Below are 57,671 nucleotides of genomic sequence, written 5' to 3' on the forward strand. Positions count from 1 at the left end.
TAAGCTTGTAATGGCGGTAAAACAAACCAAGCTTTGTTGTTAATATTAGAAATAGCTTCGCAAGAAGAATTGACCTGATAACGTTCCGATACATCTAAATGTACCAACTTATGAAAAGGACAAGGTTCTGTTTTCTTTCCGCTAGTTTGTATGTATCGCATTTCGGTAGCGTCGCAAATTGAAGTTGCTCTATAGCCACTTTTTTTACAAATGTTAACTTCTAGCATTTCGTCATAAGGCTGGTTAAACCAATTGCTTTTTGGTAATAAATCAAAAACATCAAATAAAATTGGTGCTGCAGTTTGTACACCAACCAAACCTGGTCGTCCTTCTCCATCTGCATTGCCAACCCAAACACCAACTACATAATCTTTTGTGGTACCAATTGCCCATGCGTCTCTAAATCCAAAACTTGTACCTGTTTTCCATGCAATTTCTTGAGAGGAATCGTAATACTCCCAACTTTCATCATTTTCTGGACGGTTGACTTGCTTCATGCTTTCAAAAGTTAGAAATATGGAAGCTGCATCAAAAACATCTTTTTGGTTAGATTGTTTCCCAAAATCAATAGCTTGATTAGATTTGTAAATCGGTTGGCAAAATTCATTCGAAAAATATTGACTAGAATTCGCATTAAAGTGATTTAAAGTTGAAGACATCGCAGCATAACTTTTACATAAATCCCAAAGGTTACTTTCTGCACCTCCAAGTACCAAAGACAAGCCATAATGATTCGCATTATATTTTAAATCTTTAAGTTGAAGTGCTTTTAGGTAATGGTAAAAACGATCCAACCCAAACTCTTGAAGCATTCTTACAATAGGCACGTTTAACGAACGTGACAAAGCCTCATTAGCATGTACAGCACCATCGTAGGTTTGGTTGTAATTTTCAGGATGGTAACTCCCAAATTGTGTGGGCACATCTGCCACTAATGTGTGTGGTAATAAATCACCAGAATCTAACATTGCAGCATATAAAAAGGGTTTTAAAATACTGCCTGTACTTCTTGGCTTATCAATTATATCTACACTTTTTTGGTGTGCTTTGTCGGTTGGAGAATTACCAACATAAGTTAAAACTTTTCTTGTTTTTACATTTAAAACCAAAACAGACATGTTGTAAATTTCATTCTGTTTTAAACGGTTATAATGCTGTTTTACAATAGTGTTAGTTTGTTCTTGTAATGCAATATTTATGGTCGTTTTTATGCGCTCACCTCTGTTTTCTTTAGCAATTTTTTGAAGTAAATGAGGTGCTATTTGTGGTAATGGATATGGTTTTTGTGGTAAACCTTCTGCAATAGATAATTTGTATGTGAGTTCATCTATTGTACCATTTGTAAATAATTTTTTTAACAAACGATTACGTTTATCTAAGAGTCGTTTTTGATTTTTACCAGGATAAATTAAACTTGGAGCATTTGGTAAAACGGCTAACGTAGCACTTTCTGCCCAAGATAAGTTTGAGGCGTTGCGGTTAAAGTAACGCCAAGAAGCTGCGTCTATACCAACAACATTTCCACCAAAAGGAGCATGACTTGCATACAGTTTTAAAATATCATCTTTAGATAAGCGGAATTCTAATCGTGTGGCAAGAATGATTTCCTTTAGTTTTTCAAAATAGGTTCTAGATTGACCTTTTCGAGATAAACGAATAACTTGCTGAGTTAAGGTGCTACCTCCTCGTTTTACAGTACCAGAACTTAAGTTTCCTTTTAAAGCTTTAAATATTGAAACCGGATTAAATCCTGGATGCTTATAAAAGTATTCATCTTCAAATTGAAGAATACAAGTTTTAAATTTATCTGGAACACTATCATTTGCAGGAAATCGCCATTGGCCATCATCTGCAATCAATGCACCTAATAGCTCATTAGACTTGCTTGTTATAACAGTTGCAGTTGGGTCTTTAAATAATTGTTTTGGTAAACAGAAATAATAGGCAACAAGAAGTACTAAAATCACCATTGATTTTATCTTATTGTTATTAAAAAAGTTTTTTAACCTATACATAGACTATACAAATGCTAATTTAAAGGGTTTATTGAGAATTTCGTAATTCTATTTAATATAAATGTTTATATATTTATACGTGAGCAAACCATTTAATATTCTTAAAATAGTCATAATTTTTTGCATTTTTTTTGCATCAAATACTATGCATGCGCAATTGGGCTTTTGTCAAGGTAACTCGGGTGATCCTATTTTTACGGAAACATTTGGCTCCGGAACGACCTACGGTCCGCAATTACCAGCCGGAACGACAACCTATAACTTTGTTGGAAATGGAGGGCCACAAGATGGTGAATATACTATAGGACGAAATACTTTTTTTTATGGATGGAATCTACCAAATGATCATACAGGAGATGCTGGTGGAAAATGTTTAATTGTAAATGCAAGTTTCACAACTGGTGAATTTTATAATATTGCTGTTAATGGATTATGTGAAAATACTACTTATGAGTTTTCATCTTGGCTAATGAATATATTGCCTAGTTCTCAGTGTGATGGAAATGGAATACCTGTAAATGTACAGTTCGAAATTTGGGACATCACAAACACAAGCCAACTAGCTAGTGGGAATACAGATAATATAAATGGAACAGCAACACCAATTTGGGAACAATATGGATTGGTCTTTCAAACTTTACCAGGTCAGACCTCAATTATATTGAAAATGATTAACAATGGTGCAGGTGGCTGTGGTAATGATTTAGCAATCGATGATATAGTTTTTAAGAGTTGTGGTGATGCTATAGCTATAGAAGATAATAACAGTGTGAATTCTGTAACATTATGTAGTACGCAAACACCAAATGTAAACACAATAACTGTTGTACCAGATAATAGTGTCTTTAGTACCCACTTTTATCAATGGCAAACCAGTATTGATGGTGTTAATTGGTCTAATATTGCTGGTGAAACAGGAGCTTCCCTTTCTGTATCAGGCATTTCATCTACAACATATTATAGAACGAAAGTTGCAGAATATGCAGCTAATCTTAATAATTCAGATTGTATTACCTTTTCAGATGTATATGAAATAGTAATAATTGAAGCACCTGCTCAACCAATAATAGCGTGTTGGGAAACCGCGACCTTTAGTGATACCACATGTAGTTGGACAGTTACTGGAACTCAACCAGAAGAACCAACGAATTTAGCCTGTTGGGAAACCGCAAGTTTTAACAATACGACGTGTTCTTGGGAAATTTCTGGGACACAACCCACACAACCCACTTTAGCCTGTTGGGAAACCACAACGTTTAATAATTCTACATGTTTATGGGAAATAGAAGGCACGCAACCAGAAGCTCCAACAAATATAGAGTGCTGGCAAACTGCTAGTTTTAGCGATGTTAATTGTAGTTGGGTGGTTGATGGTACACAGCCAACACAACCTACAACAGAATGTTGGGAAACAGCAAGCTTTAATACTTCAACCTGTTCTTGGGAAATTTCTGGGACGCAAGAAGAAGCACCTGTACTAGAGTGTTGGCAAACCACTTCTTTTAATATTACAACTTGTTTGTGGGAAGTAGAAGGGATACAACCAGAAGCACCTATAAATTTAGAATGTTGGGAATCATCATCTTTTAATAGCAATACATGTTCTTGGGAAGTTTCTGGTACAGCACCAATAGAGCCAATGGATTTATTATGTTGGCAATCTACAGCCTTTAATGAAGATAGTTGTGAATGGGAAATAATAGGAACTCAACCTTTAGACTTTAGCGAAGAGTATTTAGTTTTATGTATAAATGATGAATTAGTATTACAGGCAACATCTACTATTGAAAACGCGAGTTATATTTGGGAATCTGGAGAAATATCTCAATCTATAACTATTGAAACAGAAGGATTATATGAAGTAGAAATAACAGATGGTTGTTATACAGAGATCATCACTTTTAATGTGACGCTTCAAGATGCTCCAGTTATTGAAAGTGTTGAAACAGATGGAAGTTCTATAATTATTAATGTTTTTAGCGATGATGGTTATATGTATTCTTTAAACGGAACAGATTATCAATTTAGTAATATATTTAGCAATCAAGAAGGTGGTTTATATACCGTTTATGTGAAATCTAACGAATGTAATTTGGTAACTACTATTGAACATTTACATTTTTTCATTCAAAAATTTATAACACCCAACGATGATGGTACCAATGATGTTTTTAAATTAAATATTGCTGATTTTTTTACTACAACTGAAGTTTATATATACAATCGTTACGGTAAATTGCTGTACTCAGCAATTAATAGAAATGCATTTTGGAAAGGTGACTTTAATGGAAATCAGTTACCAACTTCAGATTATTGGTATCGTATTGTTTTAGATGGAAAAGAATTTAAAGGTCATTTTAGTTTGAAGCGGTAATTAATAGGAGTTAGTCCAAGCTAAATTCATACTCGCGTTCAACTTTGCAAATTCTAACATTATACCAATTGTACCATTGTTCACGTCCTTTTTGTTGTGCTAACAAGTGTTGCGAGTTCGCTTTCCAATTTTTAATGGCTTCTAAACTTTCCCAATAACTAACAGTAATTCCGACTTCGTTTTTGGCAGAATCCATTCCTATGTAACCTGTTTGCTGTTTGGCTAAAATTTCCATTTTGTTGGCCATTTCGGCATAACCAGTTGTGGTTTCTGTTTGTGTTGAAGTGAAAATTACTGCGTAGTATGGTTTAAAGTTTTTCATTTTTGTTTTAATTACGGCTTATCAGGTTGAGCGCAGTCGAAACCTATTTCAATTAGGTTTAAAAATAAACCTTACAGGTTTTTGAAGTCTGTAAGGTCTAAATATAAGATTAACAACCCTTAGGCATCTTAAACTCAATTACTTTTTCAGTGATATTATCTTCAGAATCGGTAAGTATAAATTTAAGAAATATGCGTTTTGTTGAAATTCCAACAGGATAATCTTTTACTTTTTCTATTTTCTTAAAATAGTTAACCCAATCTTCTCCACATTGGTCTGTAACTTCTGTTTTTAAATCGTCAAGAGAGGTTTTAATGAAGTTTTTCCAATCGTTTTCACTGTAAGCTAAAGTTTCAAAAGTGTTAGATTTAATTTGCTTTAATGGTTTCCATGCCGAATCAAAATGTTTCCAATCTTTAGATTCACATTGTGCATCTTCGCTCATAAAAGAGATACTATTTTCATAGAGTTGAAAAATGCTCACATGCTTATAATCATTTTCTACAAGTACAATCTCTTTTCCTTCTACTGACGCATTTATATCTACATTAATGGTTGTAGAATCTTGTTGCTTTAAATTGTGGTTTCGTTTAAAATCACTAGTGGCTAAATTTTTAATTTCAACATCGAGTTTATTTAAATGAAGTCGAATGGTCTTTGAGATTTTTGTATGAGACAAGTAGCCGTTAAATACATAACCAATATGGTTACGAGTTTCTACTTTTACCCATTCGCCACTCACTTTTTCTCCAGCATCTAAAATCACAAGTTTTTTATCTGTATTTTCTATGATTCCAATCGCTTCTCCATAAGCTAATTTACTTATCATTTTTCCGCTAACGTCTGGTTGGTCTCTAAGTGATAATCCACTTTCTGCAGCAACATAAACTGTTTGTTGTGCTGTTACTAATGCTACACTGAATAACATTACAATCGCTAAAATCTGTTTTAAATTTTTCATAATTTTTAAAATTAAGGTTAAACAATTTAGCGGTTTTGTTTCTTGGATTCTTGTCTGTCGACCGAGAAGTATTTAGTTTATTTAATTTGTCTTTCTGAACATATTTCTATATTTAGTTTTATATTTTTTCATTTAGATACTTAAACAACTTAGGAAATTCATTTCTAATATTTGTGTTATCCATTTTATCATCATAATTATTATCACCGTAAGCCAATCCAACCGAAATTAATCCTTGTAATAAGTTTAAGTTTTTTTTATTGAAGTCTTTAAGTATTTTAATAGTTTCAAGCTCACCATTTTTATAAATAATTTGAGTAATAATAAACCCATGATCATATGATCCTTGTGCGCCTCCTGTAGGAAAATGAATTAATTGTTTAAATGCTTTTGAATCTTTGTTCAATGATGATTTTATTAATGAACTCATCTTTTTGTTTTCAGAATAATCCTGATGTACAACAATAGTATTTCCTAAAATAACCCCTTCAACATTATCGTTTTTGCATCCTAATAAAAATATAGAGCAAATAACTATTGTGTTTTTTATTGTCAAATTTTTCATAAGTTAGTTTTATGTTTGTTGAATTTTTGATTAAATTCTTACTTTTCAACAGTAATCCATTCGCCTTTATTTCTTACTAAATAGTCATTATCATACATGGCTTCAGCTTGCGTACCAGGTAAATAATAAGTCCCTAAATAGGATGCATTTAGTAAAACGGTAAAGGTTTTGGTGCCATATCTACCTTTTTCATTCATGTCAAAATAGAAATTAACTCTATCGTCTCTAATATCTGTATATCTCGCTTGGCTCACGGTTGTATCTCCAAAATCTGTAAATCTTGTGTTTACAATATCCCAACCAGAAGGGAAAATTTGAGTTAATGCAACATCTCTCACATAATCGTTAGTTAAGTTTGAAATGCTAACGGTTGCTACAAAATCTTGTCCTTGTTGAAGCGTTGTCACATCAATCTTATTGCCTTGTAAATCTTTATAGATCGTAGAAATTGTGAACCCTCTTTGTTCTGCCAGTTCTTCACCTAGTTTTAATTTTCCTGAATTTAAAATACGCACATAAACCAAATTACTTTTTGCATTGGTTACCGTTATTTGGTTGGTTCCATCTTTAACTGGAATACTACGTTGTGCGATTGCATTTTTAGTATCAACAGTTTCTGATTCTCCATTAATGGTATAGCTTAGTTTTAAATCTTTTCCGCCATTTTTAACAACCATTTTACCCATAGCCAATAAGCTATAAGCTGTAGTTTGTGTGCTCATCCATCCGTTACTCGATAAGTCTTTAGCTATAGTTTTTGCTAATTCTCTAGCTTTAGAATCACCCGTAATAATCATAGTTTCTAATGCCATAGCTCTATTTCTATCTACAGAACCATAAGTGTAATAATTAGATTTATAAGGTTTGAAATTAATATTTGCTGTTTTAGAAATGGCATCACTCGCTTCTTTTTGTCCGGCTAAAGCATAGGCGGCAGCAAGTCGCCATTTGGCTTCGTTAGATATTTCTTCAAACTCTCTTAATCGATTCATACTAGCTAAATCAGGACTTCCAGCTAAAGCTAAAGTGTATAAACGATATGCTTGTGCTAAATCTGAATGGTAAACCTTATAACTTGGTCTCCAATTTCTAGACGCTTGTTTTTGATAAGCCAACCAGTTGCTCTTAAACGTTAATGGTAAAACAAAACCTTTTTTCTCTGCTTCAATCATAAAATGACCAGCATAACTTGATCCCCAATCATTAGCTGTGTTTTCACCTATCCAATAACTCATGCCTCCATTTGGCTGCTGGAAATTACCTAAACGTTTAATTCCTTTTTCAATATTACTTTGTACTTCCTTTTTCTTTTTAGCAGTTAAATCGAAAATATCAGCTAAAAATAATTGAGGAAAAACACTAGATGTGGTTTGCTCTAAACATCCATGAGGATAACGGATAAGATACTGTAGTCTACCAGTAAAATCCATAGGTGGTAAAGTTGAAAATTCAACAGTTGCAGAATTTGTACCTGCTACACCAAACGTTGTAATGTCTATAGTTTGCTTAGTATTAGCTTCTAGCTCATCGTCAATAATTTTAGATGTGAAAGGATTTGGATTTTCAACATCTATCTCTACTTTGTAAGTTGATTTTTCACCATTTCCTGTAGCAATAACTTCTACAGTATTTATACCTTTTGCTTTGGTAACATCTAATTCAAAATACACCATTTTTTCATTTGGTTTATCAAATCTTAAAGACTTAGAGTTTTCACCTTTTACTACAATTCCGTCGCTTAGTTTTAAGGATAAATTCACGTTTTTAACCTTGTCTTCCATAGCAAAAACTGTAACAGGTAAAGTTACTTTCTCACCAGGACTTAATTTACGTGGTAATGTTGCTAAGACCATTAAAGGTTTTCTAACCTGAACAGATTTGTCTACACTTCCATAAGCTTCTGTTTCATTATTACCAGCAACAATCATTGCTCTTACTGCACCAATATAGTTTGGCATTTTAAGTTGGTGTGTTTTGGATTTTCCTGCATCTAAAAGGAAAGGCCCTAAATAAGTAACTACAGGTTTAAAACGATTGGCTTTTTTGTTTTTTCCACCAGCCGCACTTCCGTCTCCACCAATGGCAAAAACTTGGTCAATACTGCCAGAGTATGCACCTATAACATCATCAAAAATATCCCAAGTTTTTACACCTAATGCTTCACGAGCATAGAAACTATCCCAAGCATTTGGTGTTTTAAAACGAGTTAAATCTAATAGGCCTTCTTCTACAACAGCAATTGTATAGGTCATGGCTTTGTTATTTTTTTCAGAGACTTTAATCTCGTAAGATTGCTCTGGTTGAATAACGTCTGGCATTTTAATAACAGGTTCTAATTTTGTAGCAGGATCTTCTACCATCATCGGAATTACACCATACAGTCGAATTGGTAAATCATTAGATGTAATAGCATGAGGTTGTAATAATGAAATATTAATAAATACATTAGGTGCCATTTCTGAAGTCACAGGAATATCAACTGTTGTTTCTCCAGACTTAGTTTTTACCCATTGGTGTTTTAGTACTTCTGTTCCATTTTCTATACTCACTAAAGCTCTTCCTTCTGAACCTGAAGGGAACGTTAATTTAGCTGTTTCGCCAACATTGTAGTTTTCTTTGTCTGTTGAGAAAACTAACATTTTAGCTGCTTCTTTATCTGATGAAGGATTTGTTGACCACCAGTTTTTATAGAAATAAGCCGTTCTACCAGTTGCGTGTCCGCTTTCTGGATCTACAACTCTAATTAAATATCGTCCACGTTCATCTTCTGGGATTTTAAGTTTAAAACTTCCTTTACCATTAGCATCTGTACTCACAGAAAATGACTGTACAGGTCTGTGGTAATTACTAGATACGTAACTTGATAGATTATCGTAAGAAGAATTCCACCACCAACGCCATTCAACTTTATAAACTTTTACTTCTAATTTTTTACGTTGTACAGGTTTACCTTCTGCTGTTACAGTTGCCACATCAAACGTGTGATTTTCATCTGTAAAAAACGAACCGTAATTATTGCCTTTAGGAGATTTTAGACCAACAAAACTTTCGTAGGGAGCATAAGGCATTGTAAATGCATCTAGTGAAAAATCACCTCCATTTTCAAAGGCTCTTACTAAGAATTGTGCTCTTAGCATACCAGGTGCATTTTTACCAATATTTAATTTTGAATTGATTTTTGCTTTACCATCTTCATCTAAATTACCTTCAAAAACATTGGTTTCTTCAGAATTAAAATTTCTTGTAGGATCATTAAAAACATAATTTTCAAATCCTTTAAAACTGGTGTAAGACGATGTGAATTTTGCTTTTATTTCGGCTCTTAAGTTTTTTGCTGGTGCACCATGCAGCCAAGTAACGTTTAAGTCACCTTGAAGAGGTTTATTATTGGTTAAAATTTCATTTTCAAAATCTATCTTAATTTTTAATCTGTTTGGTTTTACAGTCTCAATTTTTAAACCTTTAGAGAACGTTGCGCCTCCAACGGAAACCTTAGCGTTATAATCTCCTGTTTTGTAATCTGTTGAGGTTGGTACTATAAAATCGTAGAAATTATTAAGATTATCTATAGAGACTTTTCTGTAAACCAATTTACCTACAGGATCTGTGATTTCTAATTTTACAGGATGACGTTTAGGTAATTTATTGGCAACATCATTAAGCATAAACGTTAAGAACAAACTGTCTCCTGGTCTCCAAACACCACGCTCTCCATAGATATAACCTTTTAGTCCACGTTGCAGTCTGTTACCAGAGACGTCGAATTTACTTAATGATAAAGACATACCATCGTGTAACTTTACATAGCTCACATTGTTGCCTTTAGCTATTATAGCAAAAGCAGCTCTGTTTTTTGCGTCTATTTTTATAATCCCTTCTTGGTTAGTAGTTCCGTTAGCTAACGCTTGTTGTTGATAATTGTATAGGGTTACTTTTGCACCACTTTCTGGATTTGTAGTAAGAATATTTGTTACTGCAAACAAGTAATTGTTATCATTACCTTGTTTTGCAATTACACCTAAATCTGAGCTAATTAAGTTTTGTGAAACGACACGATTCCCGTAATTAAAATACGAATCTGTGCAAGGGTTGTCTCTATCTCTCCAACGGTAATTTGTATTTCTGTAGTTGTACGTTAAGTTATCCCAATACAGTTCTTCACGTAAGTTTTCTTCTTCGTCAGTTAAATCTTCTGAAGTGTAATAATCTTCACCATAATAATCATCATAGTAATCGTCTTCATCGACGTTTGTAGTTTCTGCATTAGAGGAACAATCGTATAGAGAATATGCTTTTTTAAAGCTTAGTTCTACTCTGTAAATTGCACCTGGATCAGCGGTTAGATATTTAGATAAATCAATGCTGTAGGCTTTCCATTTTCCTGTGTTTTGATTCTCTTCTTGTATTAAAGTTATTGTTTCCTTGGCTATGCGTCGACCTACTTTTTTAATGGCATATTGATCGTTGCTATCTATATTATAATCTTGTAAAAACTGAAGGACATTATCTTCAAATATTTTAATAATTCTAACATCAACTTTACTCAAGTTTACAGCTTCGAAATTGAATTTTAAGTTTTTTGAATTCGGAAGAATACTTCCGTTACTTACTAATCTTACATTTGGTTTTAATTCTTCAAAAGTTAAGACCTCAGAAAACGGTTTTTTCAGCTTAAAACCATCTGTATTTTTAATTCCCTTAAATACATCGACTTGAATATCACCAACTAATTTACTGTCAGGATATACTTTTAGCACATTACCATCCACAATATATTTTGGGTTTTTTACACCTTGAAGCGATACTAAACCAGCAAAGTTCTGTTGCTTAACTAAAGGGTCAGAAAAGTTTAAGGATAAATATTGCTCAGGACTTTGAACAACTTCGGTATTAACTATAACAAAGTTATTTTTGCCAGGAATGGTAATGAAATTTTCGCCTTTATTTTCAGCTTTAATTGCTGAGCCATCCCATGCTATATCAATTTTGCTATCCTCAACTAAACGATTAATACTATCTATTTTAAACTCAAAGAATTTTGAACTTTCTGATTCTTCATTCCACACTAAGTTTAATGCTTTGTTGCTTTGCGTAGCAGATACTAATTTTTTAGCATCAGCTAGAGAAATTACATCTGCAGAGCGTAATTCTGCAAAAAGGTATTGCCATTCTTTACTATACGATTGTATATTTTGAGTGGTAATATTAAAACTTGGTGTTATGGTTTTAAACTGAAATGTATAATCTTCAAACTCTTTTGGGATGGTATTGTAAATTTCTCCCAATTTTACGTTTACGGTATATTCTGTTGCAGGTTCTAGGTTTTCATCTGGAGTAAAAAGAACCGTGTGACTATTCATGGCTTTTAATTCTCCTTCAACGTGAGGTGTAATTTTTATAATATCTGTTGGTAAAACTTTATCAATTTCCCATCCAGCAACCGAATCAGAAAGGCTAATTTTTATTGGGTCTGCAACAGAAACTAATCCCGAAGTCGTGTAACTAATATAATCTCTATACTTAAATATATTATCAGTTTCAACAGTTTTGTCTTTGCAAGAAAATGCAAAAATTAAAATAAGAAGTAGGAAGATGTGTTTTTTGATATTCATGGCGTTGACGGATTTAGAGTAAAACTACGATTTAAAAAAGAAGGTAGGTGTATTCTTGTTAAATAAGTACTGTGATTTTTATAGGTTTAGACTTTTGGCTCTTGTTAAATTGTTCTTAAAGTTATTAAAAGGTTAGCTACGACGGAAGAATTTTATCATCGTTTTTGCTATAGTTCGAAACTTAAGAGTTTAAGAATGTCTTTATTTAATTTAATAATATAAACTGAATATAATATTTGATAGGTTTTCGTTATAAAACGATAGTGAGCAATGAACTATAAACAACTTTGTGTTATCGTTGTCTATTTATGTTTTTTTAATTTCTGCAAAAATGGCTTTTAGTTTAGTAAAGGATTGTATTGAACGCTCATAGGCCTCTTTATTTAGATTTAAAGATGTTCGTCGTGCTATAATATAATTCTGAAAATGGATTTCTTTTGCATAACTTTTTGAGGTTAACTGCATATCAAAAAAGCTCACATTTTTAATTAAAAAATTAAAATAATAATCTTCGAATCCGCTAAAATCTAAATCTTCAACAACTTTAACGTCATTTAATGTTTCATATGGTTCAGATATAGAGTTACGCAAGTTTAAATCATCAAACAGTTTTAGGTCACCAGAAAACTTCAAATTTTCAAAAGTTACCGTTGTTGGGTTTAAGTAGTCTGTATCCATTAGCAGGAATGCTTTTGGTGGCAATTTTGGATTGTCGTAATCTTTGGTGTATAAAATTTTAAGTACAGTATCTACTTCTTTAAGCATTTCAATTGTAAAATCATTAAGCTCTTTTAATCGTTCTATGTTGCGGTTTGCTTCATCGTTTAACTGAATGATATATAAATCACGTAATTCTAAGTTGTTTTTAGCTTTTACATTTTCGTTAATTGCTAAAGCAATAAGAATTCCAATTATTACCAGCACTATTTCTCCGATGGCGTAAATTAGATATTTACTGAATTTGTTTTCAGAGAGTAGTTTTTTTCTAATGTGTCTAAAAAACTTAATCATATTAAAGGTTTTTAAAGTTTCCGCAAGCGGTTATCATAACCAAAGGTCTACGAGATTTTACTTTTATTATTTCATCTTTTCTAAATAATCATTAATGAGTTTAATTGTTGCTTTACCTTTTTCGTAAAGGGTAGTTCTAACGTTGTTACTGTACAAAATGTTTGCTTTGAGTATAGTAAAATCTTTAAATCCTTCTTTTTTTTGAACGTCATTTAAATTATCATAAAAGTTAATGATGTCTTCATAAGTTACCGCGTTACTATTTGAATTCCATCTTGGTTCCATAGTAGCCTCATATATAAAGGCATCACCCATATAATCACGCAGCCTGTAATATGCGCTTGTCTGTATGGCAATGTAGGTGTTTTCTTGTTTTATAACTTCTTCTACTTGTTTATAATAGTTTTGTATACTTTCTCTTAATTCCTCTGAAGCGATTAGCGCTAGCTTACCAGAAAATTTCATTTCATTAAATACCACGTCATTGCCTTCAAACCAGTTGGTCCCTTGAACTTTACTTGAAGCTGTTAAAAAAGCTTGTTGATTTGATGTAATTGAATTAGTCCTTTGCATACGCATTATCTGTGTAAATGCATCTAGTTTTAGCGTGTCTGTATTAAAATGCATCTCAAGTTCAGTTTGATCTTTGTTTAAATCCTTTAGAATTCTTTGCAGATAGTTTTGTTCGTATTGACTATTCTTTCTGTTTTCGTTCCAATTATTAATCTGTAGTGCGATTAAAATTCCTATTACTACGAGGACAATTTCTCCGATGGCGTATTTAAAGTACTTGCTTGTTTTGCCTGTTTCCATTAGGTTGTATCTTATTTTTCTAAAAAATTTTATCATGGTTTCAAGTTTAGCTCTGAACTTAATAAATTGGTTAGGCGATCTCTCATGGCTTTAAATTCTTGTAAAGCGTACTTTTGATAAACAAGCAATTCTAATTTAAGTGTTATGATATTCCATGCTTCTAAATTATTAAATAGCTTTTCAAAATCAGTTTCAGGTCCTCCAGATACGAGGCTGTTTTTATACATGTCTAGAGCAATTTGTGAGTAATTAAGATGGTTGTTAATAAAAGGTTCTATAGTTAAAGAATATTGATCAACAATGCCTGTATCAAGACTATTAAAATGGTTCAGTTGAATACTAAATGCTTGCAACTCATCTTTAATTTTGGTGTTATTTACTTTAGCTAAATAGCCTTCATTCATAAATTCTTCAACAATCGGATAATTAAAATTATTGACCCAAGCTGTGCCTAATGCACCTAAGGTTTTTTGTAGCGTTGGTATAGAATCTTTGTTGTTAGAACTTAATATTTCAAGCGTTTTTCTATTTAGCATTACTAAACTATCAATACCAATGATAAAATTGTCTAGTTCATCACGACTACTTTCTAACTCTTCATGCATGCGTTGATAGTAGTTGTTTAAGGTGAGCTGTTGAAGTCGCTTTTGGTTCCAATTATTAATTTGAAGTGCTATGAGAATACCAATAACGACAAGCACAATTTCGCCAATAGCGTATTTAAAATATTTGCTTGTTTTGTTTTCACTCATAAGGTTGTAGCGTATTTTGCGGAAGAATTTTATCATATCTATTTCCCTTGTAATAGGGAATCCTTTTAGTTAGAAGTTTCTTTATTGTTTTTTATAAATCTGAAATTCCCTCCAGTGCCACTATAATCAAAAGTAGCTTGGTCTTGCTTGTTTTTATATAATCTAAAAATTCCATTACCTTCTTTAATAAAAAAATAATCACCCTCATGCCAGTATAGTTTTACGTCTGGACTACCTGATGATTTTAATACCAATTCTTTATTTTCCATACTAACAGATGCTTTCACACCAAGTGTGGCTTCTGATGCACCTTTGTAGTCTCCTAAAAAGTCATTTATAGTATCTTTATTAGGGGATAGCATTAGCGGTTCGTCATAGTCAATGGCTGTTTTGCCCAATAGAGAATCTATTTTTTTATAAAGTATGATACTCTCAATCCTATATTCGTTAGCGGCATTAGAAATGTTGCCCAAATCGTTCATGTATATTGACGATTTGTTTTTTAGAAATGGGTCGTTAAAATAATAGGCCATAGCCTTATCAAGATATCTTCCCATACTGTAGTCGGCTACTTTTGGGTTTACCATTAGGTCTTTACGACCATCTATCATCACTGTATTTTTAATAAAGGTGTTGTAATCGTCGATTTCGTTTTGAATTTCAATGTGTAGATTACTCAAATAAGGAATGAGGCAATTATATTTTTCGGGTAAATTTTCTAAGTTATTTAATAATCGATTATAACCGCTTTTTTTATTACTGAAAGAGACATAATTTCCAGTAATTGGTAATGGATATGGATTCTTTTTATACATCTCAAAAGTGATGGAATCATTCATTATTTTTTGAAATATTGAATCTTTTCCGATATAAACATTATAAATACGTTTGGCATCTATAATGTCTGTTTTTAAATCTTGCTGTACCTGAGTAAGGATGGCTTTTATTTTTTTTTCATTTTGGGATGCATTATAAATACTGTTTATGCCTACCGCAATGAGAATACCTATAACCACTAGGAAAATTTCGCCAATGGCGTATTTAAAGTACTTGCTAGATTTGCCTTTTTCTAACAGGTGGAATCTTATTTTTCTAAAAAATTTAATCATTAGTAAAGTATATTATCTAAGGTCATGTCTAAACGTTCTTCCATCATACTAAAACTGCAATCCGAAAAGAAGATTTTATACATTTCTCGTCTAAAAGCTGCAAGTTCCATCTGGCTGTAATCGTGGTTATTAATTACTTTTTCAATTTTATCTAATCGCTTTTTAGAAGTGTGTTTATGAAACTTTTCATGCATTTTTAGAAATGTTTTTTTGCTAGTCTTCTTTTGTATCATGTCTAATTCTTCTTCAGTTTCCTCTTTATCTGCATTAGCGCAGAGTAGCATAATGTAAACTTGTAATTCACTTTTAGTCCAGTTTGGTTTTTTAGTTTTCATGATGTTTATATTTAATTAATAGCTTTCAGTGTTTTCTAATTCGTGTTCAACTTCTTTTAATATGTTTTCTATTTGCGATTTAATGCCGCTAAATAATCGAGGACCATTTGTGGCCTTAGCTAATAAATAATAATCCACTAAATAGTTTTCAAATTCAATAGAAGTGAAGATGTCCTTATTATTAGTTTTTGCAGATATGGATTGCAACTCTGAATCAATCATTTTTAAATCCATAACAATAGTTTTAGCACTTCCGTTTTTAAAAAAAAGACTGGTTAATTTTCGTTGTGTAAAATCGGCATCGTTTAATTGGGTACTTAAATAGTTTATAGTGCTTTCAAAAGAAGCTAGATTTTGTCTTAAATTTTTATTTAAAATAAGATTGAGTTTACCAGAACTAATAATATCATTTAAAACTCCCGTTGCTGGTACATATTGAATATCACTGCCTAAAATAGGTCCAAGTAATTGAGAGATTGTCTGTGGGCTAATGGTATCGAGCACATTTTTATTAAATAAAGTCAAAACCTTTTCTAAGGTTTTTATGCGCTGTTCATTGACTTTAATAGACGTGTTTATTTTATTCAGATTGGTTTTAAATTCTGATTGAAGAGACGTGAGATATTCCTGTTCTACCTTTCTCTGCGCGTTAAAATTATTGTTATTATTAATCCCTAGCGCAATGAGAATCCCAATGACCACCAGGATAATTTCTCCAATAGCATAGATTAGATATCTCGAAAATTTGTTTTCGGTAAGAAGTCGTTGCCTAAATCGGCGAAATAATGTAATCATTTACTTTCTTTAGGTTGAAAGCAAATTAAGTCAATGGTTGTAGTTGAGGTTGGTTAACTATTTGTATTTAAAGTTATTAAAATGTTACAGATAAAACTATTACATTTTTATTTAATCTCAAAATTTGTTGAAATTCTAATCTTTTTGAGTTAAAATACGTTTTAGAATAGACCTATTTATTAATGTTTATTAAATTAATATCCTTTGCAACTAAAGCTACAATTAGACTGAGTTTTTATTAGTAACTTCGCATCAAAATTTAATAATTCATAAAATTTAAACATATATGGAAGCAATTGCTACCGATTTCGGAATAAAAGAAGCTTTAAGTCAATTAGGAGTTAAAGATTTAAATGAAGGGACTTCAACAGGTTCAAATAATTTTTCTAATGGAGAAATTATTGAAAGTTACTCACCTGTAGATGGTCAATTAATAGGTAAGGTAAAAGCGACAACAAGAGCAGATTACGATAAAGTAATGGATACTGCAACTAAGGCCTTTTTATCTTGGAGAGATATGCCAGCACCACAACGTGGAGAAATTGTACGTCAATTTGGTAACAAATTAAGAGACTTAAAAGAACCTTTAGGGAAATTAGTGTCTTACGAAATGGGTAAATCTTTGCAAGAAGGTTACGGAGAAGTACAAGAAATGATTGACATCTGTGATTTTGCAGTTGGATTGTCTAGACAATTAAACGGACAAACTATTCCGTCGGAACGTCCAGGACATGTAATGAGAGAGCAATGGCACCCAATAGGTGTTGTTGGTATTATTTCTGCGTTTAACTTCCCAGTTGCTGTTTGGGCATGGAATACTGCCTTAGCTTGGATTTGTGGTGATGTTTGTGTTTGGAAAGCCTCTGAGAAAGCACCTTTATGTTCTATTGCTTGTCAAAACATAATAGCAGGTATCTTAAAAGAAAACAATTTGCCAGAAGGTATTTCTTGTATCATTAATGGAGATTACAAGGTTGGTGAAATGATGACTACAGACTCTAGAATTCCTTTAGTTTCTGCTACAGGTTCTACAAGAATGGGACGTATAGTTGGAGCAACAGTTGCTGAACGTTTTGGAAAATCTTTATTAGAATTAGGAGGAAATAATGCTATCATTATTACACCAACTGCAGATTTAAAAGTAGTAGTTCCTGGTGCTGTATTTGGTGCTGTTGGTACATGTGGACAACGTTGTACGTCAACAAGAAGACTAATTATTCACGAATCAGTTTACGATAAAGTAAGAGATGCCATTGTTGGTGCTTATGGGCAATTAACGATTGGTAATCCTTTAGATGAAAAAAATCATATCGGACCATTAATAGATAAAGAATCAGTTGAAACTTATTTGGCTGCTATTGAAAAGGCAAAAGCTGAAGGCGGAAACGTTTTAGTTGAAGGTGGTGTTTTAGAAGGTGAAGGTTATGAGTCTGGATGTTACGTGAAACCAGCAATAATTGAAGCAGAAAATCATTTTGCAATTGTTCAGCACGAAACTTTTGCGCCTATCTTATACTTAATGAAATATTCTGGTGAAGTTGAAAATGCTATTGCTAAACAAAATGGTGTTGCTCAAGGTTTATCTTCAGCCATTATGACTAACGAAATGAAAGAAGCAGAAAAATTCTTATCTTATGCTGGTTCAGATTGTGGTATTGCGAATGTAAACATCGGAACTTCTGGTGCTGAGATTGGTGGTGCTTTTGGTGGTGAGAAAGAAACAGGAGGCGGACGTGAGTCTGGTTCTGATGCATGGAAAGTTTACATGAGAAGACAAACAAATACTGTTAATTATTCTGATGAATTGCCATTAGCACAAGGGATAAAGTTTGATTTGTAGATCAAATTAAAAAATAAATATTAATTAAGAGCCGTTTCGAAAGAAGCGGCTTTTTTTTAACACTATTGCACGCAACCTTTTCTTACATTTCACATCTTAAGGTTATATATTTTAAATAATAAACATGAAAATAAACTTAAAACAACTTCTTATATTATGTGTAGTATTAACAACTCTTGGTTGTGTTACGCGTTTAGAAGATGATACAAGGATTTTAATAGTAGGTGAAGTTGTAAATAGTATTGGAGAGCCAATTGAGAATGCGCAAATTAGTATTTACACAAGACGAGCAAGAGGAATTTTTGTAAATTCTGGCTACGATGATTATCTATTAGGGAGAGGTTACAGCGGAAATGATGGAGAATTCTCGGTAACTTCGGTTTTAGATTTAGATGATGAATTTTCGATAGAAATAGATGCAGAAGAAGATGTTACAAATTATAGGTATTACACAAGTACTATAGCTTACGTTCCTTCTAATTTGGTATATAATCTTAATACCATAGAATTAAAAAAAAGAGCAACATTAAATTATAATATTACACGCACAAGTGGTGAAGGAAACACATTAGATTATAAATTTAAATACAACAGTATTTATTGTGCGGAATATTATGATCAAGGCGTTATTAACGAAAACTATAGTTATTGCTATAATGGTGTAGAAGATTATAGATTATTAACAGATTTACGTCCAGATGAAGAGCGCAGTTTAGAAACAATATTTGGGAGTACTGTAGAATTTATTTATTCCATAAATAATCAGCCAGAAATCACCGAAATATTTACAATTAACCAACCAACTTATGAGTTTACATTCAGTTATTAAAAGTGCATTTATTGGATTGTGTTTGTGTTATAGTTTCGTTGGTGTTACTCAAGAAGACAAACAGAATGATATAATAGAGGATACAGAAGAAAAATCTAGTGTTTTCAGTTCAAAAGAACGACAGAGGTATATGGCGTTTTCTGTTGGTTACCAAAATCCTATTTCTTCTGGTGATAATTTTATTGGTAGTGCATTAAACGGAAAATCTGGTTATGATTTAAGATTCAAGCTATTTGTTTACAAGCAATTCTTTTTAGAATATAATAACTCATTAAGCTATTTTAAAGTTGGTAATAAAGCATTAGTTGGTAATTATAGAAAAAGTAGGTTTGAAGGTAATTTTCTTTACGTTGGTTATGAGTTTTTACCGTTACCAGATTTTAGAGTTGGCGTAAATGCAGCGCTGTTTGGCAAAACAAAAATTACAAATAGTGGATTTAATTTGGGAGAAGGTATTCAGCAAGATTCTGGTAATTTATCTAGTTATGGCTTATATGTTGCTTATGAGATTCACTCACATGTTTCCCTCTACATAGATTACTCTTACAGAAGTATTAAAACAAACATAAAAGCACCTCAAGGATTAGAGTCTTTTTTTGAAAAAGGAACTTATAATACAATAGGTTTTGGTGTTATGTTTATTATGGGAAAAAGAGATTTAGTATCGCGGTTTTTGAACTAAAACATTGCATTAAAGTGACTTATTTGGGAATTGTGTTTCGTATAAATGACTAAAAGTGTTAAAATTTTTAATATCTTGACAGTCAATTAACTAAAAAACACTAACTAATGAGTAAAAAAACAACTTACCTTCTAGGTATTTTGCTTACAATCATTATTGGTACTTTATTGTTTTGCTATCTCTGTGACGACTGTTATTGTTGTCCTGAAGATGAAGTAACTACTGAAGAAACTAATACTATTGTGGCAGAGCCAGAAGTTAATCAAGTCACAAGAAATGGTTTTAGCCTTTCTGATGCTAATGGCAACTTCAATGTTAAAATTAATGATAACTTTAATTTTAAGACTTCTAAATTTTCAATTTTAGACACTATTTCTCCTAATGTAACTGAAGGCGTTACTAAATTGAAAGACTTCCTTTTAGAAAATCCATTAAAAACGGTAGATATCACTGGTTATTATAAGAGTGATGAAACCAATAATTCTGCCTTTCCAAATCTTGGATTAGCAAGAGCAAATAGTGTGAAAAACTATTTAGTATCTCAAGGCATTCCTTCCAAGCAAATTAATATTAATGGGCAATTAAACGATGCTATTAATCCAGATGACTCAGGTACTTTATTTGGGCCATTAGAATTTGGGATGTTAACATCTAAAGAAGGTGCAACTGACGAAGCTTTAGCTGCTATCTGCGATGATATTCGTAAAAACCCAATTGTATTATACTTTAAAACAGGACAAGCAGAAATTAATTTAACAACAGATCAACGTGAAAAAATCGCAAATATCTCGCGTTGTGTAGATAAGCTTGGTGTTAAAATACAAGTTGTAGGTCATACTGATAATACAGGAAATGCAAATACAAATATGCGTCTTGGACAAGAACGTGCAGATTTTGCTAAAGATTATTTAGTAAGAAACGGGATTTTAGAACCAAATATTGAAACGTCTTCAAAAGGACCAAATGATCCTATTGCAGATAACAACACTAAAGACGGTCAGGCTAAAAACAGACGTACCGTAATAACAATTAACTAACTAACTTAAAAATATATAATTATGAATTGGTGTATATTAATCCCATTACTTGTAGGTGTCATTTGCGCAATACTTGGCTATTTACTAGGAAAACTTCTAGGTGGAAGTAATCACGATGATTGCAATGATAGAATAGCTAAACTTGAAGCAGATTTAGAGGCTTGTAGAAAAGCAAGATTATCTTTAGAGTCTGACTTAAGTGCGTCAAAAAATGTTGCGTCACTTTTAGAATCTGATTTAAAATCAGCAAAACTAGAAAGTGCTAATTTAGCTTCATCTTTTACAGCACCAGCTGCTGTTGCTGCTTTAGTTCCTTTTGATGCTGATGCTGCTAAAGCTGTTTTTGGTAAAAAAATAAAACAAGACGACTTAACCGTTGTTGAAGGCATCGGTCCAAAAATTAAAGAATTGTTTCATAACCATGATGTTAAAACATGGAAAGCGCTCTCTGAGTGTAGTGTTGAAAAATGTCAATCTGTTTTAGATAGTGGAGGAGATCGTTATAAAATACATAAGCCAGGCACATGGCCAGCACAAGCAAAGTTTGCATATGAAGGTAAATGGGCAGAACTATTAGAATGGCAAGACCAACTTGATGGTGGTAAATAATCACCTCAAAAATATTTAATTATAAAAACCGTTTCATAATAGAAGCGGTTTTTTGTTTTTAAACTATTCGTTAAATTTTTAGTCTTATTAGATATGACACAGCAAGAACTTCAGCATTTATATTGGCGAGTTGGTTTTGGGATTAATCCGACTAACTTTAATTCATTGCCTAAAAATAGGCAGCAAATAGTGGATGCTATTTTTGATAATTCTAAATCGATATCACCTCTTAAAATTGACTTGTCTTTTATGCACGGTGTTACTGTAAAGGACCTAAAAGAGAATCCTAAATTTGCTCAAGAATTAAGGGTTGCAAGTAGAAAAAAGCTGGCAAATTTAAATTATGCTTGGTTAAATCAATTGGTTGATGCTAAAGAGTTACTGAGAGAGAAAATGACGCTGTTTTGGGCTAATCACTTTGTGTGTAAAGACAACCATGTAGTATTTGCTCAAAAATTTAATAATACGCTTAGAACGCATGCGCTTGGTGATTTTAAAACTTTTGTAAAATCAATATCTAAGGAAGCAGCAATGCTTAAATATTTAAATGGCAAACAAAATAAAAAAAACCAACCTAATGAGAATTTTGCTCGCGAACTAATGGAGTTGTTTACATTAGGTGAAGGACAATATTCTGAAAAAGATATAAAAGAAAGCGCCAGAGCTTTTACAGGTTATAACCATGATTTTGATGGGAATTTCAGGTTTAAAATGAAAGTTCATGATCAAGGTGAAAAAACATTTTTTGGTAAAACCGGTAATTTTTCAGGTGATGATATTATTGATATAATTCTTGAAGATAAACAATGCGCGACCTATATATCAGATAAAATCTATCGTTATTTTGTAAATCCAAAACCTAATAAAAAACATATTGAAGCCATGGCTAATGTTTTTTATAAGGATTATAATATCGAAAATCTAATGCGTTTTGTGTTGTTGTCAGATTGGTTTTATGATGATGAGAATGTAGGTGCAAAAATTAAATCACCTATTGAATATTTAATAGGCATGGTAAAAATAGTTCCTGTTAAATTTGGAAGAGAAAAGGATTTACTTAAAATTCAGAAACTTTTAGGGCAAACCTTATTGAATCCGCCAAATGTTGCAGGTTGGAAAGGTGATAAAGCTTGGATTGATGCTAATACTATAATGGTGCGTTTAAAATTACCTTCGGTTATGTTGAATAATGCTGTAATTTCTTCGGGTGAAAATGATGAGTTAAGAAAGAAGTTTTTCAAGAAAAACAAAGGGAAATTGCCTATTAAAGTCACGGTTGATTGGAATACATTTTCAGAAAATTATAAAAATATTAATCCTGAAAATCTTCAAGATTATATCCTTCAAGGAAATAGTAATAAAGGTACTGCAGACTTTTTAAAAACGTTGAGTAAAACTTCTAAGCAAGAGTATTGTGTTCAGCTAATGTCGTTACCAGAATATCAAATGTGTTAATAGAATAATCATGGACAGACGAAAATTTATTAAGAATTCAGCATTAGCGAGCAGCTTGTTTTTTGTTCCAAATTTTGTAAAAGCTTTCGAATCTGTTACGGCGAAACAATTAGGCTATAAACGTTTGGTAATTGTTCAATTAGCAGGTGGTAATGATGGGTTAAATACAATAATTCCGCATAATAATGATTTGTATTACAATGCAAGGCCACAATTAGCGATTACAAAAGGTATTATAAAACTGAATGACGATTTAGGGTTTCATCCTAGTTTAAGTCCATTGCGCTCTTTGTTTGATAATGGTGAATTGTCAATAATAAATAACGTAGGTTATCCAAATCCGGTTCGCTCACATTTTAGATCTATGGATATTTGGCAAACAGCAAGTTCTTCTAATGAATATTTGCAAAGTGGTTGGTTAGGTCGTTATTTGGATAAGCATGGCGATAAGCCTTATAATGCTTTGGAAATGGATGAGCAATTAAGTTTAGCTATGAAAGGTGAGCATTTTAATGGTATTGCCACTAATGATTATAAAGTTTTGTATAATACAGCAAAGGATCCTTATTTTAAAAAGGTGCTTAATCATTACAATGATGCACATTTAAGCGAACATAATTTAGGCTATCTCTATCAGACTATGATAGAAGCTGAGTCTTCTGCTAGTTATATTTTTGAAAACACCAACGTAAAATCATCTCAAGAGAGCTATCCTCAAAACGGATTTGCAAAGCAGCTTAAAAGTATTGCGCAATTTATCAATTCAGGTTTAGATACAAAGGTGTTTTATACCTCTTTAGGTGGTTTTGATACTCATGCCGGTCAAAATAATAAACAAACAAAATTGTTATCGCAGTACGCAGAGAGTGTTTTGGCTTTTGTAAAGGACTTAAAACGAAATAATACTTTTGAGGATACTTTAATTTTCACCTTTTCAGAATTTGGAAGACGCGTAAAACAGAATGCAGCTAATGGCACAGATCATGGTGCGGCAAATAATGTGTTTGTAATTGGTGAAAATTTAAAGAAAGCAGGTTTCTATAATGATCTTGCGAGTTTAAGTGATTTAGATGGGAATGGTGATTTAAAATATGATGTTGATTTTAGATCTGTTTATGCTACAATTCTTTCTAACTGGCTAAATGTTTCTGCCAAAGGAATTATTCCTTCCAAACAAAAAACATTGAATTTTATCTAGGTATATAAAAAAACCTTGTTTCAATTTGAGCGTTAAGCTCTATAGAAACAAGGTTTAATAATTGATTAATAGCAATACAAAGATGTGCAATAATTCTATTCGTTAACAAATTTTTTGATGAATGGTTAAAAAAAATGTATAATCAGTAGTGTTTTGATGCAGTCTCCGATAAGACGCAGAAAACGAGGTTATAATTTCGTAAAATATCGATGAACTAACTATATTTTACTTTTCTTAAAACTCGAATTGTTTCTTTATATGAAATATAGAGTTCTGTATCGTAATCTTTTATGTAGGGTTTTGAATATTCTAACTTATCTAGTGCGTCATCAAAACCGTTGAGGTAACAGATGAGATAACTTGCTGCTAAATTCTTTAAATCTTCAATTTCATTTTGAGATAATTCTTGTTTCTTTTGAAGTTTTTCTAAAATAGCATTGTTAGCATTGTAAATATGGTGCAATACTTTTTTGTCGAATTGTGGTGGCTCAAAAATAAGATTCACATCAATAGAATAATTGGCATTGTCATTAAATTGAATCGTTTTTTCTTCAAGCTTATAGTATTTATAAGATTTGTTTAAGCCGAGTCTAACATATTCAATTATTCTAAAAGAGTTCTCGGAATATGAAATGGATACTTCATCTAGAGTGGAATAAAATAAACGTACCTGTTCGTTTATCATTTCAATATCAACTCTAGAAAAGAAGACTTCGTTTTTTATTACTTTCTTAGCGCCAGACCAGCATAAAACAAAGTATTCTTTAAACACTTTGTATTGCGGATTGTAATCTTGGCGTTTATTCATAAAATCAAAAACGCCTTCTAGTGTAAGTTCAATATTGTTTTGTGCATGCTTTTCTATGGCAGCCACAATTTTAGAATTCACATCTTTAATTTCAATATCAAAAACTTTAGGCATACTCATGCTTCCGTCTCTAAAAAAGACAGAACCACCATAATATTTCCAGATGTTTTTTCTAAGCGATGTGATAGAGTCAATTGGTCTAATAGTAACTAGGCCAACCACTTTGTCATCTGGTAAATGCGGAAAAGGAATATTTTCGTATTGTACAATTGGTGGGTTTGAGAGGTAGGCATTGATGAGATTCTGAATTTTACTATCATCAAAAAAATCGACACCTACGATTTTGTTGTCGTCATCTTTTACACCAATTACTATGTAAGAGTTGTTTTTTGGATTGCTGTTAGAAAGTGCACAAACATGTTTTAAAAATTTAGCTTTTCCTTCTTTGTGGCCAATATTGATTTTTAACTTTTTATCATAGAAACTATTCTCATCATTATGAGCAAGTAAGTTTTTTATGAGAAGACGTTTGTTAATCATAATTTGTTTTCTTGCAAAAGAAGGACTTTTGTTAATTTGATTTTTTTACAATAGTAGAACTAGCCTGAGCAGTACAAAACATCAGAACATCTGCAATATTTACGTGTGCTGGTCTTGAGATGGCAAAGTAAATGACATCGGCAACATCTTCTGGTTGCAATGCTTTATAGCCTTTATAAACATTATCTGCTTTAGAATCACCTTTAAAACGTACTTCTGAAAATTCAGTTTCTACCAAACCAGGATTAATAGCGCCTACTTTTATTCCGAAGGGATTTAAATCTATTCTCATACCTTCAGTGATTGCTAATACAGCATGTTTACTGCCGCAATACACATTTCCGTTTGGGTAAACTTCTTTGCCGGCTGAAGAGCCAATGTTAATGATGTGTCCGGATTTACGGTCTGTCATGCCAGGAATAATCGCTTTACTCACATAAAGTAAACCTTTTACATTGATGTCCATCATGGCATCCCAATCATCTAAACTACCCGTTTGTATTGGGTCTAGTCCATGTGCGTTACCTGCGTTGTTAATGAGAATATCTATTTTTTGAAATTCTTTGGGTAAAGAAGCAATAGCTTCAAAAGTTTGTTTTCTATCACGAACGTCAAAATTTAATATATATACATCTGTTTCGCGAGATAATGCTTTTTGTACACTATCTAATCGTTCTTGTCTGCGGCCGCATAAAATTAAATTAATGCCGTGTTTAGCAAATTCGTGAGCAGTCGCTCTGCCTATTCCGCTAGTCGCTCCTGTGATTAATGCCGTTTTTTTCATTGCGAAGTTTTCTTGAGAAGTCAGAAATCGTTTTCTAATAATAATTAAAAAACCCTTCTGGTTAGGGAAGGGTTAGTATAAGTTTTATGGAACTTTATGTCCTTGTGCAGCAGTCAATATTAAAAACCAATCTTCAGTTTCTAAGTTAATTTTTGTAGCTGCAACTGCTTGTTGTAATCTTTCTTTAGTTGTTGTGCCAACTACAGGATGAACACCAGATGGATGTTTCATAATCCAAGCCAATAGCAATTGGTCTTCGGTAGCATTGTATTTATCTTTAAGTGCACCTAGTTGTTTGTGTATGCGTCTAGTTTGCTCAGTATCTTCTTTAAACACAGAACCTAAAGGTGACCAAGCCATGGGTTTTATTCCGCTAGTCATCATAAAATCTAACGTTCCGTTATACATTGCTGTATGTTCGGTTAAGGAGAATTCAATCTGATTGACGTCAATATCCATACGCAATCCAATCATGTCCATTTGCGATGGTGTAAAATTAGAAACACCAAAGTCTCTAATTTTTCCGTCTTTTTTTAAAATGGTAATTGCTTCAGCTATTTCTTCGGCAACCATTAAAGGACTCGGTCTGTGCAGTAATAACAAATCTAAATAGTCGGTATTTAAATTTCTTAAAGACTCTTCAACGGACCAGGTAATATAATCTTTACTGTAATTATAATGTTTAACCTTATTAGGTCGGTTTTCACATTCGTCTTGAATTCCACATTTAGAGATGAGCTGAATTTCCTTTCGCTTTAATCCAGAATCAGCAAATGCTTTTCCGAAGTCAGCTTCAGTTGTGTATGCACCATAAATATCAGCATGATCAAATGTGGTAATGTTGTTGGCAACGCAAAAATCTATCATTGATGCCATTTCTTTTTTCGAGAGTTGTTTTCCCCAACTCCCCCAAGTCATGGTTCCTGCAATTAATCGAGAATATGTCACTTATTTATCAGTTTAAGTATGTTTTCTTGCAATTCATGTATAAAAGTACTCAAAACATTGATAAAACAGTATTATTGAGTGTAATTATTTAATTCTCTGTGTAATGAATCACCTACAATCTATAAAAACTATTGTTTTATCTCTCGTTTTTTTAATTAGCTATACAAGCTGTACTAAAGATGATATGGGAAGAGATGGCAATAAAGCAGCTATTACTGTAAGTCTTAAAAGTAATCTTAGTGAATACAGCGATGTATATTTTGATATTGAAGATGTACAGGTAAAAGTGAAAGAAGATGGGAATTTGTCTAATGCTTGGGTGAGTTTAAACGCTATAAATACCGGAACACATAATGTGTCTGAATTAAGAAGTGATTCTGAATTACTTTTAGTAGACCATTTTGAAGTCAACCCAACTTATATTTACGAAGTTAGGTTGGTTCTTGGTGATAATAATTTTATGAATATCAATAATACTTTAGTGAATTTAGATATTACAAGTAGCGGAAACGGTTCACCTTCAAACTTAATAAAGAGAGATTTTGAAGCGAGTTATATATATCAGCTAGAAATAAACATTGATATAGATGAATCTGTAAGTTTTAGTGAAGACGAAAATATGATGATTCTTAATCCAAAATTGTACACAGAAATAAGAAAATTTTAATATTAATTAACCCTAATCCATAATTAATTCTTAAAAAGAGTAGTACTTCGGTGTTACTCTTTTTTTTTAACCAATTGTTAACAGCATCTAACGAAAAATTTTAACATTTTGCATCCTCTAAAATATTGAATGACCATTTGTGTGAAATATTTTAAAAATGGTAATTAATAGATTTGTTCTTAAACCCTTATATAATGGAAGAAACGAATACAGTTGACATTAAGTCAATTAATGAAAAGATTGAAAAAGAAAGTGCATTTGTAGATTTATTAACCTTAGAAATGAATAAGGTTATAGTTGGACAAAAACACATGGTAGAGCGTTTGCTTATCGGTTTATTAGGTCAAGGTCATATTTTATTAGAAGGTGTGCCAGGTTTAGCAAAAACTTTAGCGATTAATACCTTATCTAAAGCGATTGATGCTAGTTTTAGTAGGATCCAATTTACACCAGATTTATTGCCGGCAGATGTTGTTGGTACACTGATTTTTAATATGAAAGAAAATGATTTCACTATTAAAAAAGGACCAATTTTCGCCAACTTTGTATTAGCAGATGAGATAAATAGAGCACCAGCAAAAGTGCAATCTGCTTTATTAGAAGCTATGCAAGAAAAGCAAGTAACTATTGGAGATGAAACTTTTATCTTAGATAAGCCATTTTTGGTGATGGCAACAATGAATCCGGTTGAGCAAGAAGGAACTTATCCTTTGCCAGAAGCGCAAGTGGATCGTTTTATGCTAAAAACGGTTATTGATTATCCGAAAATTGAAGAGGAACAAATGATTGTAAGAGCCAATTTAAGAGGTACTTATGAGAAAGTTAATCCTGTTGTTTCTGTAGCTCAAATTTTAAGTGCTCAAAAAGCAGTTAGAGAAGTGTACATGGATGAGAAAATTGAGAAATATATTCTTGATATTGTCTTTGCAACACGTTATCCTGAAAAATACAGATTAGATGATTTAAAACCATTAATTTCTTTTGGAGCATCACCTCGTGGTAGTATTAACTTAGCAACAGCAGCAAAATGTTATGCTTTTATAAAACGAAGAGGTTATGTAATACCAGAAGATGTGAGAGCAATTGTACATGATGTTTTACGTCATAGAATAGGAATTACTTACGAAGCTGAAGCAGAAAATGTTACTTCGGAAGATATTATCAACAAAATTGTAAATGAGATAGAAGTACCATAAATGAGTCTTAAGTATTTAGTCCTTAGTTAGCAGTCGTTTGCTCAGAACTGAATACAACAAACTGAACACAGAGGACTGAACACTGCAAATTGAATATTGCAAACTGCATACTAAATAATGGATACTAAAGAACTTCTAAAAAAAGTACGAAAAATAGAGATTAAGACACGTCGTTTGTCTGATCATATATTTGGAGGCGAATATCATTCGACCTTCAAAGGTCGTGGTATGACTTTTTCTGAAGTCCGTCAATATCAATTTGGTGATGATGTAAGAAATATAGATTGGAACGTTACGGCAAGAACCAATTTACCACACATTAAAGTTTTTGAAGAAGAACGTGAGCTCACCATGATGCTCATGGCAGATGTTTCTGGTAGTAAACTTTTTGGGACAAAGAATCAATTTAAAGATGAAATTGTTACCGAAATTGCAGCTACCTTAGCGTTTTCAGCAACTCAGAATAATGATAAAATAGGTTTGATTTTATTTTCGGATGAAATTGAATTGTTTATTCCGCCTAAAAAAGGACGTTCGCATGTCCTTAGAATTATTCGTGAGTTATTAGAGTTTCAACCTAAAAGTAAAAAAACCAACATTGGTGAAGCTTTAAAGTTTTTGTCTAACGTAATGAAGAAGAAAGCTATTGTATTTCTATTGTCAGATTTTGTTGCAGACGATTATAAGCATAATCTTAAAATAGCAGCAGGAAGGCATGATATTACAGGTATTAGAGTTTACGATAAACATGAAGCCGAAATTCCAAATATTGGAATGGTACAAATGGAAGACGAGGAGACTGGTGAATTAATGTTAGTAAATACAGGTTCAAAATCAGTACGTCAAAATTATAGTAAATTTTACAACGAAAAGGTTCACTACTTTAAGGACAGTTTCGCAAAATCTGGGTCTGGTTCTATTGATTGTCGTGTGGATGAAAGCTACGTAAAAAAATTATTGGGCTATTTTAAACAAAGAGGCTAATCAGCTTGAAGTTTGATAGATGAAGAGATTAAAAATGAAAATGCAAAACAACATATTAATAAGAAATAAAGAAACAAAAGTTTACCGTCAGCGGTTTTTAATTTTCGGTGTATTTTCAATTTTCTTTTTTCTAGGTTCTTTATTCTCGTCAGCGCAAGTCACTACGGAAATAGACACTACAAAAATCAGAATTGGAGAGCAAATCAATTATAAAATTAAAGTTGAAGCGGATACTTTATCATTAGTTGTATTTCCAGAAGGTCAAACATTTATGCCTTTAGAAGCTGTTGAGGCGTTAAAAATAGACACTACAAAAAGAGATTCTAGGTATTTATTATCTAGAATTTATAAACTTACACAATTTGATTCTGGAGTATATACCATTCCGAGACAAAAAATAATAATTGACGAGAAACCATTTTTTACAGACTCTTTAAATGTTGCTGTTAATACTGTTGTAATAGATACTACTAAGCAGAAACTTTACGATATAAAACCTATTATAGAAGTTGAAAAAAGTAAAAGTAATTGGTGGAAATGGCTTTTAATTGCATTATTTGCGATAGCCTTAGTTGCCTTTTTATTGTATTGGTTTATTTGGAGAAAAAAACCATTAACTAAAGAAGAAGAAATTGCGCTTTTACCACCATATGACAGAGCAAAATTAGCATTAGAGAAATTAGATGAAAGCCAGTATTTAGTGCGTTCTGAAGTGAAGGAGTATTATTCAGAATTAACCTTTATCATAAGAAAATACTTAGATGAAAAAGTTTACGACCGTGCTTTAGAAAGTACAACAGCAGAACTTATTGCACGTTTAAATCTGTTGAAAGATGGAAATCAAATTCCATTATCAAAGGAAACAATATTACATATAGAATCTATTCTACAGCGTGCCGATTTAGTGAAGTTTGCTAAGTCTGCTCCTGATGTAGAACTTGCTAAAATGGATAAAACAACAATAGATAAAGCTATTGATAACGTTAGAGTAAGTTTACCAGAACCTTCTGAAGAAGAAAAATTATTAGACCAAAAATATAAAGAAGAACAAGAGCGTAAAAAGAAGCGTAAAAAAGTCTGGATAACAGTTGCTATTTCTATCTTTCTTATTGTGGCCACATTTGTAGGTTTTGGCGTAAAATATGGTTTCGGTTATGTAAAAGATACCATTATTGGTCATGAAAGTAAAGAGTTATTAGAAGGTGATTGGGTAGAGAGCGCATACGGTTTTCCACCAGTTTGGATTGAAACACCAAAAGTTTTAAAGCGTGTAGATACTAAAATACCAGATGAAGCAAAGGAAAAATTATCTATGACCACTTTTGCTTATGGTACCTTACTAGATGTTTTTAGTGTAGTTATTAATACTACCACATTAAAAGTACCAAAACAACAAGGTGCAGAACCTCAGGAATCAGACAAGCCAACTTTCGATTTATATAAAGTATCAGAAGAGTCCATAAAAGGTTTTGAAGCTAAAGGCGCAAGTAATATTTCTGTAAAACGAGAAAAGTTTACAACACCAAATGGAGCTGAAGGTTTAAAAACATTTGGAACCTTAAGTTTAAAAATGCCTAATACAGAATATGGTGTAGATGCTAAATATGAATTGTTATGTTTTGCTAATGAGAATGTATTACAGCAAATTATAATTACATTTCCAAAAAATGATGATTATGCCAAAGATATGGTACAACGTATTACAGATTCCATAGAATTAAAACCAGACGAAGTAGAAGAAGACCAAAACTAATGTTAGAGAATATAGAATTTTTAAATAAAGAATTTTTCTGGTTGCTATTGCTTTTGCCATTGGCCATAGTTTGGTATGTGTTTAAAAATAGTAAGCAAACGGCAGAGTTAAAAATGTCGAGCATTCAAGGCTTTAAAAACACATCATCCTTTTGGTCAAAGTTTAAGCATGTATTATTTGCATTGCGTTTAATTGCTTTAGGACTTTTAATTGTTGCACTAGCAAGACCAAGAACTGTAGATGTTTCTACAAGAACAAAAACAACGAGCGGAATAGATATTGTAATGGCAATTGATGTCTCTGCAAGTATGCTAGCAAAAGATTTAAAACCTAATCGATTAGATGCTTTAAAAGAAGTTGCAGCAGATTTTATTGATGGTCGTCCTAGTGACCGAATTGGTTTGGTAGAATACGCAGGAGAAGCGTATACCAAAACTCCAATTACAAGTGATAAATCTATTGTGCAACGCTCACTTAGAGATATAAAATATAATACAATAATTGAGAGCGGAACGGCAATTGGTATGGGATTAGCAACTTCTGTTAACCGATTAAAAGATAGTAGAGCCAAGAGTAAAGTGATTATACTCTTAACAGATGGTGTAAATAATTCTGGGTTTATAGACCCAAAAATTGCGAGCGAATTGGCTGTAGAATATGGTATTAAAGTTTATACTATTGGTTTAGGAACTAATGGAATGGCATTATCGCCAATTGGCTTTAATAATAACGGTACGTTTAGATATGGCAGAGCGCAAGTTGAAATTGACGAAGCTTTATTGAAAGAAATTGCAGAAGAAACAGGTGGAAAGTATTTTAGAGCAACAAATAATGATAAGTTAGCTCAGATTTATGATGAAATCAATAAGCTCGAAAAAACAGAAATAGAAGAAAAGAAATATTACAATTACGATGAAAAATACAGACCATTTATCCTTTTGGCAGGTCTGTTATTATTGATAGAATTATTATTAAGAAACACAATATTTAGAAGCTTTGTTTAGACTCGATGAAAAAATATGGTTTTGGACATTACTGGTAATACCGGTAATCATTTTGCTGTTTGTTTTTCTTCAGCTTTGGCGTCGTTCTGCGCAGAAAAAATTTGCTGATTCAGCCTTGTTAAAACGCCTGAGTCCTAATCAATCTTTGTTTAAAAGTATATTAAAAGTGTTTGTGCTTTGTGGCGCTTTTGCATGCTTGTCTTTAGCATTGGTAAATCCTAAGATTGGTACAAAATTAGAAACCGTAAGAAGTGAAGGTGTTGATGTGGTGTTCGCGATTGATGTCTCTAAAAGTATGCTAGCTGAAGATATTGCACCAAATAGACTAGATAAATCTAAGCAATTGGTTACTCAGATTATCAACAGTTTAGTAAGTGATCGTGTTGGGATAATAGCTTATGCTGGTAAAGCGTTTCCGCAATTACCAATTACAACAGATTATGCTTCGGCAAAGATGTTTTTACAAAATATGAATACAGATATGATGTCTTCACAAGGAACGGCAATTAGTGAAGCAATTCAACTATCAAAAACATATTTCGATAATGAAGATCAAGCTAATCGTGTTTTAGTTATCATTTCAGATGGAGAAGATCATGATGGTGAAGCTATAAATGTTGCTGAAGAAGCAGCCGAACAAGGTATAAGGATATTAACCGTTGGTGTTGGAGATTTAAAAGGTGGGCCAATCCCAATTAAACGGAATGGTGTTATCTTAAATTATAAGAAAGATAATAATGGCGAAACGGTAATTACACGTCTCGACGAAACTACATTAAGAGAAATTGCGGAAGAAGCTAATGGTGTTTATATTAATGGTAGTAATACTACAGAGGTTGTAAATACTATTAAAGAGGAGCTCGCTAAAATGGATAAACAAGAATTTGAATCTAAGCAAATTGCAGATTTTAAAGACCAATTTCAATGGTTTCTTGGTTTAGGAATTTTGTTGTTATTCATTGATATTTTCCTATTAGAAAGAAAAACAGGTTGGTTGAAAAAACTTAACTTATTCAATGAAAACTTTTAGAATTTCTTTAACGCTAAGTCATTAAAGGCTTTAGTAATTTAGAGGTCGTTTACATAATTAAAACAAACATGAAATTATATTTATCACTTATTGCACTTTTGGTTGGTTTTTTTGGTTTTTCGCAAGACCAAAATGAAGCACAATTAAAAGCCGAAAAAAATGCTACTGATTTTGTGTATCAAGCAAATGAATTGGTTAGTGAAGATAATTATGTTGAGGCTGAAATGGCATACCGAAAAGCTATTTCTAAAGCACCAAGTAAGGCTGTTGGAGCTTATAATTTAGCGCACTCGTATTATAAGAAAGGTAGTTTTGATGAAGCTCTCTTTAGAAGTCAAGAAGCTGCAAAAAACGCAACCAATAAAATTGAAAAACATAGAGCTTTTCATAATATGGGTAATATTTTAATGGAAAGTAAGCAGTGTAAAGAAGCGGTTGAAGCTTATAAAAATGCATTAAGAAGTAATCCTAATGATGAAGAAACACGTTATAATTTGGCTATAGCAAAAGATTGTGCTAATCAGCAAGAAGATGGTGGAGGCGAAGAAGATAAAAAGGACGAGAATAAAGACCAAGAGCAAGACAAAGAAGACGACCAAAAAAAGGAAGACGATAACAAAGACAATAAGGATAATAAAGATAAAAAGGACGAAGGCGACCAAGATAAAAAAGATGGTGATCAGGAGAAAGATGATGAAGGAAAGCCTAAAGACGACAAAAAAGATGATGGTAAAGGCGATAAGGATAATAAAGATAAAAACCAAAAACAAAAGCCAAAACCAGGGCAAATGTCTCCTCAGCAAGTAAAAAATATTCTAGAAGCGATGCAAAACCAAGAGCAAAAAGTTCAAGAAAAAATGAATGCTGAAAAGCAAAAAGGCGTTAAAGTAAAGACTGAAAAAGATTGGTAGATTAGTTCGTAATTACAGCAATGAAATTCATAAAATACATATCAATAATATGCCTCATACTTGCTACAAGTATGGCTTCTGCACAAGTTAAATTTGAGGCTAAAGTCAGTAAGAAAAAATTAGGTGCTAACGAGCGCTTGCGTATCGATTTTGAAATGAATAAAGATGGTGACAATTTTGAGCCGCCAAGCTTTGCAGATTTTGATGTGGTTGGTGGCCCTAATACTTCGGTTAGTAATTATTCTAGAAACGGACAACGTTCTTATAATAAGACATATAGCTATTTCTTAGCGCCAAAAAAACAAGGGAAATTTACAATTAAACAAGCCACCATAGAGATAGATGGTGAAACTTATAAAACCTTTCCAATTACCATTGAAGTTACCAAAGCAATAACTAAACCTAATGGAGACACAGCTGCTTCAGATTTGGCAGAAGAAAGCATACACTTAGTCGCTGAGGTTTCTAATGCTAACCCGTATTTAAATGAAGCTATAACGGTAGTTTATAAACTATATGTTTCTGAGGAAATTGGTGTAAGTAGTAATTGGAGAGAAAAGGAAATTCCTAGATTTAATGATTTTTGGAGTCAGAATATTGAAATAAAAGGCCTCAATATTTTAGAAGGTGAGTATAAAGGTAAAAATTACCGTTATGTTGTTTTAAGAAAAACAGTGCTTTACCCTCAAAAAACAGGAAGTTTAAAAATTGAGCCTTTAGTGATGGATATCACTGCTGAAGTGCGCTCTAATAAACGTGATATCTTTGGGAGACAATTAATGACTAAAATCCCTAAAGAAGTTACTGCAGGCAGTAGAACTATAAATGTAAAACCATTACCAGAAGAAGGAAAACCTTCAGATTTTAAAGGTGCCGTTGGTAATTATTCATTTAAAGTAACAACAAGTAAAACGCAATTAAATGCTACAGAATCCCTTCAAGCTAAAATTGAAGTTACAGGAAAAGGAAATTTAAAACTGTTTGAATTACCAAAATTAACCGTTCCAAGTTCATTAGAAGTATACGAACCTGAACATAAAGAAAATATTAGAACTAATTTAAGTGGGATGCAAGGTGGTATTTCAGATACGTACACTATTGTTCCGCAATACAGAGGGAAATATCCTGTGCCTAGTATTTCATTTTCATATTTTAACCCAGAGAAGGAAATTTATAATCGTATTACCTCAGACGAGATTGTTATAGATGTCATAGAAGGACCAACAGCTGGTAATACAAATAGTGAAAATGCAACAGCAAGCACAAAACAAACTGTAAACCCTAATACAAACACTTTCGCTTTTATAAAAACAACATCTAATTGGACTAATGTAAAATCAGAACCTTTCTTTAGATCTTCAGCCTTTTGGTCGTTAACGTTATTACCGTTTTTAGCGATTCCATTAGCTATAATGATAAGACGTAAAAAGGATAAGCGAGATGCTGATGTGCAAGGAAACCGTATTAGAAAAGCAGATCGTTTAGCCAAAAAATATTTAGGTGAAGCTAAAAAGGCAATGGGGCAAAAAGAATCATTTTACTTAGCCCTAGAAAAAGCACTTCATAATTATTTAAAAGCAAAATTAAATATTGAAACTAGCGATTTTAATAAAGAAAAAATTGAAAGCCTATTATCAGAACGCCAAGTAGAAAGCGATGTAGTTTCCGATTTTATTTCAATTTTAGAAAATTGTGAATTGGCACGTTACACTCCAATTACACAAGTGACTATGCAGAATGATTATGATAAGGCAGCAAAAACAATTTCATTAATAGATAAACAACTGAGATAATATGAGAGCTATTACCTTATTACTTATTTGTTGTTTTAGCCTTGTTGGGTTTGCACAAAATGATAAAGCGTTTAGCGAAGCAAATACGTTGTATAACGACGGAAAATATGCTGAAGCTATTGATACGTATGAGTCTATTTTAAATGCTAAGGAGCATTCTGCTGAGTTATATTTTAACTTAGGAAATGCCAATTATAAGCTTAACAATATTGCACCTAGCATTTATTATTATGAAAAAGCATTGCTTTTAGATCCTAACGATAAGGATATTCAAAACAATTTAGCATTTGCGCAAAACATGACTATAGATGCTGTTGATGTTGTTCCCAAAGTTGGTTTTTCTAGACTGATAAATAATTTAGTCAATACATTTAATATAGATACTTGGGCTATAATTGCGGTAGGAGGTGTGCTTTTATTCGTAATTATATTTTTAGCTTATCACTTCTCTTATTCATCTTCAAAGAAACGAATAGCTTTTGTAACTAGCATAGTAAGTTTAGTTGTAGCTTGCTTTTCTGTTGTGATGGCGTTTCAAAAAGAAGCTTTGAGCAAAAAGGATAATCCTGCCATTGTTTTTGCTCAAGAAAGTAGAGTGAAAACGGATCCTAATGCTACTAGCGAAGAAGTGTTTAGATTGCATGAAGGTACAAAGGTGCAAGTCGTAGAAACTTATGACGACTGGAAAAAAATTCAACTATCCGATAATTCTACAGGATGGATTCCTTCAAAAGATATAAAACTGTTGAAGAATTTTTAGAAACAATTTAACAGTATGTTAATTTCTTAATATTATATTTGCGACTTATGTTTCAGAAATATAAATATAGATCAGCAATATTTTTCACCATTGTATTAATGGGATTAATATCTGCGCCTACAATTATATTATCTATTGATGATTCTGTAGATGTAACATGTTTCTATAGTATTACAGAAGAGGAAGAAAATCATGCTGAAAAATTGATTTTCGAAAAAATAAACCTTGATACTGCAAGTTTGTTTGAAGATCATACAAACACAAATCACATTGGGTATACGTTTAAAAACTATCCAATACCGCACTTAAATCTCATTTCTCCACCACCCGATTTTATTTAATATTTTTTCGTTCTGACAGTTATTGTCACTAAAATAAATATTAAAATAACTATTGAATTTACTTCAATAGCATAAAATCATTATATCAAATGTTTAAAACATTAAAAAACGACTTGCCAGCAAGTGTCGTTGTATTTTTCGTAGCCTTACCTTTATGTTTAGGTATTGCTTTAGCCAGTGGAGCACCTCTTTTTTCTGGATTAATCGCCGGAATCATTGGAGGAACTATAGTAGGAGCTTTAAGTGGTTCTAAAATTGGAGTTAGTGGACCTGCAGCAGGTTTGGCTGCAATTGTATTAACAGCAATAGGTACTTTAGGTGGTTATGAAAACTTTTTAGTTGCTGTTGTTTTAGGAGGTGTTATTCAATTAATTTTTGGCTTTTTAAAAGCAGGAATTATAGGGTATTATTTTCCATCTTCTGTAATTAAAGGAATGCTAACAGGTATTGGTATTATTATAATTTTGAAACAAATACCACACTTTTTTGGTTATGATGCAGAACCAGAAGGAGCAGATAGTTTTTTAGAGACCTCTGGAGAAAATACATTTTCTGCAATTTTACATATTTTCGATAACCTTATTATAGGTTCTATGATCGTTGGCTTTATAGCTTTGGGTATATTGCTGTTATGGAGTAACGTTTTAGTTAAGAAAGGAAAGTTTTTTGAAATCATTCAAGGTCCTTTAGTTGCGGTTGTAGTCGGTATAGTTTTCTATATCGTAACGCAATCTAACGAGAGCCTTGCTATTGCAAAATCACACTTGGTAAGTGTTCCTGTTCCAGATAGTTTAGATTCGTTTATTGGTCAATTTAGTTTTCCGAATTTTGCTGCTATAACTAATCCAGAAGTTTGGATTATTGCCTTTACCATTGCATTAGTAGCAAGTTTAGAAACCTTATTATGTGTAGAAGCAACAGATAAATTAGATCCAGATAAAAATGTAACTCCAACAAATAGAGAGTTATTAGCTCAAGGTACAGGTAATATCTTATCTGGTTTAGTAGGTGGACTTCCAATCACTCAAGTTATTGTTAGAAGTTCAGCTAATATTCAATCTGGTGGAAAAAGCAAAATGTCTGCCATTATTCATGGTTTGTTATTATTGATTTCAGTAATTTTAATTCCATCATTACTTAATAAGATTCCTTTATCAGTTTTAGCAGCAATTTTATTAATCGTGGGTTACAAATTAGCAAAACCAGCGTTATTTGTTAAGATGTATAAATTAGGCTGGAAACAATCAGTACCTTATTTTGTAACTGTTATAGGAATCGTTTTTACTGATTTATTGGTAGGTATTGGTTTAGGTTTAGCAGTTGGTATTGTTGTTATACTATTAAAGAGCTACCAGAACTCTCACTTTCTTCATATTGAAGATAATAGTAATGGAAAACATAAGATTAAAATGTCTCTTGCAGAAGAAGTAACTTTCTTTAATAAAGGTGCTATTTTAAAAGAGTTAGATAGTTTACCGAGAGACACGTATTTAGAATTTGATGTTACTAAAACAAGGTATTTAGATTATGATATTATAGAAATTCTTGAAGACTTTGCTTTTAAGGCTAAAGAGAGAAATATTGATATTAAATTAATTTCTAAACGTGGTATTGTTGAAAATCCACCGAGTTTTATTGAGTTTTTTCAATTGAGACCTAAGTCTAATATTAGTTTAAGTTAAAGATATGAAAGCAGAAAAATATAAAATATTAGTGCTTTCAGATTTAAAGAAGACGGAAAGCACTATCTTAAAAAACAGTGTGAGTTTAGCAAAAATGATTGATGCAGAGATTGCATTATTTCATGTTAAAAAACACATTGATATTGTAGGTGGTGACAATCAATTATCTGCAATTAGAGCATTAAATGAAGAGCATAATACTACCAAAAAAACTATTGATACATCTGTAAAATCCTATGCGAAGGATTATGATGTAACAATTAAAGGGAGTTATGCATTTGGAAAAATAAAAGAAGAGATTCTAAAACAAATTAAGAGTTATAAACCAGATGTTATTGTTTTAGGACATCGAGACTCTAACCCTCTTCAACTTATTGGAGATGGCATAACAAAATTTGTTTTAAAAGAGTTTAAGGGTTACATAATGATTTCTTCAGATGAGAATGCATTAATACCCAATGAAAAAATGACTTTAGGTGTCTTTAATGATTCAAATAAATTTTTCAATACTGAGTTTTCTAAAGATGTAATTACACATACAGAAACTCCACTGAAATCATTTAAAATTATTAATAGTCAACAATCAGCTGCCAATATTATTGTTGACAAAGAGCAAAAGATGGTAGAATATGTTTTTGAACAAAATTCTAATGCCTTAAAAACACTCTCTTCATTTATTTTAAAAAACAAGGTGAATTTATTATGCGTGGATAGAACTGAAAATAAAACAAGAAACACGGGAGAAGCCTCATTGAGAGAGGTGGTGAATAAGTTGAATGTTTCATTATTAGTTTCAGAAGCATAATAAATAACAATTTTAATTAAACGTAAAAACAAAACATTATGAAAGCACATACAAAAGAAACACAAGCAACAATGACACCTGAAAAGTCATTACAATATTTAAAAGAAGGAAACTTAAGGTTTCAAAATAATTTAAAAGCTAATAGAAACCTTTTAGAACAAGTTAATGATACAAGTGAAGGGCAGTTTCCATTCGCAACTATTTTAAGTTGTATAGATTCTAGAGTTTCTGCTGAGTTGGTATTTGATCAAGGGTTAGGTGATATTTTTAGTGTTCGTGTTGCAGGTAATATTGTAAATGAAGACATTTTAGGGAGTATGGAATTTGCATGCAAGTTAGCAGGTACAGAGCTTATTGTAGTTTTAGGACACACTAGTTGTGGTGCAGTAAAAGGAGCGTGTGATCATGCAGAAATGGGTAATTTAACTAAGTTAGTTCAAAAAATAACACCAGCAGTTAATGCGGTTAAAGAGCCAAAAGACGAAAGTTTAAGAACATCTAAAAACTTAGAGTTTGTAGATGAGGTATCACATATGAACGTGGAATTAATGATTGATAGAATTCATGCAGAAAGTCCAGTACTTACTGAAATGGAAAAAGCAGGTGAGATTAAAATAATTGGTGCCATGTATGATGTAAATACTGGTGAAGTGAAGTTCTATGAATAGAAGAAGACCTAAAAATAAAATAAATAAAATTGCAGCACTAACCCTTGTGTTACTGCTGCCTTTTTTTGCCTTAGGCCAAGGTAGTAACTTAGGAAACTGGTTAATCTATATTGGAAACAAAAAACTAAATTCTAAATGGAACATCCATAACGAAGTTCAGTATAGAAATTATAATGCAATTGGTGATTTAGAGCAATTATTATTAAGAACAGGAGTGGGTTACAATCTTACAGAAGGGAATAACCTTTTGCTAGGTTATGGTTATATTTTGTCTGAAAATAATATAGGTGAATCTGATGATAAGGTCTCTGTAAATGAACATCGTATATTTCAGCAATTCACAACAAAGCAAAATGTAGGTAAAGTGAGTTTAAGTCATCGCTATCGTTTTGAACAGCGTTTTGTTGAAAGTGATTTTAAAATGCGTTTACGGTATTTCTTAGGACTTAAAATTCCATTACAATACAAGGAAGGAGGAAATAACCCATTATATGTGTCTTTATATAACGAGATATTTTTAAATACGGAGTCCTCAGTTTTTGATAGAAATAGGGTGTTTGGAGGCTTAGGTTATAAATTTTCAGATAATTTAAGATTTGAATTAGGTTACATGAATCAATTCTTTGAAAAATCAGGAAGAGATCAAATAAATTTGATAGCATTTGTCAACTTATAGCGAAATATTTATTACTTTATAAAAAATACTAATAACTAAACTATGAAGAACTTGTTTTCTAATATTAAAGGTGATGCCTTTGGAGGTATTACAGCCGGAATTGTAGCATTGCCATTAGCATTAGCCTTTGGTGTTTCTTCAGGTTTAGGACCAGAAGCAGGTCTGTATGGTGCCATTTTTATTAGTTTTTTTGCTGCTCTTTTTGGAGGCACAGCTACACAAATATCTGGACCAACCGCACCAATGACAGCAGTAAGTATGGTTATAATTGCAGGTATTGTTGCAGCAAATGATGGGAGTGTAGAAAAGGCTTTGCCAGCTATCCTTAGCGTATTTTTATTAGCAGGTCTTATTCAAATTGGTTTAGGTTTTATAGGTGTAGGTAAGTATATAAGGTATATTCCTTATCCTGTTGTTTCTGGTTTTATGACAGCTATTGGTGTTATAATTCTATTGACACAAATACTGCCATCTATTGGGTATTATCCTAAAGAAGACGCAGCGTTTGTAGAACAATTTAAACCTCAAGCCGAAGAAGTTATTCTCGAAAATATTTTAAAAGAAGAAGCAGGTGAGGGTATTTTGGTTTTAGAGGATTTTAAAGAAACCATTAATCGTGCGCATTCAATTACACCAGAACAAGTTTTAAATGAATCTCAAACCTTGGCAGCAAAAGAAGCCTCAGGTACAATAGGAGCATTAAAAGTATTACCAAGAGCATTAAAAAATATTAATTGGTTAGAGCTTATTTTAGCATTAGGAACTATTTTAATTATTTATGGTTTTAAACGAATTACAACGGCCATACCAAGCACATTGGTTGCATTGGTTATTATGTCTGGTATTGCCTATGGGTTTAATTTAGGCTACAGACCAATTTCCGAAATACCAGGTGGTATTCCAATTCCACGACTAGAAATGTTTACCAGTTTTAGTTTAGGAAGTATAACACCTTATATTTTTACAGCACTTACATTATCGCTTTTAGGAGCTATAGATTCTTTATTAACTAGTGTAGTTGCTGATAATATGACAAAAACCAAACATAAACCCAACAAAGAATTAATTGGTCAAGGTATAGGAAATAGTATTGGTGCTATTTTTGGAGGAATTCCTGGAGCTGGAGCAACGATAAGAACCGTAGTGAATATTAATGCAGGAGGAAAAACAAGGTTGTCTGGTATGATTGCTGGTGTTATGTTATTATTAATTATGCTAGTATTAGCCCCTGTTGCATCTAAAATTCCGGCTGCAGTTTTAGCAGGTATACTAATAACTGTTGGTATTGGTGTAATGGATTATAAGGGGCTTAAAGCGATTCCTAGTTTACCTAAAGACATCAAATTTGGGCCAATAAAATTAAGTTCAGAAGTTTTAATAATGCTAGTTGTATTATTACTATCTACATTTTGGGATTTAATTTATGCTGTAGGGATTGGACTTGTAATTGCTTCTCTAATGTTTATGAAGAAAATAGGCGATTTAACAGCAGAACGATCAGATGTTAAGTCATTAAAAGAAGAAGCTTGGGAGGACGAATCCGATTTTCCACAACAATTAAAAGAAGAAGTTTTTATAAAACACTTAAAAGGACCATTATTTTTTGGGTCTACAAGTGATTTTCAGGCTTTAACAGAGCAAATTCCAAATACTGCCAAAACCGTTATTTTGCGTTTAGGACGTATGCAGTATATGGACCAATCGGGTCTTTATGCTATGGAAGATATGCTGCAAGAATTGAAGAAAAATGATGTAGAAGTATTGTTTGTAGGTCTTTTAAAACAGCCTAGATACATGATGGAACGTATTGATATTATTCCTGATTTTATTCCTAATGAGCATATTTTTAAAGATTTTAAAACTTGCTTAAAATGGGTGAGAAGTAATGTAGAAGACGTATCTTAGATGTTATGGATTTAGATAATGTTTTTAGAAATAACGAAGAATGGATTAAAGCTAAATTAGCTGTTGATTCTAATTATTTTGAAGAATTAGGAAAAGGACAAAACCCTGAATTATTATTTATAGGTTGTTCAGATAGTCGCGTTGCAGCTGAGGAACTTATGGGATTAGGGCCTGGTGATGTTTTTGTTCACAGAAATATCGCTAATATGATTGTAGGTACAGACGCAAACGGAATGTCTGTTGTTAATTACGCAGTAACGCATTTAAAGGTGAATCACGTTGTAGTATGCGGACATTATGAATGTGGAGGCGTAAAAGCCGCAATGCAGTCTGCAGATTTAGGCGTTTTAAATGGTTGGTTAAGAAATATTAGAGATGTTTACAGAATGCATCATGATGAGCTTAATGCTATTAAAGATGAATCTAAGAAATATGATCGTTTAGTAGAACTTAATGTTAAAGAGCAATGTGTTAATCTTATTAAAACAGCAGCTGTACAAAAAGCGTTTAGAGATCGTGGTCTAAAAGTGCATGGTTGGGTTTTTGATGTTCACACTGGTAAGCTTATAGACTTAAAAATAGATTTTGAAAAATATCTCAATGATATTATGGAAATTTATCATTTAGATTAAAAGTAAAAGAGCCACTATTTCTATAGTGGCTCTTTTTTGATATTAGTTTAAAATTATTTTTTGCGTTGTTTTAAAACTTCCTGAACTTAGCTCTAATAAATAGATGCCTTCAGTTAATGAGTTTAATTGGAGAGTTTTATTAAAATCGTTTTTCAGTCTTTTTTCAAAGACTTTTTGTCCAATATTTGAATATATAGTAATCTTACTAGAAGAAGATAGTTTGCTTTCATCAAATAGCAGATTAACAATCTTGTTAGTTGTTGGATTTGGATAAGCGCTAAAGTCAATATGCAATGCAAAATCATGTACATCTAAACTTTCTTGTTGATTGGTATAAACTTTTGTTATAGCATCATTATTGCTATTAAGTCCATTTAATACAAAGTCTAAATCACCATCATTGTCATAATCAGTCCAATCAGCCGAACTAACATATGTTCCGTAAATGCCTATTTCTGCATTTGTATCTTCTATGAAATTTCCATTTGTGTTTTTATAAAACTTAGCATATGCCAATACGTTAGAATCTGCACCAGATATGAATAGGTCTAAATCTCCATCACTATCATAATCCACAAAATTAGAAGTTCCCCAATAAAGTTGTTTTAAAGTTGCTTGAGGGTTTTCGGTAAAGTTTCCATTACCATCATTATTGTATAAGACAGTAGAAGGGACATAAGAGGAATTAAATCCTGATAGTAATACGTCTATGTCTCCATCATTATCATAATCTGCAGCGCTCGAAGTTGAAAAATAGACAGCTCCTAATGTAGAATTTGTACTCTCCGTAAAACCAGCAGAGCCATCATTAAAATATAGTTTTGTTTCTGGTGTGTAATTATTACTAAAACCAGTAAGTAATACATCTATATGTCCATCATTATTGGCATCAAAAGTTGTTATACTACTATAAGTACTTCCAAAAAAAGGCACCATAGATTCTATAAAATCACCTTCTGTATTTTGTAAATATAGTTTTGCAATGTAACTGTAATCAGAAGCAGATCCTGTAACTATTATGTCGCTTAAACCATCATTGTTTAAATCTTCTATTTTCATTTTTCCATTAGAAGTTCCTGGTATATTTAAAGTTTCACTAGTATATGAACCATTTCCGTCACTTATATATAATACACTATTTTCTGTATCGTTTGAGTCATATCCAATAATAATAAAATCGGTAATTCCGTCGTTGTTATAATCTAATTTCCCAATTGATGAGAAATAATAAGGGTCAATAGTAATAGGTAACAAGCCTATGTCATCTGATTGATAAGAGTAGAGTCCGGAAAAAGCATTATAATTAGTATCGTAGCCAGAAATTAATAATTCATCCTTACCACTATTGTCTCTATTTATCCATGTAGCTTCGCCATAAAGAATACCTGTTAAACTAACTTCGGTATTTTCGGTAAATTGTTGTGAATAAGAAAATTGTACTACAATAAATAAGAGGATTATTAGCTTTTGTGTTTTCATGATTTTTTATTTTCTGTTAATTGATTCATTATTTAGAATGATTCTAAAGTTTGAAATATGATAAAAAAAGAAGAGTTGATTTTACACTCTTCTTTTTCTAAAATTAAATAGGTTATCCGCTATTTTAGAATAAGTTTCTTAGTAATACTCTGATTTCCTGATGCAAATTGTAGTACATAAACACCATCAGCTAAGGATGATAAATCTAGAGATTTGTTATAGAAACCTCCCTTTGAATTTAAGTTAGTTTCAAATACTTTTTTGCCTGTTATAGAGAAAATAGAAACACTATTACTGTTAGAGTTTAAAGGATTAACATCGTAAATCAAATTGATTTGTTTATCTGTTGAGGGATTAGGATAGATACCGAAAGAAACGGAAGTGTTAACGTCTTCAATACTTAGAGCGTTAGTTACATTTTCAAAATTAAATTCTATATCGCCTGTACTACTACCTCCAAAAGCTGTAAAATATAATCTATATACTGTATCATCTGTATATTTAACGTAATAGGCTTGGTTAGAGTTGATGTCGTAAGTGTACGAAGCGTTTAGAGTTTTCCAATCGTAACCAACGGTATTGATTTCGTCTGAATAATTAAGATTAGGGCTAGTTGGCATACCGCTTGGTTCATCGTTTTGTGACACAGTTACTTCATCACTATGTAAAACACCAGTTACAGGGTAAAATACTGTACCGTCACCAAAATAATCTGTCGCATATTTTGTAAATACAAAATCCCAATCTGCAATTGCTGGTTCTGCAACTACTTCTGCATTATTTTGTAAAGAATAATAGTTGTATTTATTATCTGGGTTATTAGTGTTTGGTATCGTTACAGTTTGATCAGCACTCCAAGCGGATGTATTTGCATCCCAAGTGGCATATTTAAAAGTATAGCCAGCAGCATAACTCTCGTTGATAAATTTTCTGTAGGTACCATCAGCATATTTTAAAACAAAAACAATGGTTCCGTCTACACCATGTGTAACGGGATTATACTCACCAAATCCATAAGTAGCTGAGCCTTGTTCAAAGGCACCACCACTCCATGTTGTTTCACTATTGTAAAGCGGTGTCCAATTGGTTTCATTAGCTACATCAACTGTATTATAGTCCGTGGCTGTACTAGCAGCCTCAAAAACTTCTATACCAATACCACTATTAACGCGCATTCCAAAGTTATAAGAGCTTGTTCTTAAGAAAGCAATATCCCAAGAATTAGCTGTAAAAGATGTGGCTGTTTCTGTACTTAATTTGTAATACACCTGGTCAGTGTAACTAGGTTGCATAGATAAGTTGACTACGGTTTCTTGTGCGAAGGCCGTAGCGCTAATTAATACGAAAGTTAAAAATTGTAATGTTCTTTTCATTGGTCTGTTATTTAAAATGATTCTAAAGTTTGATTTAAGTTGTAAAAAAAGAGTAGCGAACTACTCTTTTTTAGTTGTTGTCTTTATTGTAGTAAGCTGTAAACAAATTTTGGATGACCACGTTCACCATCGTCACTATACATGGCTAAAAATTGCATTTTATAATAGTTACCAGCTGTGTCATTTATTATATAGAAAACTGTATCTATTAATGCAGGCGAACTACTTGGTCCTCCACCAACTCTCCAAGTACTACCTATGTTACGTTGGTCATTATCAAAAGCAATTGATAAAGCATCAGATAAAGTAAAATCTTCGTAGGTGTACGTATCTGTTTCCGTATCAATCTTATAAGAAACAGCACCTCCTTTTGTATTTGTTACTACAAAATCTGAATAACCATAAGAGCCGTATCCTTCAATTTCATTAGTAAATACAGTAAAATTTAAATCCCAATCGGTTTTTTCTGGTTCAACGCTTACCTCAGACTCAGTATTAAAACTAAAGAAGGTAAAATTATAAGCACTGTTTTTAGAAATTGTAACTTCTTGGTGTGTGGTATCATCTAAATCGGCATATTGAAGCACATAATCATTACCATCTAGCAGTACTCTAATTTTTTTCCATCCTCTAGCGTCTCCGGCAACAGTAACGCCTCCTGTAGCTGCAGCTTCAGTTCCAACTTCATATCCTAAGTTCACTAAATAAACGGGATTATCAGAATCTGTAGAAGAAATACCTTCAATTGCAGTTTCTGTAATTTGCCCAAATGGAGCATCAATAAATTCCATATTATCAGCATCAAAAGTTCCAATTGCTACTTGTGGTTGTAGGTCTTGTACTTCAGTGGTTGTAGAACTTATAACGTCTATATCTGTTGAGGATAATTGAGCTGTTGCCATGTAAATTGAACCATTAATAGCGACTCTAAAATCCGAACCAGAATAAAAACCTAAGTCCCAAGAGTCTCTTTGTACAGTAGTAGATGTGTTAGCACTTAAATCTACATAAACTTGATTTTCTTCGTTAGAACCTCCAACGTCAGGTGTGGCTGTTGCACCCTCAATTACAATATCTATTGGTCCAGAAGGTCCATCATCTTTTTCACAACTTGAAAATGCTATAATGCATAAACATAATGCGATTTTAATTAATTTGTTTGTCATGATATTTAGTGTTTAAAAATTTAAATTATATAATAGTTTTAGATAAAATGAACGTCCATAGCCTAACAATAGCGAGCTATTACTAGTGCTATGTGTACCACCTGATGTGGTGTTACTAATATTTACATTTTTAACATCAAATAGGTTACGAGCTCCAAGAGTAACATCGATTTTACGGTCTAAAAATGATTTTTTTACCGAAGCATCTACCCAACTGTAGGCATCTGTTTTTGCTAAAGAAAACGTAGAATTACCTTCTGAATCTGAACCAGAAGCGTAGTATTGTTCTTGCTCTCCATTATATTTTAAGAGCAAAGTGAAGGCTGTTTCCCATGGTTCTAAATAATATGAAGCACTTGTATTAACTTGAATGTTATAAAGAAACTCGTCGTTACTATTATCTTCATTGCTGTTAATTCTTGAAATACCTTGAAGTGTAGCACCTAAATTGAAAGAAAAATCATTAGCTCTTAACGTGTTTTCTATAGAAAAACCCATGAGTTTATAGGTGTCAATATTTATATATTGATATTGTAAAGGTGTAGCATTGACTACTGCAAGATCAATTTTATCCGAAACATCTAAGTAGCTAAATTTTAAATTATTAACTAAGGAGAAATCATTAAACCAACTTCTTTTCTTTAAATTTATAAATGCAGAATACCCATTTTCAGGATTTAGGTTTTCGTTACCTTGCACATCATGATTTGAATCTACAAAGTAATAATAGAGCTCCTCAAAATTAGGAACTCTGTAAGATGTGCCAATGTTTCCTCTAAGTTCAAAACCATTTTTCATTAAATAACGTGCGCTCAATGATCCTAATAGTTTTGAATCAAAAAGTGTATTATGCTCATATCTTACACCAGGACGTAAGGAAAAGTTTTTAGATAGATTTAATTCCGTAGATGCAAAAACTGCCAAATTAGTTTGTCTATTTGTTTTGTCTTGTTGCGTAACACTGCCAGAAGCTTGTGTGTCAAAACCTTCCATATAACGCGCTTCATAACCTAACTGAAAGTTGTAAAAATCGCTTTTAATTAAATTTCCAATAGTACCTTTTGAGAACAAAACTTTACTAGACTGGTAGGTTTCATCAGATTCATTACTGCGTTCTCTACTTAGAATGTAGTAGTTAAACTCATTTAAATCACGTTCTTGTTGCTGATAAGATAAGGCAACATTGTAATTAGCACCAGAGTTTAGGTTTCCGTCAATATTTATATTATTTACAAACCTATTTGTTGTAAATATTTTATCTGTAGCAGACGGATTACTAGTTTGGTTTTCTGTATTTATATTCGCTCTTACCGCAGAATCAAAATAATTTATTTGTTCATTGAAGTATTCAAATTTATAGATGATTCTAAAATTATCGCCTTTATAATTTAATAATGCATTTGTTGTTAATTGCTGTTTGGGTAGCCATTCATAACCTCTATAACCATCATTTTCATAATAGTCTCGTCCTTGTTTAGTATTTAAGAATCCAGCAAAATCATTTCTATTTGCTCCAATTTTAGCCATCCATTTTTCATTGATATTGTGTGCAATACTTAAGGATTGTATATGCCTGCCTTCATCAAACCAAGCATATTCATCACTTACCGTTTCTTCTTGGAGATAGGCTTGTATGCGCCAATCATTACCAATAGATTTTTTGGTAATAACATTAATTACTCCAGATACAGCGTTAGCACCATACTCAACTCCCATAGCGCCTTCAACAATTTCTATGCGCTCTATATCATCAAGGTTTATTTGCGTTAAGTCAATGTTGTTTCCAAAGCCATTATCACTAACCATAGGAATATTGTCAATTAGAATATTGAAATATTGAGAGTCTAATCCAAAAAAAGAAATGGTTGATCGTCCCGTTTGGGCGTTAGGAATAATGTTGAGATTAAGATTGAAATTAAGTAAGTCTGCAAGGTTGTTTGCGGCAACCTGTTCAATCTGTTTTCTGTTGATAACAATAACGTTATGTACTGATTTTTTAATTGATGTGGGATTGTATTGTCCCGTAACAACAACCTCATCAAGTGACCCTAGTTTTATAGAATCCTTTTTAGTGGTTTCTTGGGAGAAAGACATTGAAAAGAAAAAAAAAGAAAAATAAATGTATAAATATTTTTTATTTAGAATCATTCTTGATTATTTTTGCTGCAAATATATAAGTTATTTTAATTCAATCTAAATAAGAATAGATTATTTTCAATTTTTTTTAATCATAGAAAACAAACCTTTTAAAATGAAACAATTAGTACAACTAGCAATTTTAATTTTTGCATTCTCTTTCTCAAGCAACGCCCAAAACAAGAAAAAACAAGACCAAAAAGCCATTAAAGACATGTGCGGTTGTTATGAAGTGACATTTAATTTTGCGGAAACTTTTGAGTATTCAGAAGATTCAACTTATGTCCCTTCTAAAACAAAGCACGATAAAGGTTTAGAGTGGGTTCAGTTAGTAGAAGATGAATCTGACAAAATTTCTATGCAGCATTTATTAATCGTTGGTTCTAAAGAACAGCCATACATCGTAAAACATTGGCGACAAGATTGGGAGTTTGAAAACACCGATTTATATGAGTTTGATCATAATAACAAATGGACGTTTATTAGTCTTCCTAAAAAAGAGGTAAAAGGACAATGGACACAAAAAGTATTTCAAGTAGATGATAGTCCGCGTTACGAAGGTTCTGCAACTTGGGTTCACGTAGATGGAAAAAGTTATTGGGAAAGTACAACCTCTGCACCTTTACCTAGACGCGAGTACACAAAACGAAGTGACTACAATGTTACTCTGAGAACTAATAGGCATGAAATAGTTGAAAACGGTTGGATTCATGATCAAGACAACGACAAAATCATACGGGAGGATGCTAAAGAAGATGTTGTTTTGGCTCAAGAAAAAGGACATAATACTTATGTAAAAGTTGAAGATGTTAAATGTGTTGCGGCTCAAGATTATTGGAAAAAAAATGAAGTAAAATGGGCTTTAGTTAGAGCAAAATGGGATGAAGTATTTGCTAGAAATAAAGATTTAGTATTAGAAGAAAAAGTTGATAATAAAGTATTGTATAAATACTTATTTGATAAAGAAAAATACCAAACAGCAGAAGAAATTAACCCAGTAATTGAATCTTTCGTTAAGAAATAATATGAGTTATTTAAGAAACATACTTTCGGTTACCGTACTATTTTTAAGTCTACAAATTTTTGCACAAGACAATGTGTTTTTACAGAGAGATTTTTGGGATACAAACCCAACAATAGAAACTGTTGAGGCTAAAATTAAAGAAGGGCACAATATTACCGAAGCCAACAGTAATAATTTTGATGCTGTAGTTTATGCTATTTTACAAAACGCACCGATTGAAACTATAAAACACATTCAATCTAAAAATGGAAATGAGGTTAATAAGCTCACTCATGATGGTAGAACTTACATTTTTTGGGCAGCTTATAAGGGGAATGTGGCGTTTATGGAGTACTTACTAAGTAAAGGTGCAAAAACAGATCTAACGGACGATAAAGGAAATACCATTTTAAATTTTGCTGCAAGTACAGGGCAACAAGATACTAGAGTCTATGATTTGTGTATCGCTAACGGTGCAAATTTAAAAGTAGATGTGACACCAAAAGGCGCTAATGCATTGCTGTTGTCTGCACCTTACGACAAAGATTTTGCATTGATAAATTATTTTACCTCAAAAGGATTAGAGCTAAATAGTGTAGATACAGATGGAAATGGCATATTTAATTATGTTGCAAAAACGGGTAATATAGATTTACTTAATCAGTTACTTAAAAAAGGGGTAAAAGGAAACGATAATGCTTTTCTTTTTGCCGCTTATGGTACAAGAGGTAAGACAAATACATTAGACTTTTACAAATACTTAGAAAGTGTTGGTTTACATCCTGAAAAAGCAACTATTAAAAACGAAACACCTTTACATATTTTGGCAGGCAAGACTGAAGATATTGAGTTGATTAAATATTTTCTTAAAAAAGGGTTAGATGTAAACGCATCAGATGATTATGGAAATACACCATTTTTAAATGCTGCAAAGCGAAATAATTTAGAGGTAGTCAGCTTATTATTTAGTCAGCTTAAAAATATAAACCAAGTTAATAAAAAAGGAGAATCTGCTTTGGCAATAGCAGTTGCAAATAATGGATTAGAAGTTGTTCGTTTTTTAATTGAAAACAAAGCAGATGTTGCTGTTTTAGATGCCAATAAAAATAATCTTACGTCATATTTAATAGCGTCTTTTTCAAATAGAAAAGAAGATGAATTTAAACAGAAATTAGAGTTATTAACTGAAAATGGTTTAGATATTTCAAAACCTCAAGAAAACGGAAACACACTCTATCATTTAGCAACACTAAAGCAAAGTAAAAACCTTTTAAAGCTTATAAATTCATTTAAAATAGATGTTAATTCTAAAAATAATGACGGAAATACAGCTTTACATCTTGCAGCTTTACAAGCAAAAAATACAGAAATTTTAGAGCATTTAATTTCTATAGGAGCAACAAAAGATGCTACTACTGATTTTGGAGAGACAGCTTATGATTTAGCACTAGAAAACGAAATTTTAAAATCCAATAAAATCAATTTAGATTTTTTAAAATAAATAGTAAATAATGAAAAAATTAAAGTCAATTTTCGTCATAGGAACTTTAGCAATAGCATTGCTTTCATTTACAACTCCAGTAGAAACATCATCATATAAATGTATGATTCAGATGATTAATTACACAGGTGAAAATGCCTATGTTGTTATTTCATTAATAAATCCTGAAGGCGAATACGAAAAAACATTGTACGTGCAAGGCGATGATGATGAATGGTATCATGATATATCTGAATGGTGGAAGTTTTACGGTAAAAAACGCACAAAAATTGATGCCATTACAGGTGCAACTATTGCAGGTGGAGCAAGAAGTATAAGTGTTATTGATATCGAAGATTCTAAAATAAATACGGGTTACAGTATTCGTTTTGAAACTGCCGTAGAAGACCAAGAATATTACACTAAAGATGTGGAATTTGAGTTAACATCAGAAACCGTAAAGAGTAAAAAAGAAGGTACAGGTTTTATACGTTACGTGCGTATGATGCCAAATTAGAAGTTTCAAAAAAGTAAAAAGCATGACTATTTCAATTTGGAGATACAGCCACCTAACTTTAGCTGTATCTTCTTTTGTTTTTATTTTATTAGCATCTGTAACTGGAATTATGTTGGCGTTTCAGCCAATTTCAGAACAGCTAGAATCTTATAAGATTTCAGGTTTTGAAAGTGTTACTGTTGCAGAAACTATATTTCATCTCAATGAAAAATATCCTGAAGTATTAGATGTGCAAGTCGATGCAAATCAATTTGTATTAGCATCTGTAGTTAATAACGAAGGTGAAAGTTTAAATGGTTATATAGATCCTAAGACAGCCGAATTTATAGGTGATGAAATAGTAACATCTAAGTTTTTTAAATGGGTTACTAATTTTCATAGGTCCTTATTCTTAAAAAGTATTGGTCGCTTTTTTGTAGGATTGTGTTCTTTTTTATTGTTCTTGATTGCAGTTTCCGGAACCATTTTAATTCTTAAAAGACAAGGTGGCTTAAAACAATTTTTCTCTAAAGTTATTAATGAAAACTTCAACCAATATTGGCATGTCGTTTTAGGTAGACTGTCGTTAATTCCTATAATTATCATAACGATTACAGGCGTTTATTTATCTGCTGAAAAATTCGATTTATTACCAAAAAGTAGCACTAATCATCAAGTAGATTTTGAAACACTTTCGGCAACTTCGAAACAGAATATTCAAGATTTTTCAATATTTAAAAACACAAAGCTTTCCGAAGTAAAAAGCATAGAATTCCCATTTTCTGATGATGTAGAAGATTATTTCATCTTAGCTCTAAAAGACAAAGAAATTCTTGTTAATCAATTTACTGGTGACGTTATAAACGAAATAAATTACCCTTTAGTAACCCTTTTTTCTGATTTAAGTTTACTCCTTCACACAGGTCAAGGGAGTATTTTATGGTCTATTATTTTGGCTATTGCCACGGTAAATATTTTGTTTTTTATCTATTCTGGTTTTGCAATGACTCTAAAACGCAGACAGTCTAAATTAAAAAACAAGTACAATAAAGACGCCAGTAAGTATGTGATTTTAGTAGGTTCAGAAAACGGCAGCACGTTGCCTTTTGCTATTCAATTGCAGCAACAATTATTAAAAGCAGGAGAAACCGTATACATTACAGAACTTAATAATTATGATACTTTTAGTAAAGTAGAACATATTATTATTTTAACTGCAACTTATGGAGATGGCGAAGCACCAACTAATGCGAATAAGTTTTTAGAGCGATTAAAAACAGTAGTTCAGTTGCGAGATATTAGTTATACGGTTGTTGGTTTTGGCTCATTGGCATACCCAAATTTTTGCAAGTTTGCTTTTGATGTTGATAGCGCAATGAATCTTCAGTTTCAACAAGAATTGAACGTTTGTACTATTAACGATAAATCTGTAGAATCTTTTGTAGAATGGGTTAATCTATGGAATGAAAACAGAAAGCTTCCTGTTCATATTTCTAAGGAAAAATTAGCAATTAAACCAAGGCTCAATCATACACTTACAGTTGTAAATAAAACGAAAGTAGAAGGGCATCCTGATGATACATTTTTAATTACTTTAAAACCAAATACCAAGAAATTCACATCTGGAGATTTACTAGCTATTTACCCAAGAAACGATTATAGGGAACGGTTGTATTCCATTGGTAAAGTAAATAATAACATCCAATTAAGTGTTAAGTTACACCAAAACGGATTAGGTTCTGGTTTCTTAAATTCGTTAAACAAAGGAGATAGCTTTAAAGCAAGAATACTTCAAAATACAGCATTTCATTTTCCTAAAAAAGCATCCAAAGTAATCTTAATTTCCAATGGAACAGGACTAGCTCCTTTTTTAGGAATGATAGCTCAAAACACAAATCAAATAGAAACACATTTGTATTGTGGCTTAAGACAAAATGAATCTTTTAATTTATACAATTCAGCTATAAAAGAAAGTCAAAACAAGAATCAAATAAGGAGATTGAATCTAGTATTTTCAAAAGAGACACCTAAAAAGTATGTTCAAGATTTATTAAAGCGCGATGCGTTATTTGTGTCTGAGACTATTAAGAACAAAGGCGTAATAATGATTTGTGGTTCTTTAGCGATGCAAAAGGATGTGTTGGCTATTTTGAATGTTATAACTATTCAAAATTTAAGTGAACCATTAGAAGTTTTTAAAAATCAGATAAAAATAGATTGTTACTAACCTAAAAACAGAAGCTATGTGTAATTCAATAAAAACAATTTCTAAAGTGAGTAATGGCGAATTATCTATTTGTGAGAACTGTAATATCTATCACTTAGAATTTAACAACATATATTTTGAGTTTACTGTAAGTCAATATAAACAGTTTAAGAAATACCTCTTAAGCATTGAATCTGATTATTGGGAGCACAAGTACGCACATGCTAATGTGAAACGTAAGATACCAATACCTTCATTACAATCTAATTTAGTTTTGATGTTTAATAGACAAGAAATAAACGAATTAAAATTTTTATTCTGTAATAAGGAAGATGTATTTAATACCTATTTAAACGTTGACAATATTGATTCAATGATGATTTTAAATTAACCAAGCTTTTGGTTTAAGTAGTTTCTTGTTCGTCTTCCGTCTTAATAATATTAGGAAAAATCATTGGAGCCAAAGATTTCACAGGCTTATAAAGCATACTTTCCTCTAAGTCTTCTTGTTCCATAAATGGTAAAGTATTGTTCATTTTATCAAAAACAATAAGTAGAATACTAAGGATCATTCCTATTTTTAATGCACCAAAAACACCACCTGCTAATTTATTAATAATACCTAGAGCAGCGAAATCTGCTAGTTTGGTTAATGCTTTACCTGCCAATCCTATAGCCAAAACAATGACAACAAACGTTATGGCAAAGGCAACTATGTTTATGGTCTTTTGATTCCAATCTACTTTTGGCTCTAAAAATTCTGCGGCAAAACCACTAAAATGAATAGCACCATAAACACCTAAAACCAACGCGACTAAAGAAGCAACTTCAACAAAAAGTCCTTTAAATATGCCTCGTATAAAACCGAATAATAGAAGGGCAGCTAAAATGATATCAATAATACTCATAGTGTTAGTGTTTAAGACAAAAATACATGATTTTTTTAAGTTGAAATTTTCTAAAACCATGTTCATGAATTTTAGTTACTGTTGCCCTAGTTTTTTTAGACCTAAAGAAATAGATTCTTTTTTGTTCATTTTAAAATAATATCACATTTGAGATACATTAGTTTCTTAACTTTGAATTTTTAAAACAAGGAATAATAATTAAAGAGATTCCGTTTTTAAGGGCAGTGACTATGGCAAGAGATGAACAATTAAAAGAACGATGGAATTTAGTAGTAGATAAACTTTCTAAACAGTTTGCAGATGGAGACACATTAGATTTAGATTCTATTATATATCTTATTGGTGTACAAGAGCTCGGTCAAATACATCGCGAATACAAAAAAGACCACAAGTTAGATTTAATGCATATAGCAATTTGTAAAGTTTTAGAGCCTTATGGGTTTTATGAATTCGATTATGTAGATGATGACGGTTGGCCACATTACAAGGTTTTAGCGCAATTACCACATCTTAAAGCAGGTGAACAAAGTGTGTTAATGAAAGAAGCTATTGTAAATTATTTTGTAGAAACCGAATATATCGAGTAGTTTCAGAGGAGCTCAGCTACCATAACTCGCAAAAAAAAACTAAATTTGCACTCGTTTTTGAATAGAAATCATGATAGATAAGATAAAAGAACTCATAGCAGAAGCAGAAGCTTTTAAAGCACAATCTAAAGAAGAGGTTGAAGCTTTTAGAATTAAATATTTAGGTTCAAAAGGACTTTTAAAAGAATATTTTGCTGAGTTTAAAAATGTAGCAAACGATCAAAAGAAAGAATTTGGTCAAACTATTAATCAGCTTAAGAAAACAGCTGAGGATAAGGTAAATGCATTAAAAGAGGTATTAGAAAGTCAGGAAGAAGATAAAGGGATTTATGGTGATTTATCACGTCCTGGAGAACCAATTGCTATTGGTGCACGTCATCCAATTTCTATTGTAAAAAATGAAATTATTGATATCTTTTCTCGTATCGGATTTAATGTGAGTGAAGGTCCAGAAATCGAAGATGATTGGCATAATTTTACAGCATTAAACTTGCCAGAATACCATCCAGCAAGAGATATGCAGGATACGTTCTTTATTCAAACAGATCCAGATATTTTATTACGTACACATACAAGTTCTGTACAAGTGCGTTATATGGAAAACAATAAACCACCAATTAGAACTATTTCACCTGG

At 32.0% G+C, this 57,671-nt stretch carries 50 protein-coding genes (2 of these 50 cut by a window edge); 31 read left to right on the top strand and 19 right to left on the bottom strand.

Features of this window, described 5'->3' with window-relative positions; genetic code table 11:
• Window positions 1–1,970, bottom strand: partial view of a penicillin-binding protein 1C gene (gene pbpC / locus Q0807_RS08855; RefSeq protein ID WP_299108759.1) — the 5' portion only. Its footprint begins 337 nt before the window's first position; only the first 1,970 of its 2,307 coding nucleotides appear in the window; its start codon is at window positions 1,968–1,970; the stop codon falls past the left edge of the window.
• 190 nt (window positions 1,971–2,160) lie between these two features.
• On the opposite strand from pbpC, the gene Q0807_RS08860 reads away from it, so the two are divergent.
• Window positions 2,161–4,389 (top strand): T9SS type B sorting domain-containing protein, encoded by a 2,229-nt coding sequence (locus Q0807_RS08860; protein WP_299108761.1) that lies wholly within the window; start codon window positions 2,161–2,163, stop codon window positions 4,387–4,389.
• Between the two features lie 10 nt (window positions 4,390–4,399).
• Here the strand turns inward: Q0807_RS08860 and Q0807_RS08865 are convergent, their stop codons facing one another.
• The 10 genes from Q0807_RS08865 to Q0807_RS08910 all read right to left on the bottom strand — a co-directional run bounded on the left by Q0807_RS08865 (window position 4,400) and on the right by Q0807_RS08910 (window position 16,664).
• The gene (locus tag Q0807_RS08865; RefSeq protein WP_299108763.1) at window positions 4,400–4,711 is read right to left on the bottom strand and encodes an antibiotic biosynthesis monooxygenase; all 312 of its coding nucleotides are present in this window, start codon (window positions 4,709–4,711) and stop codon (window positions 4,400–4,402) included.
• A gap of 109 nt (window positions 4,712–4,820) precedes the next feature.
• Entirely contained in the window at window positions 4,821–5,672 is an 852-nt protein-coding gene (locus Q0807_RS08870) for an SH3 domain-containing protein (protein ID WP_299108765.1), read from the bottom strand.
• 118 nt (window positions 5,673–5,790) lie between these two features.
• Window positions 5,791–6,237 (bottom strand): hypothetical protein, encoded by a 447-nt coding sequence (locus Q0807_RS08875; RefSeq protein ID WP_299108767.1) that lies wholly within the window; start codon window positions 6,235–6,237, stop codon window positions 5,791–5,793.
• Window positions 6,238–6,275: 38 nt separating this feature from the next.
• A complete protein-coding gene (locus Q0807_RS08880) occupies window positions 6,276–11,849 on the bottom strand; it encodes an alpha-2-macroglobulin (RefSeq protein ID WP_299108769.1) in 5,574 nt (1,857 codons plus the stop codon).
• A 306-nt stretch (window positions 11,850–12,155) separates the two neighbouring features.
• Window positions 12,156–12,860 (bottom strand): hypothetical protein, encoded by a 705-nt coding sequence (locus Q0807_RS08885; protein ID WP_299108772.1) that lies wholly within the window; start codon window positions 12,858–12,860, stop codon window positions 12,156–12,158.
• 66 nt (window positions 12,861–12,926) lie between these two features.
• A complete protein-coding gene (locus Q0807_RS08890; RefSeq protein ID WP_299108774.1) occupies window positions 12,927–13,709 on the bottom strand; it encodes a DUF6090 family protein in 783 nt (260 codons plus the stop codon).
• A complete protein-coding gene (locus Q0807_RS08895; RefSeq protein WP_299108776.1) occupies window positions 13,706–14,425 on the bottom strand; it encodes a hypothetical protein in 720 nt (239 codons plus the stop codon). The genes Q0807_RS08890 and Q0807_RS08895 overlap by 4 nt, the downstream gene beginning before the upstream one ends.
• 65 nt (window positions 14,426–14,490) lie before the next feature.
• Window positions 14,491–15,534, bottom strand: coding sequence for a DUF6090 family protein (locus tag Q0807_RS08900; protein ID WP_299108778.1), 1,044 nt, complete (start codon window positions 15,532–15,534; stop codon window positions 14,491–14,493).
• Window positions 15,534–15,869 (bottom strand): hypothetical protein, encoded by a 336-nt coding sequence (locus Q0807_RS08905; protein WP_299108780.1) that lies wholly within the window; start codon window positions 15,867–15,869, stop codon window positions 15,534–15,536. Before Q0807_RS08905 ends, Q0807_RS08900 begins: the two co-directional genes overlap by 1 nt.
• A gap of 15 nt (window positions 15,870–15,884) precedes the next feature.
• Complete coding sequence (locus tag Q0807_RS08910) at window positions 15,885–16,664, bottom strand: DUF6090 family protein (RefSeq protein ID WP_299108782.1); 780 nt, start codon at window positions 16,662–16,664, stop codon at window positions 15,885–15,887.
• A 286-nt stretch (window positions 16,665–16,950) separates the two neighbouring features.
• Between Q0807_RS08910 and Q0807_RS08915 the strand changes: the two genes are divergently transcribed.
• The 7 genes from Q0807_RS08915 (at window position 16,951) to Q0807_RS08945 (ending at window position 24,314) form a co-directional block, all read left to right on the top strand.
• The gene (locus tag Q0807_RS08915) at window positions 16,951–18,504 is read left to right on the top strand and encodes an aldehyde dehydrogenase family protein (protein WP_299108784.1); all 1,554 of its coding nucleotides are present in this window, start codon (window positions 16,951–16,953) and stop codon (window positions 18,502–18,504) included.
• A gap of 124 nt (window positions 18,505–18,628) precedes the next feature.
• Window positions 18,629–19,333, top strand: a complete 705-nt coding sequence (locus Q0807_RS08920; protein ID WP_299108785.1) for a hypothetical protein — start codon at window positions 18,629–18,631, stop codon at window positions 19,331–19,333.
• Window positions 19,311–20,015 carry a hypothetical protein gene (locus tag Q0807_RS08925; protein WP_299108786.1) on the top strand — a complete coding sequence of 235 codons (705 nt, stop codon included), beginning with the start codon at window positions 19,311–19,313 and terminating at the stop codon, window positions 20,013–20,015. Before Q0807_RS08920 ends, Q0807_RS08925 begins: the two co-directional genes overlap by 23 nt.
• Before the next feature lie 107 nt (window positions 20,016–20,122).
• Window positions 20,123–21,052 (top strand): OmpA family protein, encoded by a 930-nt coding sequence (locus tag Q0807_RS08930; protein ID WP_299108788.1) that lies wholly within the window; start codon window positions 20,123–20,125, stop codon window positions 21,050–21,052.
• Between the two features lie 21 nt (window positions 21,053–21,073).
• Window positions 21,074–21,661, top strand: a complete 588-nt coding sequence (locus tag Q0807_RS08935) for a hypothetical protein (protein WP_299108790.1) — start codon at window positions 21,074–21,076, stop codon at window positions 21,659–21,661.
• Between the two features lie 93 nt (window positions 21,662–21,754).
• The gene (locus Q0807_RS08940; protein WP_299108792.1) at window positions 21,755–23,116 is read left to right on the top strand and encodes a DUF1800 family protein; all 1,362 of its coding nucleotides are present in this window, start codon (window positions 21,755–21,757) and stop codon (window positions 23,114–23,116) included.
• 10 nt (window positions 23,117–23,126) lie between these two features.
• A complete protein-coding gene (locus Q0807_RS08945; RefSeq protein ID WP_299108795.1) occupies window positions 23,127–24,314 on the top strand; it encodes a DUF1501 domain-containing protein in 1,188 nt (395 codons plus the stop codon).
• Between the two features lie 214 nt (window positions 24,315–24,528).
• Here Q0807_RS08945 and Q0807_RS08950 read toward each other — a convergent pair whose 3' ends face one another.
• The 3 genes from Q0807_RS08950 to Q0807_RS08960 all read right to left on the bottom strand — a co-directional run bounded on the left by Q0807_RS08950 (window position 24,529) and on the right by Q0807_RS08960 (window position 27,394).
• Window positions 24,529–25,662, bottom strand: coding sequence for an ATP-binding protein (locus tag Q0807_RS08950; RefSeq protein WP_299108797.1), 1,134 nt, complete (start codon window positions 25,660–25,662; stop codon window positions 24,529–24,531).
• A 31-nt stretch (window positions 25,663–25,693) separates the two neighbouring features.
• Window positions 25,694–26,446 carry an SDR family NAD(P)-dependent oxidoreductase gene (locus Q0807_RS08955; protein WP_299108799.1) on the bottom strand — a complete coding sequence of 251 codons (753 nt, stop codon included), beginning with the start codon at window positions 26,444–26,446 and terminating at the stop codon, window positions 25,694–25,696.
• A gap of 84 nt (window positions 26,447–26,530) precedes the next feature.
• A complete protein-coding gene (locus Q0807_RS08960) occupies window positions 26,531–27,394 on the bottom strand; it encodes an aldo/keto reductase family oxidoreductase (RefSeq protein ID WP_299108801.1) in 864 nt (287 codons plus the stop codon).
• 103 nt (window positions 27,395–27,497) lie between these two features.
• On the opposite strand from Q0807_RS08960, the gene Q0807_RS08965 reads away from it, so the two are divergent.
• From Q0807_RS08965 to Q0807_RS09040, 16 genes are all read left to right on the top strand, one after another.
• Window positions 27,498–28,061, top strand: a complete 564-nt coding sequence (locus Q0807_RS08965) for a DUF4382 domain-containing protein (RefSeq protein ID WP_299108803.1) — start codon at window positions 27,498–27,500, stop codon at window positions 28,059–28,061.
• A 194-nt stretch (window positions 28,062–28,255) separates the two neighbouring features.
• Complete coding sequence (locus Q0807_RS08970; RefSeq protein ID WP_299108805.1) at window positions 28,256–29,257, top strand: MoxR family ATPase; 1,002 nt, start codon at window positions 28,256–28,258, stop codon at window positions 29,255–29,257.
• Between the two features lie 117 nt (window positions 29,258–29,374).
• A complete protein-coding gene (locus Q0807_RS08975) occupies window positions 29,375–30,241 on the top strand; it encodes a DUF58 domain-containing protein (RefSeq protein WP_299108807.1) in 867 nt (288 codons plus the stop codon).
• Window positions 30,242–30,281: 40 nt separating this feature from the next.
• Window positions 30,282–31,994, top strand: coding sequence for a hypothetical protein (locus Q0807_RS08980; RefSeq protein ID WP_299108809.1), 1,713 nt, complete (start codon window positions 30,282–30,284; stop codon window positions 31,992–31,994).
• Window positions 31,994–32,998 (top strand): VWA domain-containing protein, encoded by a 1,005-nt coding sequence (locus Q0807_RS08985; protein ID WP_299108811.1) that lies wholly within the window; start codon window positions 31,994–31,996, stop codon window positions 32,996–32,998. Before Q0807_RS08980 ends, Q0807_RS08985 begins: the two co-directional genes overlap by 1 nt.
• Window positions 32,991–34,028, top strand: a complete 1,038-nt coding sequence (locus Q0807_RS08990) for a VWA domain-containing protein (RefSeq protein WP_299108813.1) — start codon at window positions 32,991–32,993, stop codon at window positions 34,026–34,028. Before Q0807_RS08985 ends, Q0807_RS08990 begins: the two co-directional genes overlap by 8 nt.
• 68 nt (window positions 34,029–34,096) lie before the next feature.
• Window positions 34,097–34,939, top strand: a complete 843-nt coding sequence (locus Q0807_RS08995; RefSeq protein ID WP_299108815.1) for a tetratricopeptide repeat protein — start codon at window positions 34,097–34,099, stop codon at window positions 34,937–34,939.
• Window positions 34,940–34,959: 20 nt separating this feature from the next.
• A complete protein-coding gene (locus Q0807_RS09000) occupies window positions 34,960–36,732 on the top strand; it encodes a BatD family protein (protein ID WP_299108817.1) in 1,773 nt (590 codons plus the stop codon).
• 1 nt (window position 36,733) lies between these two features.
• A complete protein-coding gene (locus tag Q0807_RS09005) occupies window positions 36,734–37,492 on the top strand; it encodes a tetratricopeptide repeat protein (RefSeq protein ID WP_299108819.1) in 759 nt (252 codons plus the stop codon).
• A gap of 98 nt (window positions 37,493–37,590) precedes the next feature.
• Window positions 37,591–37,833, top strand: a complete 243-nt coding sequence (locus tag Q0807_RS09010) for a hypothetical protein (RefSeq protein WP_299108822.1) — start codon at window positions 37,591–37,593, stop codon at window positions 37,831–37,833.
• Window positions 37,834–37,922: 89 nt separating this feature from the next.
• Window positions 37,923–39,515 carry a SulP family inorganic anion transporter gene (locus tag Q0807_RS09015; RefSeq protein WP_299108824.1) on the top strand — a complete coding sequence of 531 codons (1,593 nt, stop codon included), beginning with the start codon at window positions 37,923–37,925 and terminating at the stop codon, window positions 39,513–39,515.
• A gap of 4 nt (window positions 39,516–39,519) precedes the next feature.
• On the top strand, window positions 39,520–40,320 hold the full coding sequence (locus Q0807_RS09020; protein ID WP_299108826.1) for a universal stress protein: 801 nt from the start codon (window positions 39,520–39,522) through the stop codon (window positions 40,318–40,320).
• 38 nt (window positions 40,321–40,358) lie between these two features.
• Complete coding sequence (locus tag Q0807_RS09025) at window positions 40,359–40,988, top strand: carbonic anhydrase family protein (protein WP_299108828.1); 630 nt, start codon at window positions 40,359–40,361, stop codon at window positions 40,986–40,988.
• Window positions 40,981–41,664, top strand: coding sequence for a DUF2490 domain-containing protein (locus tag Q0807_RS09030; protein WP_299108830.1), 684 nt, complete (start codon window positions 40,981–40,983; stop codon window positions 41,662–41,664). Before Q0807_RS09025 ends, Q0807_RS09030 begins: the two co-directional genes overlap by 8 nt.
• A 42-nt stretch (window positions 41,665–41,706) precedes the next feature.
• Window positions 41,707–43,569: a SulP family inorganic anion transporter gene (locus tag Q0807_RS09035; RefSeq protein ID WP_299108832.1), complete on the top strand. Its 1,863-nt coding sequence runs from the start codon at window positions 41,707–41,709 to the stop codon at window positions 43,567–43,569.
• 5 nt (window positions 43,570–43,574) lie between these two features.
• Window positions 43,575–44,201 (top strand): carbonic anhydrase, encoded by a 627-nt coding sequence (locus Q0807_RS09040; RefSeq protein ID WP_299108834.1) that lies wholly within the window; start codon window positions 43,575–43,577, stop codon window positions 44,199–44,201.
• 42 nt (window positions 44,202–44,243) lie between these two features.
• On the opposite strand, the gene Q0807_RS09045 is transcribed toward Q0807_RS09040, so the two are convergent.
• From Q0807_RS09045 to Q0807_RS09060, 4 genes are all read right to left on the bottom strand, one after another.
• Window positions 44,244–45,680 carry an FG-GAP-like repeat-containing protein gene (locus Q0807_RS09045; RefSeq protein ID WP_299108836.1) on the bottom strand — a complete coding sequence of 479 codons (1,437 nt, stop codon included), beginning with the start codon at window positions 45,678–45,680 and terminating at the stop codon, window positions 44,244–44,246.
• A gap of 119 nt (window positions 45,681–45,799) precedes the next feature.
• Window positions 45,800–47,053 (bottom strand): T9SS type A sorting domain-containing protein, encoded by a 1,254-nt coding sequence (locus Q0807_RS09050; RefSeq protein WP_299108838.1) that lies wholly within the window; start codon window positions 47,051–47,053, stop codon window positions 45,800–45,802.
• Between the two features lie 83 nt (window positions 47,054–47,136).
• Entirely contained in the window at window positions 47,137–48,219 is a 1,083-nt protein-coding gene (locus tag Q0807_RS09055; protein ID WP_299108840.1) for an HmuY family protein, read from the bottom strand.
• 12 nt (window positions 48,220–48,231) lie between these two features.
• Complete coding sequence (locus tag Q0807_RS09060) at window positions 48,232–50,367, bottom strand: TonB-dependent siderophore receptor (RefSeq protein WP_299108842.1); 2,136 nt, start codon at window positions 50,365–50,367, stop codon at window positions 48,232–48,234.
• 103 nt (window positions 50,368–50,470) lie between these two features.
• Between Q0807_RS09060 and Q0807_RS09065 the strand changes: the two genes are divergently transcribed.
• Genes Q0807_RS09065 through Q0807_RS09085 form a run of 5 tightly spaced genes read left to right on the top strand, consistent with a single transcriptional unit; the run spans window position 50,471 to window position 55,931 of the window.
• Window positions 50,471–51,379, top strand: a complete 909-nt coding sequence (locus tag Q0807_RS09065) for a DUF6607 family protein (RefSeq protein ID WP_299108844.1) — start codon at window positions 50,471–50,473, stop codon at window positions 51,377–51,379.
• Window position 51,380: 1 nt separating this feature from the next.
• The gene (locus Q0807_RS09070; RefSeq protein WP_299108846.1) at window positions 51,381–52,859 is read left to right on the top strand and encodes an ankyrin repeat domain-containing protein; all 1,479 of its coding nucleotides are present in this window, start codon (window positions 51,381–51,383) and stop codon (window positions 52,857–52,859) included.
• Between the two features lie 10 nt (window positions 52,860–52,869).
• Complete coding sequence (locus Q0807_RS09075) at window positions 52,870–53,355, top strand: DUF2271 domain-containing protein (protein WP_299108848.1); 486 nt, start codon at window positions 52,870–52,872, stop codon at window positions 53,353–53,355.
• 22 nt (window positions 53,356–53,377) lie between these two features.
• Window positions 53,378–55,561 (top strand): PepSY domain-containing protein, encoded by a 2,184-nt coding sequence (locus tag Q0807_RS09080; RefSeq protein ID WP_299108850.1) that lies wholly within the window; start codon window positions 53,378–53,380, stop codon window positions 55,559–55,561.
• A gap of 16 nt (window positions 55,562–55,577) precedes the next feature.
• Window positions 55,578–55,931 (top strand): DUF6686 family protein, encoded by a 354-nt coding sequence (locus tag Q0807_RS09085; RefSeq protein ID WP_299108852.1) that lies wholly within the window; start codon window positions 55,578–55,580, stop codon window positions 55,929–55,931.
• Window positions 55,932–55,944: 13 nt separating this feature from the next.
• Here the strand turns inward: Q0807_RS09085 and Q0807_RS09090 are convergent, their stop codons facing one another.
• Entirely contained in the window at window positions 55,945–56,448 is a 504-nt protein-coding gene (locus Q0807_RS09090; protein ID WP_299108854.1) for a CvpA family protein, read from the bottom strand.
• A gap of 230 nt (window positions 56,449–56,678) precedes the next feature.
• Here Q0807_RS09090 and Q0807_RS09095 point away from each other — a divergent pair, with 230 nt between their 5' ends.
• Together Q0807_RS09095 and pheS are read left to right on the top strand one after the other, a co-directional pair.
• Window positions 56,679–57,035, top strand: coding sequence for a hypothetical protein (locus Q0807_RS09095; RefSeq protein ID WP_299108856.1), 357 nt, complete (start codon window positions 56,679–56,681; stop codon window positions 57,033–57,035).
• 70 nt (window positions 57,036–57,105) lie between these two features.
• Window positions 57,106–57,671, top strand: the 5' portion of a protein-coding gene (pheS, locus tag Q0807_RS09100; RefSeq protein WP_299108858.1) for a phenylalanine--tRNA ligase subunit alpha. The gene runs 454 nt beyond the window's last position; the window shows 566 of its 1,020 coding nt (coding positions 1–566); the start codon lies at window positions 57,106–57,108; the stop codon falls past the right edge of the window.

The organism is uncultured Winogradskyella sp. (genome assembly GCF_947495255.1).
Taxonomy (GTDB): Bacteria; Bacteroidota; Bacteroidia; order Flavobacteriales; family Flavobacteriaceae; genus Winogradskyella.

What these genes read in the sequence shown, in the direction of transcription:
- Q0807_RS09010 (WP_299108822.1), top strand. Translation starts at nt 37,591, where the DNA reads ATGGGATTAATATCTGCGCCTACAATTATATTATCTATTGATGATTCT.
- Q0807_RS09090 (WP_299108854.1), bottom strand. Translation starts at nt 56,448, where the DNA reads ATGAGTATTATTGATATCATTTTAGCTGCCCTTCTATTATTCGGTTTT.
- Q0807_RS09075 (WP_299108848.1), top strand. Translation starts at nt 52,870, where the DNA reads ATGAAAAAATTAAAGTCAATTTTCGTCATAGGAACTTTAGCAATAGCA.
- Q0807_RS08875 (WP_299108767.1), bottom strand. Translation starts at nt 6,237, where the DNA reads ATGAAAAATTTGACAATAAAAAACACAATAGTTATTTGCTCTATATTT.
- Q0807_RS08905 (WP_299108780.1), bottom strand. Translation starts at nt 15,869, where the DNA reads ATGAAAACTAAAAAACCAAACTGGACTAAAAGTGAATTACAAGTTTAC.
- Q0807_RS09015 (WP_299108824.1), top strand. Translation starts at nt 37,923, where the DNA reads ATGTTTAAAACATTAAAAAACGACTTGCCAGCAAGTGTCGTTGTATTT.
- Q0807_RS08885 (WP_299108772.1), bottom strand. Translation starts at nt 12,860, where the DNA reads ATGATTAAGTTTTTTAGACACATTAGAAAAAAACTACTCTCTGAAAAC.
- Q0807_RS08950 (WP_299108797.1), bottom strand. Translation starts at nt 25,662, where the DNA reads ATGATTAACAAACGTCTTCTCATAAAAAACTTACTTGCTCATAATGAT.
- Q0807_RS08955 (WP_299108799.1), bottom strand. Translation starts at nt 26,446, where the DNA reads ATGAAAAAAACGGCATTAATCACAGGAGCGACTAGCGGAATAGGCAGA.
- Q0807_RS08860 (WP_299108761.1), top strand. Translation starts at nt 2,161, where the DNA reads ATGCATGCGCAATTGGGCTTTTGTCAAGGTAACTCGGGTGATCCTATT.
- Q0807_RS08880 (WP_299108769.1), bottom strand. Translation starts at nt 11,849, where the DNA reads ATGAATATCAAAAAACACATCTTCCTACTTCTTATTTTAATTTTTGCA.
- Q0807_RS08890 (WP_299108774.1), bottom strand. Translation starts at nt 13,709, where the DNA reads ATGATAAAATTTTTTAGAAAAATAAGATACAACCTAATGGAAACAGGC.
- Q0807_RS09040 (WP_299108834.1), top strand. Translation starts at nt 43,575, where the DNA reads ATGGATTTAGATAATGTTTTTAGAAATAACGAAGAATGGATTAAAGCT.
- Q0807_RS08900 (WP_299108778.1), bottom strand. Translation starts at nt 15,534, where the DNA reads ATGATTAAATTTTTTAGAAAAATAAGATTCCACCTGTTAGAAAAAGGC.
- Q0807_RS09050 (WP_299108838.1), bottom strand. Translation starts at nt 47,053, where the DNA reads ATGAAAAGAACATTACAATTTTTAACTTTCGTATTAATTAGCGCTACG.
- Q0807_RS09055 (WP_299108840.1), bottom strand. Translation starts at nt 48,219, where the DNA reads ATGACAAACAAATTAATTAAAATCGCATTATGTTTATGCATTATAGCA.
- Q0807_RS08980 (WP_299108809.1), top strand. Translation starts at nt 30,282, where the DNA reads ATGCAAAACAACATATTAATAAGAAATAAAGAAACAAAAGTTTACCGT.
- Q0807_RS08940 (WP_299108792.1), top strand. Translation starts at nt 21,755, where the DNA reads ATGACACAGCAAGAACTTCAGCATTTATATTGGCGAGTTGGTTTTGGG.
- Q0807_RS08945 (WP_299108795.1), top strand. Translation starts at nt 23,127, where the DNA reads ATGGACAGACGAAAATTTATTAAGAATTCAGCATTAGCGAGCAGCTTG.
- Q0807_RS08985 (WP_299108811.1), top strand. Translation starts at nt 31,994, where the DNA reads ATGTTAGAGAATATAGAATTTTTAAATAAAGAATTTTTCTGGTTGCTA.
- Q0807_RS08995 (WP_299108815.1), top strand. Translation starts at nt 34,097, where the DNA reads ATGAAATTATATTTATCACTTATTGCACTTTTGGTTGGTTTTTTTGGT.
- Q0807_RS08925 (WP_299108786.1), top strand. Translation starts at nt 19,311, where the DNA reads ATGAGTTTACATTCAGTTATTAAAAGTGCATTTATTGGATTGTGTTTG.
- Q0807_RS09070 (WP_299108846.1), top strand. Translation starts at nt 51,381, where the DNA reads ATGAGTTATTTAAGAAACATACTTTCGGTTACCGTACTATTTTTAAGT.
- Q0807_RS08935 (WP_299108790.1), top strand. Translation starts at nt 21,074, where the DNA reads ATGAATTGGTGTATATTAATCCCATTACTTGTAGGTGTCATTTGCGCA.
- Q0807_RS09025 (WP_299108828.1), top strand. Translation starts at nt 40,359, where the DNA reads ATGAAAGCACATACAAAAGAAACACAAGCAACAATGACACCTGAAAAG.
- Q0807_RS08910 (WP_299108782.1), bottom strand. Translation starts at nt 16,664, where the DNA reads ATGATTACATTATTTCGCCGATTTAGGCAACGACTTCTTACCGAAAAC.
- Q0807_RS08965 (WP_299108803.1), top strand. Translation starts at nt 27,498, where the DNA reads ATGAATCACCTACAATCTATAAAAACTATTGTTTTATCTCTCGTTTTT.
- Q0807_RS08970 (WP_299108805.1), top strand. Translation starts at nt 28,256, where the DNA reads ATGGAAGAAACGAATACAGTTGACATTAAGTCAATTAATGAAAAGATT.
- Q0807_RS08870 (WP_299108765.1), bottom strand. Translation starts at nt 5,672, where the DNA reads ATGAAAAATTTAAAACAGATTTTAGCGATTGTAATGTTATTCAGTGTA.
- Q0807_RS08920 (WP_299108785.1), top strand. Translation starts at nt 18,629, where the DNA reads ATGAAAATAAACTTAAAACAACTTCTTATATTATGTGTAGTATTAACA.
- Q0807_RS09020 (WP_299108826.1), top strand. Translation starts at nt 39,520, where the DNA reads ATGAAAGCAGAAAAATATAAAATATTAGTGCTTTCAGATTTAAAGAAG.
- Q0807_RS08865 (WP_299108763.1), bottom strand. Translation starts at nt 4,711, where the DNA reads ATGAAAAACTTTAAACCATACTACGCAGTAATTTTCACTTCAACACAA.
- Q0807_RS09060 (WP_299108842.1), bottom strand. Translation starts at nt 50,367, where the DNA reads ATGATTCTAAATAAAAAATATTTATACATTTATTTTTCTTTTTTTTTC.
- Q0807_RS09095 (WP_299108856.1), top strand. Translation starts at nt 56,679, where the DNA reads ATGGCAAGAGATGAACAATTAAAAGAACGATGGAATTTAGTAGTAGAT.
- Q0807_RS09005 (WP_299108819.1), top strand. Translation starts at nt 36,734, where the DNA reads ATGAGAGCTATTACCTTATTACTTATTTGTTGTTTTAGCCTTGTTGGG.
- Q0807_RS09000 (WP_299108817.1), top strand. Translation starts at nt 34,960, where the DNA reads ATGAAATTCATAAAATACATATCAATAATATGCCTCATACTTGCTACA.
- Q0807_RS09065 (WP_299108844.1), top strand. Translation starts at nt 50,471, where the DNA reads ATGAAACAATTAGTACAACTAGCAATTTTAATTTTTGCATTCTCTTTC.
- Q0807_RS08915 (WP_299108784.1), top strand. Translation starts at nt 16,951, where the DNA reads ATGGAAGCAATTGCTACCGATTTCGGAATAAAAGAAGCTTTAAGTCAA.
- Q0807_RS09035 (WP_299108832.1), top strand. Translation starts at nt 41,707, where the DNA reads ATGAAGAACTTGTTTTCTAATATTAAAGGTGATGCCTTTGGAGGTATT.
- Q0807_RS08930 (WP_299108788.1), top strand. Translation starts at nt 20,123, where the DNA reads ATGAGTAAAAAAACAACTTACCTTCTAGGTATTTTGCTTACAATCATT.
- Q0807_RS08975 (WP_299108807.1), top strand. Translation starts at nt 29,375, where the DNA reads ATGGATACTAAAGAACTTCTAAAAAAAGTACGAAAAATAGAGATTAAG.
- Q0807_RS09085 (WP_299108852.1), top strand. Translation starts at nt 55,578, where the DNA reads ATGTGTAATTCAATAAAAACAATTTCTAAAGTGAGTAATGGCGAATTA.
- Q0807_RS09045 (WP_299108836.1), bottom strand. Translation starts at nt 45,680, where the DNA reads ATGAAAACACAAAAGCTAATAATCCTCTTATTTATTGTAGTACAATTT.
- Q0807_RS09080 (WP_299108850.1), top strand. Translation starts at nt 53,378, where the DNA reads ATGACTATTTCAATTTGGAGATACAGCCACCTAACTTTAGCTGTATCT.
- Q0807_RS09030 (WP_299108830.1), top strand. Translation starts at nt 40,981, where the DNA reads ATGAATAGAAGAAGACCTAAAAATAAAATAAATAAAATTGCAGCACTA.
- Q0807_RS08895 (WP_299108776.1), bottom strand. Translation starts at nt 14,425, where the DNA reads ATGAGTGAAAACAAAACAAGCAAATATTTTAAATACGCTATTGGCGAA.